48 protein-coding genes, 1 tRNA gene and 2 pseudogenes (2 of these 51 running past the window's edge) are annotated in these 57671 nt (G+C 42.1%); 22 read left to right on the top strand and 29 right to left on the bottom strand.

Annotated features, from left to right (window positions below; genetic code table 11):
• A protein-coding gene (locus JI723_RS17300; RefSeq protein WP_337979595.1) for a tetratricopeptide repeat protein crosses the window boundary here: on the bottom strand, positions 1-992 show its 5' portion. It extends 13 nt beyond the left edge of the window; 992 of the gene's 1005 nt are visible here — the first part of the coding sequence; it begins with the start codon at positions 990-992; its stop codon lies off the left edge, out of view.
• A 12-nt stretch (positions 993-1004) separates the two neighbouring features.
• Positions 1005-2042, bottom strand: coding sequence for an FKBP-type peptidyl-prolyl cis-trans isomerase N-terminal domain-containing protein (locus JI723_RS17295; RefSeq protein WP_337979594.1), 1038 nt, complete (start codon positions 2040-2042; stop codon positions 1005-1007).
• A gap of 807 nt (positions 2043-2849) precedes the next feature.
• Here JI723_RS17295 and JI723_RS17290 point away from each other — a divergent pair.
• The 16 genes from JI723_RS17290 (at position 2850) to JI723_RS17215 (ending at position 17985) form a co-directional block, all read left to right on the top strand.
• Positions 2850-3203, top strand: coding sequence for a helix-turn-helix domain-containing protein (locus tag JI723_RS17290; RefSeq protein ID WP_140183264.1), 354 nt, complete (start codon positions 2850-2852; stop codon positions 3201-3203).
• Between the two features lie 193 nt (positions 3204-3396).
• Positions 3397-3957, top strand: coding sequence for a fimbrial protein (locus JI723_RS17285; protein WP_154598344.1), 561 nt, complete (start codon positions 3397-3399; stop codon positions 3955-3957).
• Between the two features lie 63 nt (positions 3958-4020).
• On the top strand, positions 4021-4566 hold the full coding sequence (locus JI723_RS17280; protein ID WP_180737880.1) for a fimbrial protein: 546 nt from the start codon (positions 4021-4023) through the stop codon (positions 4564-4566).
• Between the two features lie 43 nt (positions 4567-4609).
• Positions 4610-7138, top strand: coding sequence for an outer membrane usher protein (locus tag JI723_RS17275; RefSeq protein WP_404826920.1), 2529 nt, complete (start codon positions 4610-4612; stop codon positions 7136-7138).
• Positions 7139-7160: 22 nt separating this feature from the next.
• Positions 7161-7913 carry a fimbria/pilus periplasmic chaperone gene (locus tag JI723_RS17270; protein ID WP_081335897.1) on the top strand — a complete coding sequence of 251 codons (753 nt, stop codon included), beginning with the start codon at positions 7161-7163 and terminating at the stop codon, positions 7911-7913.
• 11 nt (positions 7914-7924) lie between these two features.
• The gene (locus JI723_RS17265; protein ID WP_337979593.1) at positions 7925-8563 is read left to right on the top strand and encodes a fimbrial protein; all 639 of its coding nucleotides are present in this window, start codon (positions 7925-7927) and stop codon (positions 8561-8563) included.
• A 26-nt stretch (positions 8564-8589) separates the two neighbouring features.
• Positions 8590-9135: a fimbrial protein gene (locus JI723_RS17260; protein ID WP_140183233.1), complete on the top strand. Its 546-nt coding sequence runs from the start codon at positions 8590-8592 to the stop codon at positions 9133-9135.
• 14 nt (positions 9136-9149) lie between these two features.
• Positions 9150-10148 (top strand): fimbrial protein, encoded by a 999-nt coding sequence (locus JI723_RS17255; RefSeq protein ID WP_272581302.1) that lies wholly within the window; start codon positions 9150-9152, stop codon positions 10146-10148.
• Positions 10149-10385: 237 nt separating this feature from the next.
• The gene (locus JI723_RS17250) at positions 10386-10964 is read left to right on the top strand and encodes a fimbrial protein (protein ID WP_319067130.1); all 579 of its coding nucleotides are present in this window, start codon (positions 10386-10388) and stop codon (positions 10962-10964) included.
• Between the two features lie 45 nt (positions 10965-11009).
• Complete coding sequence (locus JI723_RS17245) at positions 11010-11708, top strand: fimbrial biogenesis chaperone (protein WP_272581300.1); 699 nt, start codon at positions 11010-11012, stop codon at positions 11706-11708.
• A complete protein-coding gene (locus tag JI723_RS17240; RefSeq protein ID WP_272581299.1) occupies positions 11683-12237 on the top strand; it encodes a fimbrial protein in 555 nt (184 codons plus the stop codon). Before JI723_RS17245 ends, JI723_RS17240 begins: the two co-directional genes overlap by 26 nt.
• 16 nt (positions 12238-12253) lie before the next feature.
• A complete protein-coding gene (locus JI723_RS17235) occupies positions 12254-12772 on the top strand; it encodes a fimbrial protein (RefSeq protein WP_319067127.1) in 519 nt (172 codons plus the stop codon).
• A 10-nt stretch (positions 12773-12782) separates the two neighbouring features.
• Positions 12783-13466 carry a fimbrial biogenesis chaperone gene (locus JI723_RS17230; RefSeq protein ID WP_319067125.1) on the top strand — a complete coding sequence of 228 codons (684 nt, stop codon included), beginning with the start codon at positions 12783-12785 and terminating at the stop codon, positions 13464-13466.
• Positions 13463-14215, top strand: coding sequence for a fimbrial biogenesis chaperone (locus JI723_RS17225; RefSeq protein ID WP_337979592.1), 753 nt, complete (start codon positions 13463-13465; stop codon positions 14213-14215). The genes JI723_RS17230 and JI723_RS17225 overlap by 4 nt, the downstream gene beginning before the upstream one ends.
• Before the next feature lie 22 nt (positions 14216-14237).
• Positions 14238-16823, top strand: a complete 2586-nt coding sequence (locus JI723_RS17220) for a fimbria/pilus outer membrane usher protein (protein WP_319067121.1) — start codon at positions 14238-14240, stop codon at positions 16821-16823.
• A gap of 40 nt (positions 16824-16863) precedes the next feature.
• Positions 16864-17985 carry a hypothetical protein gene (locus tag JI723_RS17215; RefSeq protein ID WP_319067120.1) on the top strand — a complete coding sequence of 374 codons (1122 nt, stop codon included), beginning with the start codon at positions 16864-16866 and terminating at the stop codon, positions 17983-17985.
• A gap of 383 nt (positions 17986-18368) precedes the next feature.
• On the opposite strand, the pseudogene JI723_RS17210 reads toward JI723_RS17215, so the two are convergent.
• The 15 genes and pseudogenes from JI723_RS17210 to JI723_RS17140 all read right to left on the bottom strand — a co-directional run bounded on the left by JI723_RS17210 (position 18369) and on the right by JI723_RS17140 (position 37605).
• A pseudogene (locus JI723_RS17210) lies at positions 18369-19528 on the bottom strand (IS3 family transposase).
• 505 nt (positions 19529-20033) lie between these two features.
• Entirely contained in the window at positions 20034-20618 is a 585-nt protein-coding gene (locus JI723_RS17205; RefSeq protein ID WP_319067118.1) for an antirestriction protein ArdA, read from the bottom strand.
• A gap of 476 nt (positions 20619-21094) precedes the next feature.
• A pseudogene (locus JI723_RS17200) lies at positions 21095-22363 on the bottom strand (tyrosine-type recombinase/integrase).
• 363 nt (positions 22364-22726) lie between these two features.
• Positions 22727-23545 (bottom strand): hypothetical protein, encoded by an 819-nt coding sequence (locus JI723_RS17195; RefSeq protein WP_283126766.1) that lies wholly within the window; start codon positions 23543-23545, stop codon positions 22727-22729.
• 20 nt (positions 23546-23565) lie between these two features.
• A complete protein-coding gene (locus JI723_RS17190; protein ID WP_196993107.1) occupies positions 23566-23907 on the bottom strand; it encodes a hypothetical protein in 342 nt (113 codons plus the stop codon).
• Positions 23907-24473 (bottom strand): recombinase family protein, encoded by a 567-nt coding sequence (locus JI723_RS17185; protein ID WP_154610426.1) that lies wholly within the window; start codon positions 24471-24473, stop codon positions 23907-23909. The genes JI723_RS17190 and JI723_RS17185 overlap by 1 nt, the downstream gene beginning before the upstream one ends.
• 250 nt (positions 24474-24723) lie before the next feature.
• A complete protein-coding gene (gene radC, locus JI723_RS17180) occupies positions 24724-25155 on the bottom strand; it encodes a RadC family protein (protein WP_337979591.1) in 432 nt (143 codons plus the stop codon).
• 117 nt (positions 25156-25272) lie between these two features.
• The gene (locus tag JI723_RS17175; RefSeq protein ID WP_336194458.1) at positions 25273-25755 is read right to left on the bottom strand and encodes an immunity 26/phosphotriesterase HocA family protein; all 483 of its coding nucleotides are present in this window, start codon (positions 25753-25755) and stop codon (positions 25273-25275) included.
• Entirely contained in the window at positions 25755-30044 is a 4290-nt protein-coding gene (locus JI723_RS17170; protein WP_337979590.1) for an RHS repeat-associated core domain-containing protein, read from the bottom strand. The genes JI723_RS17175 and JI723_RS17170 overlap by 1 nt, the downstream gene beginning before the upstream one ends.
• 5 nt (positions 30045-30049) lie before the next feature.
• A complete protein-coding gene (locus JI723_RS17165; RefSeq protein WP_337979972.1) occupies positions 30050-30481 on the bottom strand; it encodes a DUF1795 domain-containing protein in 432 nt (143 codons plus the stop codon).
• 356 nt (positions 30482-30837) lie between these two features.
• Positions 30838-33288 carry a phage/plasmid primase, P4 family gene (locus JI723_RS17160; protein WP_337979589.1) on the bottom strand — a complete coding sequence of 817 codons (2451 nt, stop codon included), beginning with the start codon at positions 33286-33288 and terminating at the stop codon, positions 30838-30840.
• Positions 33289-33586: 298 nt separating this feature from the next.
• On the bottom strand, positions 33587-35254 hold the full coding sequence (locus JI723_RS17155) for a site-specific integrase (protein ID WP_337979588.1): 1668 nt from the start codon (positions 35252-35254) through the stop codon (positions 33587-33589).
• Positions 35255-35384: 130 nt separating this feature from the next.
• Positions 35385-35460 (bottom strand) — tRNA-Phe (locus tag JI723_RS17150).
• A 125-nt stretch (positions 35461-35585) separates the two neighbouring features.
• Positions 35586-36164 carry a division control transcriptional repressor DicD gene (gene dicD / locus JI723_RS17145; RefSeq protein ID WP_070925407.1) on the bottom strand — a complete coding sequence of 193 codons (579 nt, stop codon included), beginning with the start codon at positions 36162-36164 and terminating at the stop codon, positions 35586-35588.
• Between the two features lie 145 nt (positions 36165-36309).
• On the bottom strand, positions 36310-37605 hold the full coding sequence (locus JI723_RS17140) for a uracil/xanthine transporter (RefSeq protein ID WP_337979587.1): 1296 nt from the start codon (positions 37603-37605) through the stop codon (positions 36310-36312).
• Between the two features lie 313 nt (positions 37606-37918).
• On the opposite strand from JI723_RS17140, the gene JI723_RS17135 reads away from it, so the two are divergent.
• Positions 37919-39058, top strand: coding sequence for a glycerate kinase (locus JI723_RS17135; RefSeq protein WP_070925408.1), 1140 nt, complete (start codon positions 37919-37921; stop codon positions 39056-39058).
• Positions 39059-39118: 60 nt separating this feature from the next.
• Here JI723_RS17135 and JI723_RS17130 read toward each other — a convergent pair whose 3' ends face one another.
• Entirely contained in the window at positions 39119-40441 is a 1323-nt protein-coding gene (locus JI723_RS17130; RefSeq protein WP_272581285.1) for an anaerobic C4-dicarboxylate transporter, read from the bottom strand.
• 145 nt (positions 40442-40586) lie between these two features.
• Complete coding sequence (gene aspA, locus JI723_RS17125; RefSeq protein ID WP_272581284.1) at positions 40587-42011, bottom strand: aspartate ammonia-lyase; 1425 nt, start codon at positions 42009-42011, stop codon at positions 40587-40589.
• 397 nt (positions 42012-42408) lie between these two features.
• Between aspA and JI723_RS17120 the strand changes: the two genes are divergently transcribed.
• The 4 genes from JI723_RS17120 to JI723_RS17105 all read left to right on the top strand — a co-directional run bounded on the left by JI723_RS17120 (position 42409) and on the right by JI723_RS17105 (position 45940).
• Positions 42409-42924, top strand: a complete 516-nt coding sequence (locus JI723_RS17120) for an FxsA family protein (RefSeq protein ID WP_070925411.1) — start codon at positions 42409-42411, stop codon at positions 42922-42924.
• Between the two features lie 160 nt (positions 42925-43084).
• Complete coding sequence (locus JI723_RS17115) at positions 43085-43378, top strand: co-chaperone GroES (RefSeq protein ID WP_008914587.1); 294 nt, start codon at positions 43085-43087, stop codon at positions 43376-43378.
• A 51-nt stretch (positions 43379-43429) separates the two neighbouring features.
• Positions 43430-45073: a chaperonin GroEL gene (groL, locus tag JI723_RS17110; RefSeq protein WP_140182992.1), complete on the top strand. Its 1644-nt coding sequence runs from the start codon at positions 43430-43432 to the stop codon at positions 45071-45073.
• Positions 45074-45595: 522 nt separating this feature from the next.
• Positions 45596-45940 (top strand): DUF4156 domain-containing protein, encoded by a 345-nt coding sequence (locus JI723_RS17105; protein WP_272581283.1) that lies wholly within the window; start codon positions 45596-45598, stop codon positions 45938-45940.
• 49 nt (positions 45941-45989) lie between these two features.
• Here JI723_RS17105 and epmB read toward each other — a convergent pair whose 3' ends face one another.
• On the bottom strand, positions 45990-47018 hold the full coding sequence (gene epmB / locus JI723_RS17100; RefSeq protein WP_272581282.1) for an EF-P beta-lysylation protein EpmB: 1029 nt from the start codon (positions 47016-47018) through the stop codon (positions 45990-45992).
• Positions 47019-47062: 44 nt separating this feature from the next.
• Here epmB and efp point away from each other — a divergent pair, with 44 nt between their 5' ends.
• Entirely contained in the window at positions 47063-47629 is a 567-nt protein-coding gene (efp, locus tag JI723_RS17095; RefSeq protein ID WP_070925414.1) for an elongation factor P, read from the top strand.
• 263 nt (positions 47630-47892) lie between these two features.
• Here efp and JI723_RS17090 read toward each other — a convergent pair whose 3' ends face one another.
• The 9 genes from JI723_RS17090 to JI723_RS17050 form a co-directional block, all read right to left on the bottom strand.
• Complete coding sequence (locus JI723_RS17090) at positions 47893-48843, bottom strand: 2-hydroxyacid dehydrogenase (RefSeq protein ID WP_140186386.1); 951 nt, start codon at positions 48841-48843, stop codon at positions 47893-47895.
• Positions 48844-48857: 14 nt separating this feature from the next.
• A complete protein-coding gene (locus tag JI723_RS17085) occupies positions 48858-50165 on the bottom strand; it encodes an MFS transporter (RefSeq protein ID WP_272581281.1) in 1308 nt (435 codons plus the stop codon).
• A gap of 92 nt (positions 50166-50257) precedes the next feature.
• Positions 50258-51406, bottom strand: a complete 1149-nt coding sequence (gene dgoD, locus JI723_RS17080; RefSeq protein WP_140182988.1) for a galactonate dehydratase — start codon at positions 51404-51406, stop codon at positions 50258-50260.
• Positions 51403-52020 (bottom strand): 2-dehydro-3-deoxy-6-phosphogalactonate aldolase, encoded by a 618-nt coding sequence (locus tag JI723_RS17075; RefSeq protein WP_272581280.1) that lies wholly within the window; start codon positions 52018-52020, stop codon positions 51403-51405. Before JI723_RS17075 ends, dgoD begins: the two co-directional genes overlap by 4 nt.
• Positions 52004-52879, bottom strand: coding sequence for a 2-dehydro-3-deoxygalactonokinase (locus JI723_RS17070; protein ID WP_337979586.1), 876 nt, complete (start codon positions 52877-52879; stop codon positions 52004-52006). The genes JI723_RS17075 and JI723_RS17070 overlap by 17 nt, the downstream gene beginning before the upstream one ends.
• Positions 52876-53565 carry a D-galactonate utilization transcriptional regulator DgoR gene (dgoR, locus tag JI723_RS17065; protein WP_140182985.1) on the bottom strand — a complete coding sequence of 230 codons (690 nt, stop codon included), beginning with the start codon at positions 53563-53565 and terminating at the stop codon, positions 52876-52878. Before dgoR ends, JI723_RS17070 begins: the two co-directional genes overlap by 4 nt.
• 552 nt (positions 53566-54117) lie before the next feature.
• Complete coding sequence (locus JI723_RS17060; RefSeq protein WP_070925419.1) at positions 54118-54315, bottom strand: YbdD/YjiX family protein; 198 nt, start codon at positions 54313-54315, stop codon at positions 54118-54120.
• 26 nt (positions 54316-54341) lie between these two features.
• On the bottom strand, positions 54342-56435 hold the full coding sequence (cstA, locus tag JI723_RS17055) for a pyruvate/proton symporter CstA (protein ID WP_070925420.1): 2094 nt from the start codon (positions 56433-56435) through the stop codon (positions 54342-54344).
• A 338-nt stretch (positions 56436-56773) separates the two neighbouring features.
• Positions 56774-57671: the 3' portion of an EamA family transporter gene (locus tag JI723_RS17050; RefSeq protein ID WP_070925421.1), read on the bottom strand. The gene runs 11 nt beyond the window's last position; the window shows 898 of its 909 coding nt (coding positions 12-909); its start codon lies beyond the right edge, outside the window — the gene reads right to left on this strand; its stop codon occupies positions 56774-56776.

The following is a 57671-nucleotide window of genomic DNA, read 5'->3' as shown; positions in this document are numbered from 1 at the left end:
TTTAGCGCTAAACAGGCCTGCTGTAGCCCATTGTCACAAGCCAATTGGAAGTAATAACGTGCGGCGTAGTGCGAGGTTTGCGCCACTTGGCCTTTTTGGATCAACCAACCTAAATTGTATTGAGCATAGGCATTATTTTGTTCCGCAGCACGCATAAACCATTTTTGCGCCAGCTCAATGGAAACGGGTACGCCATCACCTTGATAATAAATCAACCCTAAATTTAACTGGGCATCGTTATCCCCTAACTCAGCAGCTTGCGTAAAGTAGCTGAGTGCTTTTTCTTTGTCTACTTTGCCACCTTTACCTTGCCAATAAAACCAGCCCAAATTATTCAATGCATAAGCATTGCTTTGATCTGCGGCGGCTTGATACCACCTGATTGCTTCTGCCATGTTGGGTTGGCCGCTAGCGCCATTTTCATATAACCAACCCAACATATTTTGTGCAGAGGCATGCCCTTGTTCGGCAGCGGCTTGAAACCACTTGAGTGCTGATTGTGCAGATGATTGATTATACTGACTTTCTTCCATATACAACCATCCCAGTTGATGCTGTGCATCAGCTTCACCTTGTTCTGCGGCTAACGTTAGCCAATGTAAAGCTTCCGATCGCGATTGTTCGACACCTCTCCCTTTTTCATAAATCAATCCTAATTGGTATTGCGCTGGCAAACTGCCTTGTGTGGCGGCAGATTTAAACCAGTGAATGGCTTTTGGCCAAGATTGCTCCACACCCAATCCTGATTCATACAACGCAGCAAGGTAAAGTTGTGCATCAACATTGCCTTGTTCAGCAGCTTTTTGAAAGTGCTTCGCTGCCGATACATAATCAGGGGGGCTGGCTTGGTAATCACTCAGTCCCTCTTCAAAATGTTTAGTGGCATTGATGGCTTGTGTGGCAGATTGCTCTTTTGGTACGGGCTGGTTATCGCAACCTGCCAGTAGTAAGGGGCTGATAAGTATAAGTGTCCCAACATGTCTTTTCATCATATCCTGCTGACCTTATTGTATTGGGGAGTTTTGAATATCGGCAATGCGCAATGTGTAAATTAACGAAGCGCCCGGTGGAACGGAGGGTGGGTAGCCTTCATCGCCATAGGCTAATTCAGGTGGCACCACAAAAGTAATTTCACCGTGGTTTTGTAAATGACGGATCGCTGATTGGAACAGTGGTGGATAGTTATCAAGCGGTAGGGTCAAGGATTTATTTTGCAGCTCCATATCACTGACGACGGTACCATCGAGTAACGATTCTTTGACTACAATGCTTATCACATCGTTGTCTTTAATTTTACCTTGTCCTAGATAATTAATTTTGTAGTCATAGCCCATCGGGTCTGATTTCACTTCTTTTTGTTTTTTCCACTCCGTTAAGAAACGTTTGGCCAATGCCAACTGCTGAGTTTTTTGCTCGCGTTTATTTTTTTCCATCGAAGCTTGTGAGGCAATGAGCGCTGCGTGTAGCTCGGTGGGGGAAAGTTGCATGCGTCCTTCGATGGCATCGGTGATCCCCGCTAGGTAAGCTTGTTTATCCAATGATTGCCCATAGGACTGATTATCTTGATGAAGAGTGAGTGCATCTTGACCGATGGCAATTCCCGCGGCATAAGCTTGGCGTAGCGAGTCATTTTTTTTCAGATCATCGGCGTTAAAAGTGATTAAGGCTGAATTTGCCTGAGAGGCTGCCTTATTTTTTTGAGTCAATAATTGCAGGTTATTGTTAAGACGCTGAACATCGGCTTGCAGTTGCTGAAGTTGTTCTCGATACTGTTGTTCACGTCGCTGGCTGGCGTACAGTTGTTGTTGCAATATTTTCAATTTGATTTGGGGTAATTGGATCCCCGTGGATGAAAAGACGTCTGGACTATTTTCTGTTTGCTGAGCTTTACGAGCTTCATATTCTTGTGCGAATTGAAGCAACCCCGGCAAACTATTCTGTTGAGGTTCACTGTGTGCGCTCGGAATAATGAAAAGAGCACTGAACAGACTGAATGAAAATATCCAATGACGTGAGGGCCACACCCGAAAGTACGCAGCCATAGGAGACTCCTTAAATAACAAAAAACAATCATTAAAAACAGAGTTAACTATCAAAATAAAAGGGATTAATTTATTTTCATTCAGTTTGCCTATGACATGGGAAAATAGGATCGAGTTAATAAAAACAGAAATAAACCCCGTGATACGTCACATCACAATACGGACTGGATTGTGGGAGTGTTTTCTGTTTTTATCCTTCCGAGCAATTAAATAAAGATTACAAATTTAATTTTCAATAATCAATCAGAATTTAGAACTGTGGGTTTTCAGTAGAATAATGCTGGAGGAAATTTTTGGGCTGCGGCATTAAATAAAGCATGATGCAGTCTATAGTGGATAATCTAAAAATGATTTTTTTTTTACAAAAAAAGAAAGAGATACAAATGTTGAACTAAATAGATTTTTTTAAGTGTTTGATTGGATTGGTTTTTAATCTTTTTTTAGGAAACAAAATAATTTATTTCGTTCCCTTTTGTGCTAACTAATTTACTCGACACTTTTTGCAAAATCAAACCGCATTTTATAACACACAGGTTATATTTACATCCCCACTAACTCATATTAAGTGTATCAAATTTTACTCCATTTAGGAGTGATGCGGCTTGGCGGGATCCGTTCTTAATTTGAGTGGATTTTATTGATAGTGATTTATTCTGCCTTAATCAATAATGGATGGTAATATAGTTTTGATTATATCGAATATCATAAATATTCATATTTATTAATCGATTAATTATAAAATACAACAAAATAAATTATTTTGTTGCGTTATTGGGTTGAAAAAGCAAACACAGCAGGAGTGTTAAAATGAACGACCTTTATTTCGATCTACGCTCTGAATCTGATATGAGAACCGTATTTACTAAAGCAGTTGGTCAAGAAATATATCGAATACGCCGTAGTAGGGGCATCACGGGAAGGGAATTAGCCAAGGAATTGAATGTTTCGCAACAGCAAGTTTCTCGTTATGAACGCGGGATATGCAATATTACGGTTGATACGTTGATTTTAATTTTGAATGTTTTGAATGTGTCGGTCGATGGTTTTTTTAAACAAGTGTATTTGAATATTTCTGATTTGCAAAAACAGATTGATGAAAGTTATCAGCGGGTCTTTCTTTCATTAAAAGTGAGTGATGAACAGGTGTTTAAATTTAATTAAACCAATAAATAAACTTTATTGTTCTCAATGTTTAAATTTGATTGTCTTTTATTTAAATAAAGACAATGTCTTCCTATTTGAATTTAAGGGGGATGTTTTCTTTATTTCAATATAGAGATAAGACACAACTTGAAAATAGATGATGTAATCATCCCTTTAATTAAACCACGTTATTTTTATTGCAGAGGCAAATATGAAAAAGATTATTTTAGCAACCCTGATTTCTGGCGTAATGAGTGCATCCGCATTTGCCGCTGACCAAGGCCACGGTAAAGTGACTTTCAAAGGCGAAATCATCGATGCACCATGCTCAATCAGTGCTGACTCGATTGATCAAACTGTTGAATTAGGTCAAATTGCCAATTCAATTCTGGCAAATGGTGGCGCATCTTCACCAAAACAATTCACTATTGAATTAGAAGACTGTGTGTTCCCGAATAATGCGGGTGTGCAATACAACGACAAAGTGCAAATCACGTTCAGCGGCGCAAGCGCAGGCTTTAACTCTAAGCTACTGGGTGTGACTGGCCTGAACCCAGATGAAGGCTTAGTGGGTAACGTCGGTATCCAAATCACGGATACACAAGGTGCTCCAATCGATATGGGCATCTCAACCACTCAGTCTCACCAACTGCAAGCAGGTAGCAACACCCTGCAATACAGTGCGTTTGTCCGTGGTGCGAATGTTGCCGTTGACGCTATCCCACTGGGTAAATTCGAAGGCGTCACTAACTTCACTTTAGCGTACAACTAATCTGGCGGTGAGGGGTAGCGGCGCTATTCCTCACGTTTTTTCCACCAATAGTCGAGGCGCTTTGTGAAAGGACGGCAAAAACATAATGCACTGCTGTGCGTGCTTTTCGGAATACTGGGCGCGAGCGCACCCGCTTTTTCTGCTCCTTCTCAAGGGTGGGGAAAGGTCTCGATGTATGGGGAAATCGTCGACACCGCCTGTGCAATCGAAACCGAGTCTCGTGATCAGACGATTGACATGGGCGTTATTCCTCTGAGCGTATTAAAGCAATTTGGTAAAGCTCCGCCAAAACCGTTCAACATTCAATTAGTCGATTGCCGTTGGGAACGTTATCCCAGCAGTAAAGGCGAATGGCAAACCTTTGATGTGACCTTTGATGGCCCCGCAAACGGCGATTTTTTTACGGTGACAGGTGAAGCTAAAGGGGTGCAATTAGCAATGCGTGATGACCAAGGAACACCGGTAATTGCAGGGAAACCGTTACCCAAACGCGACATTGTTCCCGGTGAAATGACCTTGAATTATGAATTGCAGCTGGTAACCAATAATCAGCGCTTACAAGCTGGATCTTATCAAACGCTTTTGCGTTTCAAAATTGATTATTACTGATTCTTTTGCGGTTTGGCGCTCATTTGCCTAGGGATATTTTTTTATGTCGCGTACTTATCACCAACCTTGTGCGGTCTACCTTGCTGTAATGACAGCACTCATGCCCTATTCGTCCCCGTTAATGGCGGCGGATGTGGTGCAATTCAACACTGAACTGTTGGATTTAAACGACAAAAAAAATATCGACTTAGGTCAATTTTCGCGTGCGGGTTACATCATGCCCGGCAGTTATCCGTTGAAAATTCAACTTAATCAGGAAACATTACCTGAACAAAAAGTGACATTTTACCCGTCAGCTACCGATGCTAATGAAAGTCAAGCCTGTTTAACGGGTGACATTGTTAGCCAGTTGGGGTTAAAAGACGAGGTGATCAAAGATCTGACATGGTGGCATGACGGCAGTTGTGTGGATTTGGCCAGTATTCCGGGCGCAGAGGCGCGCGGTGACTTGTCCACATCGACCCTATACCTTAGCGTACCACAAGCCTATTTAGAATATCGTACCGCTACATGGGATCCACCGTCACTATGGGATGAAGGGATCCCCGGTATCCTATTGGACTATAACGTTACCGCACGAACTAACCGTCCACACAAAAAAGGCCACAATACCTATGCCCTAAATGGTAATGGCGTGGTGGGAGCGAATGCGGGCGCATGGCGTTTACGTGCAGACTGGCAGAGTCGTTTAAACCATGCGACTGGCTCGGGTGATCCTGTCAATACGGATTTCCAGTGGAGCCGGTTCTATGCTTATCGCGCGATCCCACAAATGCGCGCCAAACTGACGTTGGGGGAAGATTATCTTAACTCTGACCTGTTTGATAGCTTCCGTTTTACGGGCGGTAGCTTGCGCTCCGATTTGAACATGTTACCGCCAAATTTACGTGGCTATGCACCAGAGATTTCAGGTGTGGCGACGACAAACGCTACGGTGATTGTTAGCCAGCAAGGCCGTATTTTATATCAAACACAAGTAGCGGCGGGTCCGTTCCGTATTCAAGACTTGAGTGATGCGACCAGCGGAAAACTGGATGTACGTGTGGAAGAGCAAGATGGCACGGTGCAAGAGTTCCAAGTGGATACCGCCACCATTCCATATCTGACCCGACCAGGGGCTGTGCGTTACAAACTGTCATTGGGTAAACCGTCCACCTTCGATCACCGTAGTAGTGGTGATGTGTTTGCCACGGGTGAGTTCTCGTGGGGGATTTCCAACGGGTGGTCACTGTTTGGCGGCAGCCTCAACAGCCAAGACTACAATGCTTTCGCGGCCGGTATTGGACGTGATTTACTGGCTTTCGGTGCGATTTCCTTTGATGTGACGCAGTCGATTGCTCGTTTGCCGGGTGAAGACCGCCTGAGTGGCGGCTCGTACCGTGTCAACTACTCAAAACGTTTTGATGATTACGATAGCCAAGTGCAGTTCGCGGGCTACCGCTTCTCTGAGCGTGACTTTATGAGCATGTCAGATTACCTGAATGCTAAAGAAAGTGGTGAGCGTCGCGGTGGCAGCAAGGAAATGTACACCATTTCGTTGAATAAAAACTTCCGTGATATCGGGCTATCAACGTATGTGAACTATAGCCATCAAACCTATTGGGATCGTCCAGATAGCGATCGCTACAACCTGATGCTCACCAAAACCATGGACTTTGGTTCAGTGAAAAATGTCAACGTGTCGTTGTCTGCGTATCGCAATGTGTATAACGAGACCCATGATGACGGCGCTTATTTGTCACTGTCAGTGCCGTGGGGCAACGGGGCAAATATCGGTTACTCGATTGCAAGCAATAACAATGACGTGACCAACCGTGCGACTTATTACGACCGCATTGATAGCCAAACGTCGTATCAATTCAGTGCGGGAAGTGCACGCCAAGGCGGTACGGGCAGTGCCTATATTACCCATCAAGGTAGCAATGCACGTTTAACGGCTAATGCAAGTTATACCCACAACGGTTACACCGCGTTTGGCCTTGGGGCACAAGGTGGTTTCACCTTTACCCCTGAAGGCATCGATATGCACCGAGTGTCCACAATGGGCGGAACACGTCTGTTGATTGATACCGACGGTATCAGCGATATCCCAGTGAAAGGACGCGGTGCAGTCGTGAACTCGAATGCCTTTGGTAAAGCAGTGGTGCCCGATGTGAACAGCTACTACCGCAATAAAGTCAAAATTGATTTGAATAAACTACCGGATAACGCCGAAGTCACCGATTCGGTGGTACAAGCGACCTTAACGGAAGGGGCGATTGGTTACCGTAAGTTCGAAGTATTGTCAGGGCGTAAGATGATGGTCGCCGTGCGTTTAGCGGATGGCTCTTTCCCTCCATTTGGTGCGCAAATTCGCAATGCACGTGGGCAAGATACGGGCATCATGAATGATAACGGTCAAGCGTATGTCAGTGGGATAAATCCGAATGAAATCATGGTGGTACAGTGGGTTGGTGAGGATCAGTGTCAATTACAGTTCCCTGCACAGTTTGACACGCTTAGTGCCAATTTATTATTGCAGTGCGAGCCGATAACCTCGCGCCCGCCATCATTTGACAAAGTGAAAGAATAATTAAGAGAGACAGCGAATGAAAATGAAAAGTCCAAAACGTTTATTGATGGCAACCGCATTGTTATCGGTCATGTATGCAAGCCAAGCGTGGTCAGCGATAGCGCTTGACCGCACCCGTGTGATTTTTAATGGCGAACAAAAAAGTGTATCGCTGACTATTACCAATAAAAATCCACAGTTGCCATACTTGGCGCAAGGGTGGATTGAGAATGATCAAAGCCAAAAAGTCTCGTCGCCATTTGTGGTATTGCCGCCCGTACAGCGTTTAGAGCCGGGAAAAACCAGTCAAGTGCGTATTGAAGCGCTACCGGATGTGGCAGCGTTACCGCAAGATCGTGAAAGTTTGTTCTATTTTAACTTGCGTGAAATTCCACCGAAAAGTGAAAAACCGAACGTATTACAGTTGGCGTTACAAAGCAAAATTAAATTATTTTATCGTCCATCTGGGATCGCACTTAGTGATACGGAAAAAATGAATCAACCGTGGCAAGAAAAACTGACGTTAACGAAACAAGGCGACCAGTATATTGCCAAAAATCCGACGCCATTTTACGTCACCATTATTGGTGCCGCAGCGACCGCCAATGCGCCTATTACTAAGCAATTTGATGCTGTGATGGTTGCGCCATTTGGAGAGCATGCTTTGGGCGTGTCTAGCGCTCAACTGGGCAGTTCACCGGTGTTGACCTATATCAACGACTACGGCGGGCGTTTGAAACTGCATTTTAAATGCCAGAGCAACCAATGTGCGGTTGTACCTGAGAAGAAATCATAAGGAGCCGCATGATGGCGATATCTGCAAACTGTCATCGATATTCCCGTTTTGGCTGGGTGAGTAGCTTATTGTGTCTTAGTCTGTGGAGTGGGTTGAGCCATGCTGCCGATCGCAATGCCACCCTTTATCGCCCTGATGGTAATTGGAATGTGGAAGGTGCGAGTGGTCAACTGTATGTATTTGGTTCGCTGACAGAAAGTCCGTGCCGAATTGCCATGGAATCGGTGTACCAATCAGTAGACATGGGCAATATTGAAACCGCGGATTTGAAGAAAGTAGGGCAAACGGGCAGGCCAGTACCATTCCATATTGAGTTGTTAGATTGTATTGAAACCCCTACGGCACTGCGTGATATTAAAACGGGCAGTGTGGCGTGGAGCAGTGAGCAACCGGGGGTCAAAATGCGTTTTTTAGCACCATCGGTGCCATTTTATCCTCAATTGGCGAGAGTGGTGGGTGTGCAAGGTCTCGGGTTGCAATTGAGTGATGAGGCTGGACGAGTGATCCCACTGGGCGAAAGTAGTGTTCCTCGTTTACTATCACCGGGACAAGATAGCTTAAGCTTTTTTATTACGCCAGTGCGGATTGCCAGCGAATTACAAGCAGGCGCTTACCGTGCCTTGATTTCTTTTGAGTTGATGTATGACTAACTTTATCACTCAGAAGGAGTGTTCACATGAATAAATATATACTCTTTTTTAGTTGCATGCTTTTTTTAAATATTGTTCAGCCATCATATACATATGCTAAAAATGGACAAATAGGTGAGGTTAGGGTTCGAGGTGAACTTATTGCTGAGCCATGTGTTATTCGCCCAGGAGATGAAGAGATAGAAGTCGACTTCGGCACTATAGTGGATAAATACTTGTATATTAATACCCGAAGTCATATTGAGTCTTATGTCATCCATTTGGAAGATTGCGATACCAGTATATTTAATACTGTTGATGTCACTTTTGTTGGAAATGAGAATCCAAATTTACCTGGTTTATTAGCTTTAGACAGCAATAGTGTGGCGACACGAGTTGGAATAGCGATATTAGATGAAAGTGAAAATATTATTGAAATTAATACTCCAACACCAGCCTATAAATTAAATAATGGGAATAATGAGTTGCGATTTAAGGCTTATGTTGAAGCTGAGTTAGATGCAATTAAATCTAAAAGTATTGGGTTAGGTGCATTTACTGCAACAGCAACGTTTAAGTTATTTTATGATTAATAGGACGTGTTCCCATGAAAATATTATTATTTTTTATTCTCTCTATTTTATCATGTCATTCTTACGCTTTCGTTTGTAAAACAAATGATGGCGTTGAAGTTATGGGAGGAACGCAAAATATTTATGATGTTCCTATCGACAGTGACATATTCGCTCAACCTGATCGTATCAATGAATTCGCAGATATTGATGAGTTTATGACATGCAGAAATGAGGCGCCTTTATCATATGTCGATTATTTAAGGTTGACAGGGGCAAGGGCAGGCACCAAATTTACTAACATTTCTGGACTAAAAACAGGAGTTGTTCTCAATGGTAACTATCTTTTAGCCCCATTTAGCGGGCAAGATTATCCTGTATTTGCATTACGAGTAGCAACCCAACCATTACCTATTAAATTATATTTACAAGTGAGTACAAAACCAACAAATGCAGTGTTGATTAGAAAAGGCGATCTGCTAATGACACTTTATCTGCATAAATATGCTACTTGGTCGATAGGTGGTGACCCATTTGATCATTATGACTTCGAATGGAATTTTTATGCAGCTGATGATGTTATTGTCGGAACAGGAACTTGTGACATTAATAATAACCAAATCATTGAAATAGATTTTGGGCAAATTAATCCATCGGGTATTTCGACAGTTGGAGCATCAAGCCGTTATCAAATTAATAAAGATTTAATTTATCATTGTGATGATAATAACCTTACGATGCCGATAAAAATGTATTTTACTGCTGAGCCTGCAGGGTTTTCAAATAATGCGATGCTAGTGAGGACTGGAAGCGCTTACGGTTCAGGTTCAGTAATGCCTGGGATGGGGGTGGAAATGTATCACGAAAATAAAGTGGTATCCCCGTTAAATGGCAATTTTATCTCTGAAATTAAAAATGGATATGGCCAAGATACAGTGACTTTCACCGTAGTGAAAAAAGAAAATATTATGCCTGGTGATTTAATTGAAGGAATGTTTAATGCATCAGGAACGATTGTGATGTCAACTCCTTAATAATAAATTTAGCTCTTGAACATTGTTTTTAGATGTAAGATGAGTCTTTTTCAACAAGAAATATTAATTAATACACTATAAAGGATTTTAAAAATTTGGCTCTAACTACTGCTTTACTCTCCATACTAAATATTTATTAATATAGGTTTTAGATAGCTTTATATAAAAATCGGGTGTCAGAATAATTTTGTCCCCATGTGGTATCGCACGTTTGTATCATTATAAAAGAGGTTCAATATGAAAATTAAATTAGCATCTATCGCTGCATTAATGTTAGCGGCTGGCGTTGCAAGTTCTGCAATGGCGGCAACAACAACAACAGTGACATTTAAAGCACAATTACAAAAAGGAACTTGTGATATCGCAACAAGCTCTGGCTCAATTGTTGACTTTGGTGTTTTCACCACTGAGAGCGTCACTCAAGGACCAACAACCGCGATTGCAAATAAAGATTTCAACTTAGTCTTAACCAACTGTGCTGGTGCTGAGACTCAGTCTGGCGCTTTAAGTTTATACGCAGATGGTCAAGCAAGTATCTTTAATCCAAATCTTTTTGCTAATACAGATGCAAAAACATTAGCGGTGGGAATTAAAACTAACCCTGCTACCGGTACAGCAGTTGAAATTAAACCAAACCAATTAATCAATGTTAACCAATCACTGGTGATGAGTACAGATGATGAAGGTGCAGTGACTGATGTTGACGGTAATGCGGTCAATTTATTACCAATGCAAGCAGACCTGTTCGCTCTGAATGGTTCTAACGATACCGATATCCTGAGTGTGCCGGTTATCTTTAGTGTTGCTTATAACTAATTAAAGTCGGGTGATTACAGTTTGTAATCACCCTCATAAAAGCCTATGAAAAATACACTGTCGTTAAAAATGTGGCTATTGTTCATTGTCACCAATTTTTTGTTATTAAATAGTTTCGCTTATTCCGCTGGCGTGGGTATTGATGCCACACGCATTATTTACCCACAAGGTGAAAAAAGTGTGTCTGTCACGTTAAGAAATAATGATGAAAAGACAAATTATCTCACGCAAATCGCGATAGCGAGTGAGCAATATCCTGACGCTTTTGAAGTGGCACCCCCTTTATTTCGTTTAGAAAAAATGAGCCGACAAGATGTACGTATTATGTTGGTCAATAATCAACTCCCTAAAGACAGAGAATCGGTTTTTTATTTTAAAGCCCGCATGGTACCCGCGAGAGATAAAAACAGTGAAGGGGTTATCATCGGTTTTGATAATATTATTAAATTATTTTATCGGCCGACTGATTTAAAACAAACCGCTAAGGAAGCACAGTCATCGCTAGTATTTAAAAATGTTGGTAATAAAACTGAGGTTATCAATCGTTCCCCTTATTACATCAGTCTATTTAACGTGACGCTGAATAATAAAGCGATGGTGATTAATTCAGAGAATAAAAATAACATGATAGCACCATTTTCAAGTATTAATTTTGACCTAAAAACGCCGACAGGGGCGATAGCAAAATGGACCGCAATTAATGATTTGGGAGGCTATGATGGCTATTCAACAGAAATTCAATAAATGTTTGTTAGGATTATTATTCCCCGCAGTTTTATTACCGAATATCAGTTTAGCCGATGAAAGTGCAACGATTTATTTTAGTGGCACGGTGGCCAATGCCACGTGTGAATTTTCTGCGGATAGCGATCAGGAAGTGATTTTTGATGAGCCGTTTAGTAGCAGTGTACTGAGTGCATTACAGCCGGGCGAAGAGAGTGATTATCGCAAGCCTTTTACGGTGGAATATAGCTGTGAAGGGATCTCAGAGGATACCGAATCCATCGATATTGTGATTACACCATTAAGCAGTACACACATAAAAAATAACGTGTTGTATGAAGATAGTGCGATCAATGTGGGTTTTTTATTGATGAACTGCGGTGATGATAATGGTGCGTGTGAGGAAGTGATCTTCTCGGGGGATGAGGCCACGGTCGAATCTGGGACGGGGGAGCACTATTTTGAAGTCGTTGCTGCAAAAATTGACAATCAAACCATAACCTCAGGTGATATTGATGCTGCCATTGAACTTTCACTGCAAATCCCTTAATAGGAAAAAATATGGAGTGATTTTTTCCTTCATATTGTGTTTTTTTCTGCCTATTCTCGTGAATGCAGATAACGACTCGATCCATTTTGAATTTACAGCATATGTTGATCAGGAGCCTTGTGAAATTATTGTTGAAGATCTTTATGATACGACGGATGAAATAGATTTTGGCATTGTTTCCATTCAGGACATTATTGATCAAACGCAGACAAGACAGTTTGAGATCATTTTGCAAGATTGTGAAGGTGACTTTTCAACCAGTTCTATTCAAATGACCTCGGGCAGCACCGTTGATGGTTCAAATGACTATGTATTTAATAGCGATCCCGATGCTTATTTTGGTGTCGCGATCATGGATGAAGATGAACAAGAATATTTTTCAGTCGGGGATATCGTCTTTGATCAGATTGAAGATGGCGATGAGCATATTATCTTAACCGCGGTATTAGCCTGTTATGATCGCGGACAAGGTTGCTTGAAAGATGAAGTGGGCGATTTTTCTGCGCATGTTACTTTTAGCTATTTTTCAGATTAAGGTGGTTATAATGAAAAATATAACGCTTACTGTTCTGTTATTTCTGACTTCCTTTCTAACTTATTCCGCAGGGCTCAGTTTAAATAAGACGCGCATTATTTTTAATGAAGGGGATAAATCGGCATCGATTACCTTTAAAAATAATGTCGATTCCCCTTTTCTGGTTCAAAATGAAATTTATAATGTGGATAATCAGAAAAGTGATTTTTTTGTGATTACACCATCTATTTTTAGGGTGGAAAAAAACTCGACCTTTATGATGCGTATTTTTCCTGCCTCATTAAATTTATTACCGAAAGATCGTGAAAGTGTCTTTTATTTTAGTTCAAGAGCAATCCCACCCAAAAGAAATGATGAAAAAAGCAGTGGGAAATTATCCATCGTCACCAATTTGGTGATTAAGCTGTATTATCGACCTGAAAATTTACCGATGACGGCGAAAGATTCGTATGAAAAAATCTCGGTCAATTATGCGAATAATACATTAACCGTCAATAATCCGACGCCTTATTATACCACCCTCGTGGATATGAAGGTGAATAATACGCGTAAAATAAAGAATAAAATGGTCGCGCCTTATTCCAATATTACGATCCCCGACATGGTGGGGCTGAATTCTTTTTCATGGCGAATAATGAATGATTATGGTGGTACCACCAAGCCCTTTATTTTTGAGAGTAAGGCTAAAAAATGAAAATAATTTCATTCATCGTATTACTATTAGGTTTATTAAACATTCATCAGGTTGCGGCAAAAAATACCAGCAGTGGTTTGCGTTTCCCGAGTGAAAGATTAGTTTTTCATCAAGAAAGCCGAGGGCTCTCATTTTTATTAAAGAATAACGATCACAATGCCTATCTCGTTCAAGCCGATATTGCTATTCCTGATGAGTCGACAGGGTTGAATGTAAAAAAGGAGAGCTCAATTCCTTTTATGATCACACCACCTTTATATCGGCTAGAGGCAAAGTCAGAATATAACTGGCAAATAAAAAAAATTGATAATTTAAAAAAATTGCCGCAAGACCGAGAGTCGGTATTTTTTATTCGCTTAAAAGCCATTCCTCCGAAAGGCACTAAAAATACCGTGAGCTTTAAAAAAATGGATGGTGATTTAACCTTATCGAAAGTTTTACATTATAAGTTTTATTATCGGCCAGAGGCAATTAAGAATCTTAAAATCGCCAAGGTGAAGGATAAATTAAAATTTACGCTTGCTGAGGGAAAACTGATTGTTAATAACCCGTCACCACTTTATTTAACCTTTGGGAAATTAGCGGTCGGTCAACATCAAATTGACAATATGCAACTGTTTAAATTCATTCCCCCTTTTGGTCAACAAAGCTATTCATTGCCGAAAGGGAATTATGCGAATGCCACGGTGAAATGGCGATTATTAAATGAATTTATGCTGGAAATGCCAGAGCAAACCCAAAAACTATAAAAAAAATCACTGAGAGATAACTATGAAATTATATACGTCGTCTAAGATGAAAAATAATCTTTTTTATCTAAGCTTTATTTCTTATTGTCTTGGCGTTGCTGGTTATTCTTATGCAGAAGATTACTTTGACCCAAAACTATTATCTTTGCAGTCAGGAATGGATCCGAATTCCATCGATTTATCTCAATTTGAAAAAGCCAATAGCGTCCCTGAAGGTAAATACAATATTACGGTGTTTATTAATAAAAGAGATATGGGCAGTATGGACATCACGTTTGTAAAAGGCCGTGATGGAAATGTTTCCGCTGAATTCACTAAACCGATGCTCGGTGAGCTTGGGGTGAATTTAGCCTCACTTCCAACGCTACAAAAGCTCACTGATGATGAAAAGATGACTGCGTTAGGGGATTACATTCCTGAGGCATTTGTGAAAACCAATCTGTCTAAACTGACCATGGAAATCAGTATTCCACAGATTTATATGGACAATCGGGCTAATGGTTACGTACCAGAAGGCATGCTGGAAAATGGTATTCCGGCTATCTTGCTGTCTTATCAGCTTAATGGGAGCCACAGCCGTAATCAATCTCAGCGGGAAACACAAAACAATGACAATGCCTTTTTGAGTTTACGTGGCGGTGTCAATTTAGGTGCTTGGCGCTTGCGTTCAAATTATCGTTATTATTATTCGAACTCCGAAGGGCGTCGTAATTACACTAATCGTACGTCTAGTTTTTCCAATACCTATGTGATGCGAGCCATTAATGCATTACGAGGTGAGTTGTTAGTGGGGGAAAGTTCAACGGGCAGTAACGTGTTTGACAGTATTCCGTTTAAAGGCATCAAACTGTTTTCGAATGAAAAAATGCTGCCTTCCAGTATGCGCGGTTTTGCGCCTGAAATTAATGGTATTGCACAATCTAATGCACGGATCACGGTGAGCCAAAATGGCAACGTGGTGTATCAGACTTATGTTGCACCAGGGCCTTTTAGTATTAAAGATTTATATCCAACGGGGTCTTCAGGAAATTTACAGGTCAATATCAGTGAAGAAGATGGCTCTGAAAGAACGTTTGTTTACCCGTATTCTTCATTACCCGTGATGTTAAGACCGGGTGGAATGAAATATGAAGTAACGGCGGGGGAATATAACGGCAATTTAACCCGTTCGTCTAAACGCGCCAAATTTGTGTTGGGCAGTCTGATTTATGGCTTGCCGCATGATGTGACCGTCTACGGCGGTACGTTATTTTCTAAAGATTACTTTTCTGGGGTGATGGGCACGGGGATTTCCTTGGGGGATTTTGGTGCGCTGTCTGTCGATATGACCCATGCGGCGGCGTCTTTTGTGTCGGGAGATCGCAAAGAAGGGCAATCGTTTCGGATTAAATATTCGAAAAGCTTAACCTCTACAGGAACTAATGTCGATTTAACCGCATTACGTTATTCCACACGCCATTTCTTCAGCTTCTCGGATTTTAATACCCACAATTACCAGCTCAGTGATGGGGTAGCCCCCTGGTTAGGCTTACGCCAACGTTCCAGTTTCCGAACCGCGCTTTCCCAGTCACTGGGCAAATATGGCTCAATTTATTTAAGTGGTAGCCGTACCGACTATTGGGACTCCAATACTGAAACTACCCAATTATCGACAGGGTATAACGGTAATTTTAAAGGCGTGAATTACAACGTCAGTTATGCCATTGATTACAGAAAATCCGATAGCCGTAATGACTGGCCTAAAAACCATCAAATTTCGTTTAATGTGAACGTGCCTTTCAGTTTATTTACCAATGAAGAGCACTTACGAAATATGAGCAGTAATTATTATATTTCGAAAAACAATCGCGGCAATTATAGCCAGCAAATGGGTTTACACGGTTCATTGTTGGACAGGGATTTATCTTATTCGGTTTCACAAAGTATGGGGAATAACAACCAAGAAAGTAATAGTGCCATTAGTTTGAATTACAACACCTCAAAAGGCAGTTTTTCTGGGGGATATAACTATTCATCAAGTTCTTCTTCTGTGAATGCGGGGGTTAATGGCGGGATGGTGATCCATTCAGGTGGCGTGACACTGGCGCGCACGTTAGGTAACTCCGTGGTGTTGGTGGAAGCGCCGGATGCAGACGGTACCTCGCTAAACCAAGGTAACGCCAAAATCGATATGTTTGGTTATGCGGTGGCACCGAACGTTAACGAATACGCCAAAAATACCATTGGCTTAAATGTGAATACCTTACCGGATGATGTGACGTTACCGAAAACTTCGCAAAATGTGTATCCGACCAAAGGGGCGGTGGTAAAAGCCAAGTTCCCAACGCGTGTCGGGATGCAGGCGTTGATTTCGCTAACCTATCAAGGCGGTACGATCCCATTCGGGGCGATTGCTAAGCTGGTGGATGATGAGGCGACTGAAGAAAACACCAGCATTGTGGGTGATAACGGTCAGCTTTACATGAGTGGGTTACCGGATTCGGGTACCTTACTGATCCAATGGGGGAATGGTCACAATGCATCGTGTGGTGCTCATTATACGCACTTAAAAGAGATGGCAGTAACCGAAGACAACCCAATTAGAAAAATCAGTTTAGCGTGTCAGTGATTAACGTGAAATGGCGAAGATTAAATTTAGGAGTTAAATAATGGCATTGACTTTAAAAAGAAACGTCGTTAAGGCCATCTTAGCGTTATGTTTACTGAATAGCTCATTCGGGTTTGCTAATACTATTGATGTTACCATTCCACCGGATACAGAAATTGCCTATGTTTCGACGAATGCAAGCGTACCATTAAGTGGTCCAAGGAATAATACTGCAAATAGAACTGTTGATGGGTTTATTGCTATTACGGATGAAGTTTGGTTTTGTATTAGTGAAGATTCGCTCTATGAAGAAGATGGGCACTATTACTTTTATCTCATTAATGAAGATAATAATCATGTGGGGTACTTTTCCTTGAATTATTCAGCGGCAGCAGAATGGGTAAAATATGATGGTTCAACAGACGAAGGATTTGTTCGAGTCCACGATGGAGAAGTGATTGATCTCGATAATTTGGAGCCAGTCGAAGGTAACCCTTATTGCTTAACCCCTCCTAACCCAGGAGGCGATGAGCCCTATTTTGATGCTGATGAAGATCGCAATGTTGATATTACGGTAACTGGTGGGGTGATTAAATTTTTATCGCCTGAGGATGCTGCACCTGGTGAGTATTTTATCGCATTAAATAATTTAGAGCGCATTGATAATTTATATGCATCATCGTTATCTCCCATACCTTCAGGCGATTTATCTCAAGTTTTAATTAGCTCGATTAACATTAATGTATTAGATGCTTGTACCATCGATGTGAATGGTAATACTTCACCTAAATTTTATGTTGCTTCTGATGAATCAACAGGATTGGTTGATTATGAAAGAGTCACCGTTGAAATTGACTGTGATAGTAATATTGGAAATACCGTTTTAGGCTCTGTTCGATTGCAAACTGGACTAATAAAAGATGAACCTAATAAGTTCTATTTAATCAATGAAGATTATGAAGATAATGGTTTATATATTGAAGGGATAATCAATAACAATGGTTCAGATTGTGATGATGAAGGCGATATTCTATTTAATGGTGAAACTTTTGATATTGATTTAGAGTATGAAAATGGCACTTATGGTGAGTTTACCATTGATTGGAACCTCTGCAAAGATGAGGATTATATTGAGCCGGGTGTATATAGTGGAGCATTAGATTTATCGGTATTTGTTAAGTGAAATTGAAATTATAAAACTGGTATATTGGCAGTAAGAAGTCTTCTACTGCCAATTCAATTATCAATTTTTCTATTTTACATTTTTTAATTAAAACTATATTTTTATATCTCAGTTGATTCTGTCTATATAACAATCTATCGAATCGGCAAAAAATGGAACAAACACCCCACTGAAATTATCTTTAATCTCCATAATGTTTTATATTTTAATAAATGAAGATATTTTGATAAAGGGAGCTATTTCTTTTTAAAAAGACGATGTTTATATAAAGTACTAATTAGCTGAAAAACAGACTGCTCGCTTTAAAAAACGATTAATAACGATTTAGCTCAAGGTGGTGTGCTGACTTCTCGATTAGGCAGCAAGTGTTCTGCGCAACTAAATCAGGGCACTTTTCTTAAGGAATTTTGTTCATACTCAATGGGGGACAGATCACCATTGGCAGTATGAAGCCTTTCTTGGTTGTAATAGCGCATATACGAAGTAACATCTTCTTTCATCTGTTTACGAGTCGGCTATGGGATTTTTAGTACCCAATCGTGCTTTAAGCTACCAAAAAATCGTTCTACAACGGCGTTATCCCAACAGGCTCCAACATCGGCCATACTTGCTCGAATACCATAACTTGTTAGTAAGTGACGATAGCGCTTACTCGTATATTGTGCTCCGCTATCACTATGAAAGAATAAGCCTTTTTCAGGCTGGCGTAAATTATACGCTTTCATCAAGGCTTTACTGACTAAATCTGCCGTCATTCGTTTATCAATGTGCCAACCCACTATACGGCGTGAGTATAAGTCCATCACGATGGCTAAATACATCCAGCCTTCCCCTGTTTTTAAATAGGTCACATCACCCGCCCACACTTCGTTAGGCGCATGAGGATTAAAATTTTGATTGAGCAAATTATCGGCTACGGCATCACTGTGTTTGCGTTTTGTGGTGACTTTATAAGCAACACGCTGAGTGACGATTAGATCAAGCTGAGCCATTAGCTTTTGAACGCCATAAGCACTCACGCTAAAGCCCTCTTTGCATAACCGTTTACGTAACGTTCTATAACCTAAGCTATTTCGACTCTGTTCAAAAATAGCTTTGGCTCTGCGGTACAGGCTAAGTTGTTCTGCGGAGATCAATTTTGCTGGGCGTTTAAGCCAAGCGTAGTAGGTAGAACGACTTATTTTCATTAACTTGCAGAGCTTCAACACGGGAAACTGTGAAGATAATTGCTTAATCGTTTTAAACGCTACTTGGTTTCCTTTAGCAGGAGGGCGCTGGCTTTTTTTAGGATCTCTTTCTCCATCCTAAGTTCTTTATTTTCTTTTCGAAGCCTTAATAATTCAGCTCTCTCATCGGAATTCAAGCTGCTACCTGATTGCTCAGCGTCGAATTTTGCTTTCCAGTTATTTCAGTTATAAAGTAATTTATCGGTGATCCCTAAAGAAGCTGCCGCTTTTGGGACGCTATAACCTTGTTCGGTGACTAATGCGACCGCTTCTTGCTTAAACTCAGTAGTATAAATTCTGTTTGTTCGTTTTTTCATTTAACACCTCAATAATTGGATTATATTCCATTATTAAAGTGTCCTGTTTGATTAAAGCAGATCAGAAATTAGTGAACTGTTTATCAATGCAGGGATAGCTAATTTCGAAAAACTCCCTGACGATATCGAAGCCTGTGGAAAATTTGCAAAACTGTTTAACACCTTTAACCAACATTTAGAAGCTGCCAAAATACAAGGTATGCGTTGGGATCATTCCATTATAGAAAATGACAATACCCATGAAATCACGCTAGCCATGAATAAGCACTTAAGTTCATCTTGGTTTTCGCTTGTCATCATAGGAAGGTAAGTATCTATTTAACAGCTTGATTAAATAAAAAATAACACCACAATAGCCATCTTTACGGATACCCGTAAAGATGGCTTAAAATAGAGTTTAGTTTGATTAACGTTCTAGATTATGGATGTTATTGGGGTACCACAGCATTCTTTATTTCCCGCCTTAAGGGATGAAAGCGGATTGAATCTCATTCTGTTATCCTATCTACCCACTCGTATGATAAACATATCCTCCACTGTGAAAAATTCCTCCTTGTTCAAGGTAAACATCACGTCCATAGCGTTCATAGTCAAAGTAATGGGATAAATGACCCAATTGTGCTAAATCATAAGAACCACTTTCTTCTAACCAGTAATAACCTAAATCATATTCATTATTGACTCCCGCTAATTGCTGGAAAGAATCTAAATTATTCGCTAAATGAATTAAATCATGGATTGAACTCGCTGAAGAACCGATTTCAACTGCCGCCTGATAAAGATCAATTTCATCAGGCGATAACATGGCTAATTGCGTGGCTAACTCGTTCAACTCATCTAAAAGACTGTATTCTGAAATGTAAGACGAAAGGCCATCAATTGAAGATTCATAGTCCGTCAAGAAATACTCTTCATACTGAATACCATCAATGCCAATCCGCATTAAGCAGTATTCTATTTCTTTTGAGGTTGCCGGAAGCTCAAGCCATTCACCAACCAGTTCACCTTCGTTATATTTTCCTAAGTTCGTAATAAAAACAGAAATCATTCCCGATTTTAGGCATGGGGAAGCTGTCGCTGTTATACACATATTCATGTCCTATTATTGATGTATTGTGATTTAATTAATGGCGATATTTTGATAAAGGGATCAATTTCCCTTTAGAAGATGATATTGATATAAAAAGCCAATCAGCTGAAAAACAGGCAACTCGCTTTAAAAATGATTAATGACGTTTTAGAGCAGGATAATGAGTTGCCTTACAGTCCCGATAACATGTTATGCTTTCTATCATGATTTCATTTTGCGCGGGTTAAAACGAAAAAAGCCCCTGTCCAATAAACTAGGGTCAGTTCATCAGGACAGAGGCTCTTGCTTTGGTGGAATATGGGTTACAAACTAAAATGCATTATAATAAAACTGTGTTCATGATTACGTTTTTAGGCATAAGCTATTTCGAAATCACTTTATTTTGGCTTTCCAAAGAATCCATGTAGTCGGCATATTACCGCATTACTTGACTTCTCGTATTGCAAATGGATCTCCTATATGACATCGTTAAAGTCTTAGTGATTCATTGGATTATTAAACTTGGCAAAATCAAAGGGGGAAATAGTTTGTTCCTGATTAGCATCCAAATAATCCGCCCACCACTGTACCATCAATCGCCTTTCCTCAATATGTTCTGCCTTATGAATATAAGCAGCCCTCACTGAGTTACGTTCTTGGTGGCTCATTTGCCTTTCTACTGCATCTTTCGACCATAAACCTGATTCAACTAATGAACTACACGCCATCGTTCTAAAACCGTGCCCACAAATTTCAGTCTTCGTATCATAGCCCATCACACGTAAGGCTTTATTGACTGTATTTTCACTCATGGGTTTAAAGGGATTATGAGCGCCCGTTAGGATCAATTCATGTTCACCCGTCCATGTCCAAATTTCTTTCAGTATAGTGATGGCTTGGTGGCTAAGGGGAACTAAATGCGGAGTGCGCATTTTAGCGCCTCTGTGAGAGAATTTAACTCCGAGTATAGGCTTTCGCTGAGCAGGAATAGTCCATAAGGCTTTATCGAAGTCAATTTCAGACCAACGCGCATAGCGAAGTTCGCTTGATCTAATAAATACTAATAAATTTAACATCACGGCTAGGCGAGTGACGGGTTGCCCTTTATAAGCATCGATACGGGCGATGAGTTCAGGTAGACGGTCAAGGTTAAGAGTTGGACGGTGTTGGCGTTGTACAGTCGTTACAGCCCCTGCGGTATCAATAGCAGGGTTATAGCCAATAATACCTGATTATTGCACCGCATAACGCATGACAGCAGCGATACGTTGCTGTAAACGCGCCGCTATTTCATAAATCTCTTTACTTTCTGCTGCACGGATAGGGATCAGTAGATCAGGTGTTTTGAGGGTAGTGATATCACGTAGACCAATGTATGGGAATACATGCGACTCCAAACTCTTTAAAACCTTTTCACTGTGTGATTCAGACCATTTTTTATTGCTGGCATGCCATTGTCTTGCGATGGTTTCAAAAGAGAGATTAGCATCAGAAGCTGTTTTAGCCACACGTTTTTGCTCACAGGGATCAATGCCATCAGCAATCAGTTTTCTGGCTTCATCGCGTTTAAGCCTTGCTTCAGATAAAGGCACATCAGGGTATAAACCCAAGGCTAAGGTTTTCTCTTTACCTAAGTGGCGATAGCGTAATCGCCAGTATTTAGAACCATTGGTGTGAATCAATAAGTGCAGACCTGCATCATCGGTTAATTTATAGGATTTCACATCGGGTTTAGCCGCCCGAATTTTAGCGTCAGTCAGTGCCATAGTGAGCTTCCTGAGAGATAAAGCGGGTACAAAATTCTATCGAACTAGTGTATACCCGCAATTGTACCCGCACAATAGGGTTGATGTGGGTAGGGTCGAGTAGAATTCAGTTGAGTTGAAACTTTGGGAGAGTGTTGATTTTAGCGGGCTTCACAAACAAAAACAGACGTCGGTTGACGTCTGTTGATAATAAGGTGGTGCCCGGACTCGGAATCGAACCAAGGATACGCGTTCTATACCAACTTTTTATTGATTAACAGTCGGTTACGTTTTCGCTTCGAGGAGCAATGTACCACTGTTTTGTACCATTTTTCAAGTTTTTTATGACCAGCTAGAGGTTATAATCTAGCTGGTGGTTAGGCATTAAATTACCTTTTTGATATTGGTGATATCTTCATTGGTTAACATCGTTTGCTGCTTGAGCTCTGCGAGCTGAGCAAGAAATGTCAGGTGATCGCCATTAAGTTTTTTATTGGTAATGCTTTTGATTAACTCGTTTTTCTGATAGTTAAATTCCTCTTCACTCAACATGTCGGCATTCTTTAACGCTGATAACTTTGTTAGTGTTGAGATGAATTCTTGGGGAGCAAACAGTTTTTCTTTACTTTTTTGTTTTTCCGTAAAGTAAATCATGCTAATCGAGCCGATGATTGAAGCAATTATTACGTAGATGCCTGTTGCTCCGTGGTATATTAAATTCCCCATACGGCGTGAATATTCATCAGTATCAAACAAGTTCATTGTTACAAAGGGATAAGCAGCTAATAGCATGATGACTAATATACATAATGTAATATATTTGTTAGGTAAACGCTTTCCTTTGGTTAATATATTCATGCCAATACCAATGGATATTGGAGTCGCAATTGATAGCGCATAGAGGACAATGCTATTAAATTCGTACATATAGAATAGTGAGACGACTACTCCAATGATAATGCATGCGATACCTTGGGCTATGTCAGTTTTTGCTCTTGATTCAATTGTATCAGCAAAGGCAGGGTAGAAGCTTGCAGATATGATTAATGAGGTAATGAATAGCAAAATTCTGACAAATACTGTATCAGTATAGAAACGATATGTGCTAAAGGTATACGCTCCGATTATTTCTTGAGTGTATAAGATTGAACCAATAGCAACTAAGCAGCCAATGATTAACAAGAGTTTTGAAATGTTTGTCATAAGTTAGTTTCCTGATGTTCTTACTGTTGCGTTGCTTTTGTTGATGTACAAGGAATCCAGCGATCACGAAAAAGTAAAAACATTTCTGACCTTCCTTTTTGGTCATGAATTTTTATTAACGTTTTGATGTAGTATTCTTTGTTTGCAAATATGGCGATTGGGTTATCTGTTGTTCCTTCGTAATGACTGAATGGTAGAAAAGGTAAACCTTCCATTGAGATTGATGATTGTTTAACATCGTCAGGTATTATCATGTCTAACCGAATACCATTTGTGCATACAAGCTTTATATTGACAGTGCTGGCATAGCCAACAGTGGTATACAATACAGCTAGTGTTAGGATGATTTTTAAGTACTTCATTACCTTTTTTCCAGTAAATCAGGGCGGTTTTCCCTGATGATTCGATAAATGCTAGTAATGCCAATGCCGAGTTGACGCGATATGTCCGGCTTACTGAGTCCAAGTTCAACCAGCTCAATGATTTCTTGTGATTTCTCCCTAGCCGTTGCTTTGCGGCCTATGTATTTGCCTTGCTGCTTAGCCAAGGCGATACCTTCGGCTTGACGCTCTAGCATGATTTCACGTTCGAACGTGGCGATGGCACCAATCATGGTTAACATCAGTTTGCCCGTAGGCGTACCTGTATCAATGCCGATGTTCATAATGAGCAGTCGGACTTGTTTTGCTTCTAAGTGGTCTGAAATCTCCAGCAGATGCTTTGTGTTGCGTGCTAGGCGGTCGAGCTTGGTAACTTTCACCGTGTCGCCTTCACGAACGTAATCAAGCAATGCCATGAGTTCAGGGCGGTTGTCTTTTGCACCGCTGATGATCTCTTTGAACACTTTGTCGCAGTCTTGTAATGCGTTGAGTTGTGCATCTAAGCTTTGGCCTCGTGTGGATACACGGGCGTAGCCAACAATAGCCATTATTCCCTCCAGACCCTGCCAATAGAGCATGCTAAGATGTGTAAACATGCCAAAACCGCAAACAAGGGTTTTGGCAGGCCTGTAAGCCTTGTTACACTGTTCATTCGGTGGGGTGCCGTTAAGGCATGCTTATTGGTAGGTGTGATAATGAAATTTGAGTTAGGTTAGTAGTAACTTGCGGATATCACTTTTAGAATGTGAAAGGCTGCGGTGATGAGTCCTTTAATGAAAGCAGTCAACAGAACTGTTTTCATACCAGACCTCTTTCAGCCAGAGAAACTGTTTTACCACCTGCAACAATGATGTGATCGAGTAGAGTGATATCGAGCAGCTTCATTGTCTCTTTTAATGTTCGGGTTGCTGCAATGTCGCTTTCTGACGGCGTTGGCGTACCAGATGGGTGGTTATGGGCACAAATGATGTTAGCAGCGTTAAGTTTTAAGCCTAACTTGCCAATCTCTCGGGGAAAAATGCTGGTGTAGTTAATGGTGCCGTTGAACATTTCAGCGTACTGAATCACCTGATTCTGACCATTAAGAAAAATCACAGCAAAGACTTCTTGCTCTTTATCGCCAAGGTGGACGGCTAGAAAATCTTCGGTATCTTTTGGGGATGACAGCTGTTCTGTTCGGTAAAGCTGTTGCGATAGGTACTCACGGACTTCGTGTATTTGTTGCTTCATGATAAGCTCCTGATTGTTGTTTCAAGGAGCTTATACCGGTTGTTAGGGCAATTATTGAGCAGGGTTGCCCCTGCTGGTAGTTATGAAAAATATGCAGTTAGAGCATCTGAGTTAAGTTTAGATAGCTCCTAATAATTCTTTAATATGATAATCAGAATGAGGGCTTAGGCGGGGATATTTAGTCGCCTCTTCTTCTGTTATAGGAAAATCATTGTTGAATATGTCAACTTTATAGCATGAGTTTTCAACTCCGTAAGAAAAGTATATGTCGTCCATATTCATAGGCGTATAGTTATTCTGATGTCCAATGATCCTCCAGTCACTATTGGGATATCCTTTTCTATCAAATAACCCGTAAGTATCGATTACAACGGGTGCGATTTTTCTGTTAGATTTTTTTATGTCGTCTTCGGTTATGGATGGACTAGATGAAACGAAATCCAAAATCTCTACTACATGGCCTGTCATGATTTTTGAAATGATGCGTCCAAACCCATATGTTTCATTATTTAGTTGAAAACAAAAAATATCTCCGGGTTTAACAAACCTCAGCATCGTTCGTGGTTTTTTATCCCACCCCCAAAATTTAAAATCACTCATTAGCATTTTCCTCCGACTTTTCCAGAACTTCTTGTTTTACTGTCATAAGCTTCTCTAAAAGCATCGGCACGCGTATCAGCACGGTTATGGTCAAATGAGTTGTATTTATTCCCTCTGTTAGTTGACGATATATCTTCACCAATAATTCCAGTTCGCGTACCGTATTTTTCTATATAATACTGTTCGTAACCGCGGGCTTGACCATAGTTAATATTTCTATCTAGAATTTCCATGTGTGCCCCTGTCGTTAGCCTACCTGTACCGGTATGTTCGATTGCTCGCCTATTAATATCATTAGTAATGCCAACATAATAAGGTTTTGTTGCCCCCGGGTCATATAATCCATAAACATAATATCCGGGAGCATCAACAGCAGTTAACCCCCAAGGATCAATCCAGCCCAACGGATTAGGTGCATACTGATATAGATTTATCCCACCCAATAACCCAATCGGGTCAGGCATGATAAATCGGCCTATCTGTGGGTCGTAGAATCTAAAGGTATTAAAATGTAATCCCGTTTCAGTGTCAAAATACTGTCCGGCATAGCGTAAGTTCTGCTCGAAGGACTCCATTTTACGTTCAGGGTCGGAGTAGAAACTCAATGGGCTACTGCGAACAAAACCGAAGCGTTCATATTTCCCTGACCATACCGTATTGCCTTGTGCATTGGTGACATCAAGTGGTGCACTGTTAATGTCGCAGTGGTGCCAGTAATAACGGTAGCCTGCGGGTTGCTTCACGATAACGGCGAGTGGGGTATAGCTGCCGTGCTCTTCGTAGCAATAGGTTTGGCATTTACCCGTATTGATATCCTGTTCTTGCAGCAACCGTAGTCCTTGCCACACAAAATGGGTTTCATGTCGTTTCAGTGTGCCGTGAGCTCGTGACTCAACCACTTTATGAATCCGGCGACCCAGTGCATCGTAGTGATACTGAGCTTTCATGTCACTGGTCTGGGCGATAACTAAACGGTTATCCCCATCATACTGATACGTTTGTTTGACTTGGTTGGGATTTTCGCGTGAAATCACGTTACCATAGGAGTCATGGCGATATTGCCAGCCTTGGAATTGAAGTAGCCTATCCCCTTGTGGGCTTAGGGCAGGCGTTGATGGCGTTTGAGCCTCGATTTCTGATTGAGGTCGCTCTAACAGATTATCCGCACGGTCATAGAACAGCATGGCGTCCATGTTTTCGCCACTAGCAACTTTTTTCAGTCGCTGCTCAGAGTCATATAGATATTCCACCCAGCCCCGATAATGGTCCTCCATCGCGCCAAGGTTATCTTGCTCATCATAAAACCATTTTCGTGATGAGGTAACACCGTTGAGTGGATGCTGTTTATTGCGTGAGCTGAAGGTGCTTATTGTCCGCCCCAGCTTATCGTACTGTCGATATTGTATCAGAGTACCTTGGGTACGGCTGATTTCACGGTGCAGGTCATCTCGTTCAAATTCGGTGATTAAGTGTGGCGTACCCTCAACAAGGTGATTGATGGCAGTGGCATGTCCAGAACCGTAATAGAGCCAGTTTAGGCTGTCACCTTGAGGTAACGTCAGACGACTCAGGTTATTGAGTTCATCGTAAGCAAATTCGACGATATCATCGCCCGTTTGTTCACGGGTAATACGCCCAAGTGCGTCGTAGGTAAAGTGAACTTGGTTCGCTTGCAAGCCCATTTCAAGGCCGAGTTGATTCGGTTGCCTCGACGCCACCAACAGGCGGTTTAGGCTATCCCACTGGTATTGATAGCTATCGGTGAAGGTTTCTCGTTGTGCAAGGTTACCGGCGGGGTCATACTGCAACAACACCGTGCGAGCAGGGGAAGGGAACACGCGGTCGCCGAGGCGAGTTTCCTCGGCTAAACGGCCGAAATTGTTATAGCGATATTGCAGCAGCGTATCATCCGGTCGGATTTCCTCGATGAGTCGGCCTTCGGCATCACGGTTGAGTCGGTAACGTCCGCCATTGGCGTTTTCAATTGAAATTAAGGCACCTTCAGCATTGTAACGGTAGTGGATATGCCGAGCGAGTTTATCAATTTCCGTTGTGACGCGACCGAAGGTGTTGTATTGCCATTGACGCGGCGTATTATCATTGCGTTGGTGATGGGTGAGGAGCCCTGCGGCATTCCAAGCCAGTTGCACGGTGGACTCATCGGGTAACACGATGCGCATGAGACGCCCCGCCTCATCGTAATGATACTCTGTAGCTTCCTGCAAGGCGTTGGTTTGAGAAACAACACGCCCCTCATCATCATAACGCCAAGTATGTTGTTTGCCCGAGCAGTCGATATGACGTAATATTTGCCCCCGCTTTGTCCAAAGAAACTCGCTGCGGCCTTGTTTGGCATCGATGCGAGCAGTTGGCCTTAGCGTACTGTTAAAGTCATAGCGGTATTCGGTGGTTTGCTCCAGAGGGGAAATTTCTTTGATTAACCGCCCAAAGCGGTCATAGTCTAAACGCGATTCAGTGCCATCAGGCCAAAAGACGGTGATAAGGCGTTCGCGTTCATTTTGATATTGCCAGCGGGTTTGGTTGCCATTACCATCGGTTAAACTGAGTAATCGCCCGAGTTCATCCCACTCACTGGTTTGGGTGTGCCCTTCGGCGTTGCGACAGCCACACGGTAGCCCGAATTCATCCCACAGCAGTTCGGTTTGGATGCCGGTACGGTCAGTATACTGAATAATCTGATAGTCATCATTGAGTTGCCAAAAGGCGGTTGTGCCATCGTGCCAATACGCGGTTCGTGTGAGGTTGATATCATCGTATTCGAGGCGGTAACGCTCCCCTTCACTGGTACTGTTCTCAATCACACGCCACAGATTATCGTCGGTAAATTCCCAGCGGTATTCACTGCGTAAACCATATTTATCGGTATGCCACGCCATGATACCAGCGTCTGTCCAGCCAAATTGGCGGTAAGGGTGCTCGGTGTGCTGTTCGACACGCACCAGTTGAGCGTGCTCGTTATAAAAATAAGCACATTGACGGCGTGCTTGATGGGCATTCACCTGATACACGGCAGTGAGGCGTGATACCGTTTTCTCTTCAAGCTCAAAGGATTGATATTCACAAGTGATATTCAGGTCACCGCAACCGGTAATTTGAATCAGTTGATGCTGCTCATTGTAGTGGAAACGCTGCTCGTTACCCACATTATCAACAATATGGCTTAAGCGGCTATGGCCTTGGGCATCAAAAGGGGAGTAATGGTAACGTAGCTCTCCCGCATCCTGAAACGTCCAACTGTCATCATCATTATGGGTTATCCAACCTTGGGCAGCCTCACAAAAGCTGCGGTGTCCGTGTGGGATGTCTGGAAATGGGAGGATATCCCCCGACAGGTTTTGCCAAACAAAGCCGTCTTCAGTTTTTATTAATCGGCTTTCCCAAAAAAAGCTCCAGCCTCGACCCAGCACACCGTCATAGCAATAGCTGCTTAAATAATTGCGTTGCCAGTAAAGTGGTAATTCAGATTCATAGGTAAAATCCAGCTCCTCTTCACCGTTTAATACTTTTTGCCCACCAATGACTTCGACAGGACGAGTGAGTATACCGAAGGTGCCAATACCCAAGGATAGACCTGTAAACGCTTTACCAAATCGGCAGAAAAAGCGACCGATTTTGGCACTGCCCGGTAATTTATTCCACAGCTTCGCCACTGCACCGGGGCCTTTTGCTGCCCCAGCACCAAAGCTTAAAAAGCCGGCGAATAACATCGTGAGGTCAGAGGCGGTGGTGAGCCAAGAGGGAATTTCAGGTTCAATATCTTCAGTTGCTCGCGTACCGCCACCAATTCTGACATTGGGGGAGCCTCCCATCACCGTCGCATCACAGGTGGTCTTATCACCGACCCGAGAAGCGGGAAACCCATTGATATACACCGAGCCAGAGCCTTCTGCCATTTGACGGAGGCTATTTTCTTTGTCACAGTTGACCTGACTCCGCGTGGAGATAGCAGCGGGTTTACCATTAATGCGAACATTGCGTGAGCCGGTTTTGATTTCCCCACTGGGACTTAACGATTTAGACCCCGTTTCAACGCACTTATCCCGCACCCATTCTGCCAGCAGCCCTGTACCATAGCCGACCGCCAGTGAAGCACCAATGGCAAGCACACCAACCCCAATACAGCTTGCAGCAATACCAACGCCCATTAAGACACCGGAAACAACGGCACCGCCAATGGCGATAGCGGCACCTAATACCGTTCCAACGAGCATGCCCCACATCGATTTGGAGTGACCGATGATATCCCCGACTCTGGCGGCTTCTGGCATGGCAATTACCCTCTTGGTTGAAAACTAAGTAGGAGGGTATTCATCCATGCCCATTGCTCATCATTAAAGGCACTAGGCGATGACATTGTAAAAATCAGGGTTTGGGTATCACTGAAAGGGTAAACGGCCTGAATTTGATAGACTTGCTGCTTTTTGTTCGGGCGGTAGCGTGAACTAATAAGGTGACCGTGAATACCATTGTCACCGAGCACCGAAGGCTTTTCTTCAAGGAGTTGCCAATCTTTCAAGGAACGTTGCAAAAGTTGCTTTTGGCGAGCAACATAGTCATCAAAGGTTTCATCAGCGGGTTTATCATCCCGAGAAATGTTAACTGCATTGCCAGTGGGGGAAATCAGAATGTTGACAGTTTGTTCTTTGTAGCCCTCAGGCAGGCTGATGCTCCCTTCCGTGAATAAACAACGTTGTTCCATGCGAATGTTCCCTTTTTCCTGTTGAATGAAATAGCTAGGCTTTTTGAGCATTGGGCAGTTATCAAAACGGTCATAAATGTACAAAATCAGGCCGTTATTGATCAAAGAGCGTCCATAAGCTAAATTATCTACAGTTTTTTACCATTGTAAACCTAAAAAGCCCATTCCATTGGAATTTATTGAGGGTAATACCGCTTAACGTGGGGAGAAACCCGCCTTGGTGGCTCCTTTGGCGGGTGTCTCTTTATTGACTTGTATAGAAAAAGAATTGAGTGCCGATTTATCAGCATTTTTATAAACTTTCCATAGAGAAAACTCACAGAAAAAGTTTACTTATATGCTGTTTAATCGGCACTGAGGTTTTAAACAGAAAAGATTGAACTTTCTTTACTGATCACAGAGCCTAGCTCATGGTCAATCAGAGCGATACCCCGAAAACTGGCCTTATTGTTACGGCGGATCTTCTTAAAGCCACGCTCAACCATCTTCTTCGTGAAAATACGTTGCGTCATTCGCCATTCGTTCCCTTCACTGGCAAAGCTTAGAAATGCACTGTACAGATCACTGGCAGCGGTGTAAGCATCCGGTTCCAGCCTGCAACCTTCGAGGAATTCACCGATGAGGTCACTTTCTTGGCGGTACTCGTCGTTAGCCGCAATGACCGCCGCAGGGAGTGAGCGTTTAAGGCCTTCGGCATGCCATGCCTGTACGCCTGCGAGTGCCCAGTTTAAGATGCCTTGCATCTCTCTGCTTAATTTTACGGGTAACTCAGGATCAATCTGTGCTGCCGTGAAGTTTGCTGCAAAAGGAATTAAGCACATCCGACGCCACATACCGTGAGACGTATCATAAATGGTGGGCTTGTGGTTGCCGATAATTACTAGGCTGAATTGCGAATAAAACTCCAGCTCGTGCTTACCGTATACCTGCCTAGCAACTATAATATCTCCGCCGGTCATGCTTTTAATGAGCGTGTCATCAAGTCGGCCATTTTCGGGTAGTTCATTGGCAACGACTAACCGTTTCCCCGGCAACTTGGCTAATGAGGCATTAGGACCTCCGCTGTTTTTATTCATCATGAGGACGTCACTGTTTATCTGTGTCGCATAGCTGCCCATCAGTGACTGAATAACCTGAATGAACGTCGATTTGCCATTGCTGCCGTGACCGTAGAAGAAAAACAAGAGCTGTTCATCTGTTCGGCCTGTTAAGAAGTAACCCACCAGCCGTTGCAAGAAGCTAGCGAGTTCAGTATCGCCGACGGTGATATCATTAATGAATCGCTCCCATGTTGGGCATTTTGCATTTGGATTGAAATCAACTGGCGTATAACGTGTGATAAAGTCACGACGGCGGTTCTCACGGTATTCACCCGTGTTTAAGTCTATAACGCCGTTGGCGACCCCGAGTAACATAGGATCAGCGTCAAGGTCAATTGTACGCACTTCCAATTTAGGCTTCACCAATTCAATCATCGCCTTTAACTTCGGTAGGTTATGAAGTTGTATGGCTGCTTTTATCAGTTGAGTACCTTTGGTGTCGTCGTCTGCAAGCACGTTATGACCTTCTGCTAGCATGTCAGCGGCAACTTGCTTGGCATACTCCATGACCTGAACACCAGCCGGCTTCCATTGATGATCAACAAAATGGATGAAGCTGTCAGTTTCACGAACAAAGCGTAAATCATGACCAAACAGACGGGCAAGACGGTTAGCGTTACCCACGTCATTGAAGCCCTCGGCACCGCAAGCATTGGGTAGCTTGATAACGGGCGTTTCTGTTAGCGGTATAAATGTTTGCTCAGCGTCGAGTGCTCTCCAATCGCCACCTTCACGAATAAACTCATCAATATCACTACCACGTTCTGGCACAATGTAATGCGTTGCGGATGGGAATTTAGAGCGGTATCGGTCACCAGCATCATCATTATCAAAGTAAGTATTGATAGGACGCCCCAAAGAATTGATATAATCAACTTGCGACTGGCTAAGTGAGCCAATAGACGCAAGTACAGGGGCAGTATATCCTGCTTCAATTAGCGTCAAGGCGTCATTTTCACCTTCCACAAGGGCAATCGTTCCGGGCTTTTCCAGTGTTTGCTGCCCGTACCAATGCGCTTCTGGCAACCAGCATTTTTTCTTTTGCTGAAACGTGAAGGCCTTTTTCTGGTCTTTAAAGGTAAAACGAACGATCCTTCCATTGTGAAAGTGCGGGTAGACATATACCCCAGCAGGGACGAAATCAACCATGCGACCATTAACTTCACGAAACATGCCGGTAGCTAAGAGGGTTTCATCATCATATTCACCGGAGAGCGTGGCGTAACATTGCCCATCTGCAAAACCGATACGGTGTTGCTCAAGCAATCGCGGTGAGTGTCCACGTTGCTCAACTTGATAGTCTAATGCTTCGTTAGTCAGATTTTGGGCATAGTACAGGGCAATATCCGTGAACACGCTTGAAATCAAGTTATGATCTCGGCTATCTTCTTCGACTCTGATTTCTACAGGTGCAATTGATGGAATTTCACTCGTGCTAGTGAGATAGCGAGCAGCTTCAACGACATCCGTTAGCCCTTTGAGTTTCAATACTAAGTCAAGTACACCTCCGTGCTCTTCGCAAGAATAGCAATGGTATTGGTTAGTATCACTATGGAACCGGAAGGCACTTTTATGTTCGCAGAACGGGCAGGTCTTATCTTCTGGCTCTAGAATGTTTGAACCACAAGAAATGGTATTGATACCTGTTATTTGTGTGAAAGTATTGCTTATTGAGGTGCTGCTATTTAGAAGTTTAAAATCATGCTTAAGCATAATGTTAATCTCAAGCCACATCTTTTGCGGTGGCACACAATGGAAGGCCGTGGAACACCTTCCGGATGGAGTCGAACTCCATCATCAGATAAGCTTACTGAGCTATGGAAGTAGATTACTTTCTTGCTATCTTGTTGTAAAGCCATATTTTTATGCCTAAATGCCTCAACTTTGAATTTGTTAGATGGGTGCTGCAAAAACTCGTATTGTAAATATTTGTAAGCTAAATATAGCTTGGTTAATAGATGGTTTTGTCAATGAAATCGGCATGGATGACCACGCCGTAGATTCGAAGGGGTTATGATCGCTTCCAGATATCCAGTACGGGAAGTTCTAGTTGTGGTATCGTTTGAATCAGCTCTTTCTTGGCTTCAAGAGGGTATGAGCCGTACCCACCGCTGACATCTTCTTGAGCATGACCTGTAATGTCATTTTGGATATCTTTTCTGACGTTGATGCTTCGGCAATGAGTGATAAACGTATGCCTAAAGCCATGAGTCGGTTTGATCTCTTTACGGGTGATACCGTGGCTTCGAATGTACTTGCCCCACCAGCGAAGGAAATTATAAGACGATTTTCCTGAGGGCGTTTTTCGTTCAGTAAATAGATAGTGCTCACGGCTTTTGACGTACTCAAGGAAGCCTAACTCAATGATGTGGCTGTGAAGCGGCACAACACGAGATAACCCTGTTTTTGTTGATTGTTCGTCAGTCGATTCGATTTGAATGCAATAAATGCCGCTATCCTTGATGATATTTTCAGTATAGAGCTGAGTAATTTCTTCCACTCTGGCACCTGTATAATACAGAATGATTGGCACCCAGTAGGCCATTGCACCATGAGGCGTTTCTTCACCGTGGAAGAGTGGAGTATTAAAGATAAGGGCGATTTCATCACGAGTGAAATCACGTTCTTTAGCAGTTTGGCGTTGCCGTTTACGTTTAGGCATTAAGCTAACAGGGTTTTCTGAAATAAGCTCATCCTCAGTGGCTAAGCGAAAGATAGACGACAAGGCCATGAGTTGGTTTCTGACCGTTTGAGGGCTGATTTTTTCGACGTTGAGTTCTGCTTGCTCTTTTAACGGTAGCTTCTTAACGGCTTTAGAAGGGCGGCATGGCAACCGCTCAAGGAGTTGCCTAAAATCAGCCATATCTTGCTTTGTAATCGCTTCTATTGGTTTACTACCAATAAATTCCACAAAGCGATTGACGGCTGTCTCGTAGGCTTTAATTCGTTTTTCTGCTTCACGAGGCTCTGCATAGCGGACATGCTCTTTATAGCGTTCAAACATTAGGCTAAAGCTGATTGTGGGCTTAGTGGCTTTTTCTTGGGCGGTGGCAGCATATTTAGGCAGAATGTTAAGTATGTGCATTTCAGCAGCTTGCATTCTATAGTCAGCTAAACGCCATGCTAACGTTACTTTCCATGTTGGCGTAAGTTCAACAGGCGTTAGTTCAAGTGACTCCTTTAATTCATGCCTGAGCAATTGGAGCAGCTCGATATCACGTTGCTGATAATCATCAGGGACGTTGATAGCTGGAGAATTAAATAAATCATCGGCTGGCATAGCAGAGTAGTTAGGGTAATCGTCATTTTTTTCGAGATAACAATGAATTATCCTACTTTCAGGCGACAGGTCTAAACCATAGAGGGAATCGACTAAATATCGTTCTTTAATAAGTTCAGGTTGTGGAAGTATGAACGTTAACCAACGATAAGCTATTCGTTCAATATCATCTTTGGTGATAGCTAGCTCAGCGTGCAGAGTGCTTCTTGCCGCATCAATCTCTGCTTGCATTAAGTCAATGACGGCTGGAGCTTTACGTTTTGCTTCTGCAAGGTCTTTGGTTCGCAATGAACGCTTAAGCTCACCTTTTCCGAGGGTGTTTTTAAGGTCGGCAGGGACTGCCATTCTGAGGGTATAAACCCCGTATTTGTTCTTAGTTGGCTGTATCATCGTGCTCATGAATGTACCACCATTCTGTACCACCGTGAAGCAGATTCGGTGATGGGTGAAAGATGAAATTCACTGATAAACCAATAAGTTAATGATATAGAAAGCAAAAACCCCCGCCGAAGCGAGGGTTATAAATGCGTGGTGCCCGGACTCGGAATCGAACCAAGGACACGGGGATTTTCAATCCCCTGCTCTACCGACTGAGCTATCCGGGCAACGGGGCGCATTAAACCGCATTAGATGGTTTGCGTCAACGAGTTTTTGCTAAAAAAACGTAATTTTTAACTGAGTGTTTCCTTTTTCAACAAAAGCTGTTGCTTTAACGCGCGATTGATCGTTTTTAGCTTAATGCGCCTTTTTTGCGACACAACGCAATAGCTAAAATATCTTCAGAAAGATGTTGAGCAATTTCAACATCACGAATGTCTCTTTGAACTAATAGACGGTTTAAACAGCCTTCTAGGACAAGTTCCATTTGATTTGCGACGAGTTCTGAGTCTTCAATATCTAATTCATCTAACAGCTCTTTGGTATACAAGAAAGAGTTGTCTTTTTGTAGACGACTGAGTTGGTGAATAGGATGTTGGGGATCGGGATAGTGGTTGCAAGCGGAGACAAATAAGCACCCAGGGAAACGGCCTTCACTGACACGACTATAAAGTTGTTGATAGCGAGCGGTAAGCTTCTGTTGTGGGCTCAACGTTTCATCTAGGCGAGTTTGGCGCTGCCAAATTTCAATTTGTTGTCCGTGATAACGTAGGCAGTCATAAACCAAAGCTTCATCATCAGGCCAAAACTGGCGGATCACACTAAAGTTAGGTTCAATTTCATGGAGAAGGCGCTCTGTCGATGCGGATAAACCTTGTTTTTCTAATTGGTTAAGAGCGTGGCTTAAAATCTCTTCGCGCTGTACTGACATTGTTAGCTCCGTCACATATTGTTCTCATACTTTAATCATAACAATGTTTACTCGCTCGTCATACCTCAAAGTCATAGCGATTTACATTTAGGCAAAGCAGGATATGCTTGATGGCTTACATCCCGCGGTACGATTGCCTCTCAAATTATTTTACTTTATCCCACCTAAAAATATTTTCTAAAATGATTGAAATAATAATTCCCATAAGTAATCCATTAGTCACTATTGGGCGAATAGTTAATGGGATATCTTGCAGATAAGCAGGGGGAACACCCATTAAAAAAATACCTATAAACAAAGGAAGTGCAAGACGGTATATATTGCGAGGATTCAGTTTTGATACATTAATAAACAGTAAAGAAGACCATAATAATGGCAAATAAGTCACCATCATCACAGTACTGCTAATGACTAAGGGAAAGGAAGCGAAAATCCCTGAAAGCAGCGGGACTAAACTGATAATTAAAAAGAAGAGGCTACCAATGATAAACGGTTTTTTGGTGGAGTCACCTGTTTGAGTAATTAATCCAACTGATGAAACAAAAGGTGCGAACGGAACAATACCAAGTGGTGAGCATGTCAGTGTCATAATGCCTGAAGCAACAAAACTTCGACGGTATATAGTAGGGGAGGCTGTTGCTCCTTCATGAAAAATATCTGTACCTTTTATTGCACCAAAGGTATTCGAGGTATTGAGGAAAGCAGTAATCACACAGGTTGCCACAATACCATAATTGATTGACTCTGCTTTACCGAGTGGAAATAGCTGCCAATTGATGCTGCTTGATACACTCATTTCTGGGGAGAAAAAAGCTAGGAATAATATCCAGCCTAAAATTGAACCGATTAAAACCGCGTATTTATTAATATTGAGGGGTAACAATATAATGATTGCGATGATCAGCGCCATGATAAACAGTGCTAATAAGAAGGTATCAAACTGAATATGTACAGGCTGGTCAGTGGCATTAAAAGGCAGGCCAAGCATTCCTTTTAGGAAAATAGAAATCAAATTGGCGCCAAGTAAAAACATGAACACGGCCATGACACTAGGCGAAAATAATAAAGCTAAATATTTACCAATACCGCTGAGACCAATAAAGATAGTAATTAGACCCGCAATGGCAATGCCTAAGGCAAAACTGATCCCGATAACTTCAAGCGGGGTTCCTTGAGCTGATTCAGTAAAAGTGACAGATAAAATCATTCCCCACCATAAACCAGCGGATCCTTCCATTATAGAACGTTTATGGCCAATAATAGCTTGGATCAGGCAAGCGAGTGATGTTGCTATAAATGAATATTGGGTAATAACCAGTGTGGTGTCATTAGATAGCTGAAAGGCTGATTGCAAAGTGGGGGGGATCACCACGGTATTGCAAAAAATAAAGAAAAACCATTGAAAGCCTGATAATACACTGTCTTTATTTAAGCCTAACATCGATCCCCCGCCTATAATATAGCTAAACAGCACTTTAGAATATGTCAAGTATATTCGTCATCATTCAAGTTACAGGGGCTTTTCGTTAAAGTATGGAGGCTACATTCAGTATGCCAAGCTACATAGTTTATCTATACCCCCTAGTTATTTTTGCTTATCGCTAAACTGCACCTCGAATTATTTAGAGTATATACTGTTGGTGTTTAAAGAAAATTAACTAATTGCATTTAACATACATGAGTATTAATGCTTTGACATTCTTCTGCATTAAAAAATGAGAGGATGAAAGCGTGGCTGATAGGTACATTTGTTTATGAAAATTATCATAGCACCTGATTCATTCAAAGAGAGTATGAGTGCAGAGCTTGCTGCAAATGCAGTAAAGCAGGGGTTTCAAGCCATCTTTCCACATGCTACCTACCTTAGCTTACCTATTGCTGACGGGGGAGAAGGTACAGTTGATGCCCTGATTGCAGCGATTGGCGGCGAACGTATCACTGTTGAGGTCAGTGGGCCGCTAAATCAAACTGTGATGGCAACTTATGGATTGTTGCATCAAGGGGAAACAGCGGTCATTGAGATGGCCGAAGCGAGTGGTTTGATGCTAGTTGCTCCTAAAGATCGCAATCCTATGTTAACGCATAGCTTCGGTACCGGTCAGTTGATCAAGGATGCCTTAGATAAAGGTGTTAAACAGATCATTCTCGGTGTTGGTGGTAGCGCGACAATTGATGGTGGCGTTGGCATGCTACAGGCTCTGGGGGCTATTTTCTATGACGCTCAACAACAAGTGCTAGGGTTGGGTGGCGAAGTATTAAATCACATTACTAAGATCGACCTAGCAAATTTAGATCCTCGTTTACAGCATTGTCAGATTGATATCGCTTGTGATGTAGATAACCCACTAGTGGGTGAACGTGGTGCAGCTGCCATTTTTGGCCCTCAAAAAGGGACTACAGCTGAAATGGTGATAACTTTGGAACAAGGTTTGAATCAATTAGCGAATGTTATTGAGCAAATGACAGGCACAGATTATCGTCATTTATCAGGTGGTGGTGCGGCTGGTGGGATCTCAGTTGCGGCAGCTGCATTTATGGGCGCTCAGCTAAAACCGGGTATTGAAATTGTCATCCAAGCCGTCAATTTGGAAAAAGAGATTGTTGATACTGACTTAGTGATTGTGGGTGAGGGCAGTATGGATGGGCAAACCGCAGGTGGTAAAGCGCCGATCGGTATTGCGAAGGTGGCAGCGAAACATAATGTGCCAGTGATAGCGTTGAGTGGGGTATTAGGTAAAGGCGTTGAAGCACTACATCAAGAAGGCATTGATGCTTTTTTTAGTATTTTACCTCGTTTATGTCCACTCGAAGAAGCTCTGACTGAAGGTGCAATGAATCTACAGCAGACAGCGTACAATGTGGCAAAAGTTCTAAAGTTGGGACAGCAATTGTAATGCATTAAAAAAACAAAACCCGCCATTATTGCGGGTTTTGTTCAAGTAAAGAATCACTTACTACAATATCATTCCACCAAATAGGAAACCGAAAGTAACGGATAAAATAACCGCTATGGTACCTGGAATGAAGAATGGATGGTTGAACACGAAGCGACCGATACGTGTTGTCCCTGTATCATCCATTTGTACTGCGGCAACCAATGTTGGATAAGTTGGCAGAATAAATAAACCCGATACCGCAGAGAACGATGCAATCGCAGTTAGTGGGCTAACATGTAAAGCTAATGCCATTGGCATTAATGCTTTTGCTGTTGCAGCCTGTGAATAAAGCAGCGCTGAACAGAAGAAGAAAATAACCGCTAACATCCATGAATGTTCGTGGATCAAATCACCCGCAGTTTCTTTAATCCAATCAATATTGTGCTGTACAAATGTATCACCTAGCCAAGCAACACCAAGGATACAAATACATGCACTCATACCGGCTTTAAAAGTACTTGAATTGAGGATCGAGTCAGTGCTAACACGACAGAACACGGTAATTAATGTTGCCACACTCAGCATGATGATCAAAATTGCGTTAGTGGTATTCATTAATGGTGTTTGCACTAAGCCTAAGCTCGGGCTATTGACAATGGCGTAGATAACAACACAGATAACACCGAGTAGGAACAACAGAACCGATGATTTAGCGCCCGGTTTGATATCTTTGACTTGACTACCACGTAATTCAACTAAACCTTCAGCTAAACGTTTTTGATAAACAGGGTCATCAGACAGTTTAGAGTTAAATGTCCAAGAAATGATGAATGACATCAGAATAATGGCAAGGAAAGTGGCTGGCAGCAAAATAGCGAGTAACGTAATGTAGCTAACCGTATTACCAGCACCAACCATTGCCGGGTTTTCCATTACCGATGCCATGTATACCACTGCCGCAGAAATTGGTGATGCTGTAATACCAATTTGAGCTGAAACAACCGCAGTAGACAGAGGACGGCATGGTTTCACACCTTGCTCTTTGGCAACTTCGGCAATAACTGGCAATGTCGCTAAAGAGATGTTACCTGTACCTGCAAAGAGGGTCAGGAAATAGGTCACGATTGGGGCAAGAATGGTGATATATTTTGGATTACGACGTAGTAGTTTTTCTGTTTGGGCAACTAAGTAATCGAGACCACCGGCGATTTGCATTGCAGAGATCGCGGCGATGACCGCCATAATAATTGAGATAACGTCAAATGGAATGGTTCCTGGTTTCACGCCAATTGCAGCGAGTACCAGTACACCAAGGCCACCGGCAAAGCCGATGCCTATCCCACCTAGACGGGCCCCCAAAAATATGGCCAGTAGAACAATTATAAATTCCACGGCTAACATAGTGTTTACTCCTCGACAAATTTAAAATTAAAAATATGAAACTGTTATGTTAATTTTTTGTGTGTGCATGAATTAAAAAAGGCACGCTTTCCAAAGGAGAGGCGTGCCTTGATTTTTAAGAATTATTTATGTTTAACATAGATGATTAGTCATCAAATCGTTTCGCTTTATAAGCTGGGTGTTTTAGGTTCTCTACAGAGAAGATATCATCCAGTTGCTCTTCGGTCAGTAAGCCGCGCTCCAGTACGACTTCGCGTACGCTCTTACCTGTTTCTGCACAGATTTTGCCCACGATATCACCATTATGGTGGCCAATAAATGGGTTCAGATAAGTGACGATACCGATAGAATTAAACACGAACGCTTCACAGATTTCTTTATTAACTGTAATACCGTTAACGCATTTTTCAACTAGGTTGCGGCACGCGTTGCTCATCAGCGAAATAGATTCGAACATGGCTTGACCGATAGCGGGTTCCATGACGTTTAACTGTAGCTGACCCGCTTCAGCTGCCATTGTAACACAGATATCGTTACCGATAACTTTGAAACAAGCTTGGTTAACCACTTCTGGGATTACTGGGTTAACTTTTGCTGGCATGATAGAAGAACCTGCTTGTAATTCAGGCAGATTGATTTCTTTCAGACCCGCGCGAGGACCGGAAGACAGTAAACGTAAGTCATTACAGATTTTAGACAGTTTAACTGCAAGGCGTTTTAAACCTGCGTGAACAGTGATGTAAGCACCACAGTCTGAAGTTGCTTCGATTAAGTCTTCTGCTGGAACACAAGGCAAACCTGTTACTTCAGCCAGTTTCTCAACAGCGAGTTTTTGGTAACCCGGCGCAGTGTTCAAACCAGTACCGATAGCCGTTGCACCTAAGTTAACTTCCAGCAGTAACTCAATGCTGCGTTTTAGGTTTTTCTCTTCTTCTTTTAAGAGGGTTGCAAATGCATGGAACTCTTGACCAACCGTCATTGGCACTGCATCCTGTAATTGGGTACGACCCATTTTCAGGATGTCTTTATATTCTTCTGCTTTTTTCTCAAAGCCTTTTTTGAGGTATTCAACTGATTCAATCAGTTTAACAACGGAGTTGTATACCGCAATACGGAAACCAGTAGGGTATGCATCGTTGGTTGATTGGCTTTTGTTTAAGTGGTCATTTGGATTGAGGAATTCATATTCCCCTTTTTTATGACCCATCAGTTCAAGACCAATATTTGCAAGGACCTCGTTGGTATTCATATTGAGTGATGTACCTGCACCACCTTGGAATACGTCAACAGGGAATTGATCCATGCATTTACCTGACTCCAGTACAACATCACAGGCTTTAATAATAGTGTCTGCAATATTGCGTGGAATAGTGTGAAGTTCTTTGTTCGCCATTGCAGCCGCTTTTTTTACCATTACCATGCCCCGAATAAATTCTGGCACGTCATTAATGGTGCGGTCGCTAATATAAAAGTTTTCAATCGCACGCAGAGTATGAACACCGTAATAGGCATCAGATGGGACTTCTTTCTGACCTAACAGGTCTTCTTCGATACGAGTATTGTTTGACATGAGAACCTTCTTAATTAGATTACAGTTACTGTCTATTATGCGCTTTTAAAATATATATACCGTGAAACAAAATATTATAGGTGTAAAACACCTGTTACTTCATTATCAGCATAATGATCTACTGATTTATGGGTAGATGATATGCTGTTCTTAAATCATTACCTTGAACCTAGATCACTATATAGTTTGATTTATGAAACAGATTTCAAAATGTGTGAACAATCTCACAGATGAAACTAAAAAAATTAGCAATCTCCGAGAGTTGAAAAACGTTATAGTGACCCCAATCATTATGGCTATACTAATTAGAAATGCTAATTTTGTTAGTTGTCTCTTGATACAGTTCACAAAGGTTTTCTAAGGGGCGAAAAAGAAGATAGAAACAAAGGAGAACATTGTGCGCTGGTTACCTCTCATATTGCTTTGCCTTCTCATTTATATTGAGTCCGTTATATTCGTTCGTGTTGCTTCTGCCATTGGTGTATTAGCAACATTGATACTGGTCGTGCTGACATCCTGCTTAGGCGTCTCTCTAGTTAAAAATCAGGGGATGAAAAATGTCATGCAGATCCAACAAAAAATAGCTGCGGGAGAAAGCCCAGCTGCTGAAATGATTAAAAGTGTAGCTTTAGTATTAGCCGGTTTCTTACTGATTGTTCCAGGCTTCTTCACTGACTTTATTGGCTTGCTTTTATTGTTGCCTCCAGTTCAAAAATTGTTTGTGATGCGCTTGATCCCGCATATTCGTTTCTCTTCAATGGGAAATGGCTTCAGTGCAGGGCGTCATAACCCATATCAACAAGGTGATACATTTGAAGGGGAATTCCAACGTAAGCAGGATGACCCAACTTATACCCTCGATAAGTCAGATGATCCTACCGAATCAGAAAAAGATAACCGTCCTAAGCCATAATCCCTCTACGGGGGAAGTGAAAAACTAAAAAATTTTTATCTTCCCCCCCTTGAAGTCGCTTTATCTAGCCCCAATCTCCTGAATCATGGTACTGGTTTAATTAGGCATACTGGTATCGTCCTTTTACCTAGTGTGGACTTTATTTATAGGAGAACTATTAATGAAAATTCGTCCATTGCATGACCGTGTTATCGTCAAGCGTAAAGAAGTTGAATCAAAATCTGCTGGCGGCATTGTTCTGACTGGCACAGCAGCAGGTAAATCTACGCGTGGTGAAGTCCTTGCCGTTGGTAACGGTCGCATCCTCGAAAATGGCGAAATTAAAGCGCTGGATGTGAAAGTTGGCGACATCGTTATTTTTAACGACGGTTATGGCGTGAAAGCTGAGAAAATCGACAACGAAGAAGTGTTGATCATGTCAGAAAGTGACATTCTAGCGATTGTTGAAGCGTAATTTTCACTTAGATCTTCTCAACTAACGAAAAGAATTTAAAGGAAAGAAATAATGGCAGCTAAAGACGTTAAATTTGGTAGTGATGCACGCGTAAAAATGCTTCGTGGTGTGAATATTCTTGCGGATGCAGTTAAAGTAACTTTAGGTCCTAAAGGACGCAACGTAGTTCTGGATAAATCATTCGGCTCTCCAGTTATCACCAAAGATGGTGTTTCTGTTGCACGTGAAATCGAATTAGAAGATAAATTCGAAAACATGGGCGCACAGATGGTAAAAGAAGTTGCCTCTAAAGCGAATGATGCAGCGGGTGACGGTACTACAACTGCAACAGTTCTGGCACAAGCCATTGTGACCGAAGGTCTAAAAGCGGTTGCTGCGGGTATGAACCCAATGGATCTGAAACGCGGTATCGATAAAGCTGTTGTTGCAGCGGTTGAAGAGCTGAAAGCACTGTCTGTTCCATGTTCAGATTCAAAAGCAATTGCTCAAGTTGGTACTATTTCTGCAAACTCTGACGAAACCGTTGGTAAGTTAATTGCAGAAGCAATGGATAAAGTCGGTAAAGAAGGCGTTATCACTGTTGAAGAAGGTACTGGTCTAGAAGATGAACTGGATGTTGTTGAAGGTATGCAGTTCGACCGTGGTTACCTATCTCCTTATTTCATCAACAAGCCAGAAACAGGCGCTGTTGAACTGGAAAACCCATTCATCCTGTTGGTTGACAAAAAAGTCTCTAACATCCGTGAATTACTGCCAGTATTAGAAGGCGTTGCTAAAGCAAGCAAACCACTACTGATCATCGCTGAAGATGTTGAAGGTGAAGCACTGGCAACTCTCGTGGTTAACACCATGCGTGGTATCGTGAAAGTGGCTGCGGTTAAAGCACCTGGTTTCGGTGATCGCCGTAAAGCAATGCTACAAGATATCGCCATCCTGACTAATGCGACCGTTATCTCTGAAGAGATCGGTATGGAGCTTGAAAAAGCAACATTAGAAGATTTAGGTCAAGCAAAACGCATCGTTATCAACAAAGATACCACGACTATCATTGATGGTGTGGGTGATGAGTCTGCGATTTCTGGTCGTGTTGCTCAAATTCGTCAACAAATCGAAGAATCAACTTCTGATTACGACCGTGAAAAACTGCAAGAGCGCGTAGCTAAATTAGCTGGTGGTGTTGCAGTAATTAAAGTTGGTGCAGCAACTGAAGTTGAAATGAAAGAAAAACGTGCTCGTGTTGATGATGCTCTGCATGCAACTCGTGCTGCGGTTGAAGAAGGTGTTGTTGCTGGTGGTGGTACTGCACTGGTACGTGTTGCTGCTAAACTGGAATCACTGAAAGGTGATAACGAAGAGCAAAACGTCGGTATCCGTGTTGCACTACGTGCGATGGAAGCACCAATGCGTCAAATCGTCACTAACGCAGGTGAAGAAGCCTCTGTGGTTGTTAACACAGTTAAAGCATCGAAAGGTAACGAAGGTTACAACGCGGCGACTGATACTTATGGCGACATGATCGATATGGGTATTTTGGATCCAACTAAAGTAACCCGTTCTGCACTGCAATTCGCAGCATCTATCGCAGGTCTGATGATCACCACTGAAGCGATGATCACCGATCTACCGAAAGATGACGCTCCTGATTTAGGTGGCGCAGGTATGGGCGGTATGGGTGGAATGGGCGGCATGATGTAAGCCATTTGGCGACATCACGTTCATTTAATCACTAAGTACTGTCAGCCGGTATTGCTAGTTTTACTAGCGGTACCGGCTTTTTTATATCTAGACATGCTAAGTTAATTATTACGATGTTCAAAATGTCGTATTGCGATAATAACTCTGATTTTAATTAGATATTTGTGCATTTATTTTTGCGCTAAAGGTACGCATCAGGTTATATTTGGGGTAAGGCTATACTCGTGATACTTCAAGTTGTAGCGCTTTTTGTTAAGGTATAAGTGATTATTTTTGTTTGCCCCAATGATATCGTTTTCTAGGTTTCTGGCGGCTCACTCACTGGTTACCTAGCTGCACCTCGAATTATTTAGAGTATATAATTGGTTTGATGAGTAACGAGCAAAGGTATTTTACGCATTCTATGGTAGACTCTGTTTGCTGACGGGTATGGTTCAATTCAATGACACCGTTAATAACAGAAGAAAGGATTGAATGGTTCTCAAACCAACTGCAAAAACACAATGATAAATGAGGGAAAACATGCGAATTAAAGTATTGCTTGGTGCTGCTGCATTACTACTTTTAGCAGGTTGTTCGACAACAACTAATTTAACTGCCGCAGGCTCACAAGTTCGTTTTGTTGAAAACCAACCTGGTAGTGACTGTCAACTTCTGGGACAAGTCACAGGAACTCAAAGCAATTGGTTGAGCGGTGTTAATAGCGATTCTAGCTCTATGCGTGGCGCAGCGAACGACCTGCGTAACAAAGCGGGTGAAATGGGCGGAAACGTTATTTTTGGTGCATCTAGCCCAAGTGAAAGCATTATCTCTAGCTTCATCCCTGTGGATAGCAAGATTGTAGGCCAAGTTTATAAGTGCCCCTAAAATGAATATTTAACGCCCAGCTGCTTTATTCAGTCTGGGCGTTTGCATTTCAGCACTGCCTCAAATTTAGGTCGAGTAACGTTTTACTCGGCTCTCCCCCAATTTCTCGGGCTAATTTAGGGACGAGATAACCTGAAATTTTCCCTAATAATTGTTGAATCACTAAGCGAGCTTCTTGGTCACTCACTAAGAAATGGGCCGCCCCTTGTACTTTGTCTAGCACATGTAAGTAGTAGGGTAAGATCCCCGCATCAAACAGTGAGTTGCTTAAATTAGCCAATGTGTCGGCATTGTCATTAATACCACGCAACAGTACACTTTGATTGAGTAATGTGACGCCTGCCTTTTTCAATTTTTGCATTGCACTACGTAGTTCATCATCTATTTCATTGGCGTGGTTAATATGTGTCACCATAATAGATTGTAATCGTGAGTCGGCTAGCCTTTGACATAAGCCATCGGTAATCCGTTCAGGGATAACAACGGGTAGGCGAGAGTGGATCCTCAGACGTTTAATATGCGGGATCGCTTCTAATTGACCAATTAGCCAATCGAGTTCATGATCTTTCGCCATCAGAGGATCACCACCTGAAAAGATGATTTCATTGAGTTCAGTGTGGTTTTTTATATAATCCACCGCTATCAACCAATTATTTTTGTTTCCCTTGTTGTCTTCATAGGGGAAATGACGGCGAAAGCAGTAACGACAGTTAACCGCACAGCCCCCTTTCACTAACATCAATGCGCGGTTGTGATATTTGTGTAGTAAACTGGGGATCTCATTATCTTGTTCTTCTAATGGATCAGTAGAAAAACCCGGATGGGTATCGAATTCTGCTCTTGCAGTTAATACTTGCAATAGCAGAGGGTCTTGTGGATCGCCTTTTTTCATGCGTGAAATAAATGGCCTTGGTACGCGTAATGGAAATAATTTACGTGCATCATTACCATCTTTCGATGCCTGATGGTTTTCTAGCCCCAGTATTTGTAGCAATTCATTAGGATTAGTGATTGCTTCAGCAAGTTGTTGTATCCAGACTTCTCTGGACAGGGTGTTTTGAGTTACAATATCGACCATTTTTTGGCTATGCCATTTTTAGTGTATAAATTTAGAGGATCTCCATGGCTACTTATAGTACCAATGAATTCCGCTCAGGTCTTAAAATCATGTTAGATGGCGAACCTTGTGCAATTCTTGATAGTGAATTCGTTAAACCGGGTAAAGGTCAGGCGTTTGCACGTGTTCGTATTCGTAAACTGATTTCTAACAAACTGTTGGAAAAAACATTTAAGTCTACTGATTCTGTCGAAGGTGCAGATGTCATGGATATGAACCTAACTTACCTTTATAACGACGGTGAGTTTTGGCATTTCATGAACAACGAAACTTTCGAACAGCTAGCAGCTGACGAAAAAGCGGTTGGTGATAACGCTAAGTGGCTGATCGACCAAGCTGAGTGTATTTTGACTCTGTGGAATGGCCGCCCAATCGCAGTGACTCCGCCTAACTTTGTTGAGTTGGAAATCACTGATACCGATCCTGGTCTGAAAGGTGATACTGCGGGTACTGGTGGTAAACCAGCAACTCTGAGCACCGGTGCAGTGGTTAAAGTACCTCTGTTCGTTCAGATTGGTGAAGTCATCAAAGTTGATACTCGTTCAGGCGAATACGTTTCACGTGTGAAATAATACCTGTTTGATTGAGATTAAAAAACCGTAATGCGTTAAATGGCCCCATAAAGTGGGACATTTTTAGTTAAGCGGCTTGTGAGAAGGCCTGATTTCGACATTTAGTCGAAGTCAGGCCTTTTGTCAAAAGAGAGAGTGATGATCCTGATATCCAAGAGATTGTTTGTGATGTTGCCTCGGATTATTCACCCTTCACAGGTTGTACAATTAAAAAAGCAACAAACTATCGGCTGAAGCAAAATAGCCTCTCGATAGGCATAAAATCACGATGCCATCATTTCTGGTATAGGCGTCACGAGAGCCTTACTTTCAACCCATTTAGCTATATTATCTAAAACCAGCCGTGACATAGCCATTCTGGTAGACCAAGTTGCGCTTGCCATATGAGGTGTAACAACAACATTATCACAGTGTAATAGACTTTCTGGCACATTAGGCTCATCACTAAACACATCTAATCCAGCACCAGCGATAATCCCTTGCTGTAACGCATTGACCAATGCAGATTCATCAATCACGCTGCCCCGTGATATGTTGATTAAAATACCATCAGAGCCGAGCGCTTTTAGAATTTTTTCGTCAATAAGCGCTTTGTTTTCTGAGTTTCCTGGTGTGCAGACCATTAAAAAATCGCTTTGAGAGGCTAAATCAGCAATATCTTTGACCCAAGGATAATTCACATCGGGAATCACTTTGTGGTCACTATAAGTAATTTGCATAGAAAAACCTTCACAGCGTTGAGCAATGGCTCTACCTATTCTGCCCATACCAACAATTCCGATTCGAGACCCCGAAACTTTTCGTGTCCATGGGAAATTACCTGCTTGCCAATGGCCTGCTTCGATAAATTTCTGTGCGGCAACAATTTTCCGTGAAGTTGATAGCATAAGCCCCATAGCAAGATCGGCAACATCATCGGTTAATACGCCTGGTGTATGGCTGACTGCAACATGATGTTCAGCTGCTGCGTGAATATCAACACCATCATAGCCAACACCAAAAACTGCGATAAGTTCTAATGACGGTAGGCTTTTAATCAGCTCACGAGTCACGGTTGATTCACCATTAGCAATCATAATACTGAATTCTTTTGCTAGTGTAGAAAACGCCTCAGAAGTGAGCTCGTTATATTCATAAATATCATAGATCTCTTTAAGTTTTTCAGTGAGCTGGCTAGGTAAATAGGCTTGTTTAAGTACTTTTAATTTTGTCATATCATTTTCTTCTATTAAGAGGTGAGAGCTGGATCTTCAGTAGCGGTATTTTTGTTTGGGCGAGCGACCACAATGCCAACAATTCCACCTAATACCAGAGCAATTGCCACAATTAATAAACCATAATGGTAGCTATCTGTAAGGTCTTTTATCTTGCCCAATAATGGTGGTAAACCTAACCCCACAAAATTCGCAATTGTGTTAATAAAAGCAATGGAAGCTGCCGCGGCGACACCTGCCAGTTTTTCTGTTGTAACAGCCCAGAAAATAGGTGTTAATGCAAAGTTGAATCCAACAGTCAGGACTAGCAAAATATATGAGAGTAATAAGTTATTACTGTAAATCGCAATTGCTAATGATATGCCTGCTAGAATCAAGGGTAATCCCATGTGTAGCGAACGTTCTTTAGTCATATCAGAATGACGACCATTGAGATACATAAATAAACAAGCAAAAACAAATGGGACAGCCGATAAGAGACTTATGACAAAATTACTTTGTTCACTGACAATGCTCTTCAGAATTAATGGTAAGAATAGTGTAATACCAATAGAACCAAATGCTTGCAAGAACCAAACTAAACTCAGCAATAGCACCACTCTATTTTTTAGTGAACTCAGCCATGAATGGTTTTTATTTACCACAACATCTTTATTATCTTCTTCTAGCTGAGTAATAAGCCATTTCTTTTCTGGTTCAGATAACCACGTTGCTTTTTCTGGGCTAGATGGTAAACGCCATAAAATAATAATCCCTAGAATAACGGCAGGTAGTCCCTCAATAGCAAACATCCAACGCCAGCCAGCAATATCAGCAATACCATGCATATTTAGAATTGATCCTGACATTGGTAAGCCAATAATCGATGCTAAGACAGATCCCATATAGAAAAATGACATTGCGCGTGCACGGTTACTTCTTGGGAACCAACATGAGATGTAATAAATAATCCCTGGGGTGAACCCTGCTTCAGCCATACCTAACAGGAACCTCATAACATAAAGCTGTGTGGGTGTTTGAACTAATGACATTCCCGCACTGACTAATCCCCATGTGATCATTATCCTAGCAATCCAGACTCGTGCGCCAACACGGGTCATAATAATATTGCTCGGAATTTCAAAAATAATATAGGAGATATAAAACATTCCTACACCAAGGCCATACATACTTGCAGTTAACCCTAGGTCGGCATTCATCTGTAATGCTGCGATAGAAATATTGGTCTTATCAAGATTCGCAATAAAATAGCCAATAATGGCAAAAGGAATAATCTTACTATTTAATTTTTTTAGTGTAGAAGTATAGAGGGCGATGCTCATAAATTAGTACCTCATGAGTCTACCTTCGAAAGGAGAAAAACACCTGACGAAGACAAGATTAATATTGATAACTCAATGAATTAATTCAATTGTTACCACTCGGCAATAACACCATCTTCGAGGCGCCAGACAGGATTACGCCAGTCAGGGGCTTGTTTACTGAGTTCAATCACTTTTTCTTCATCAATCTCCACGCCAAGGCCTGGTTTCATTAATGGCATAAAGAAACCACCTTGCATGTTGAAATCGTCTTTATTTTTAACAAAATCAAGTAACTCTGCACCTTGGTTATAATGGATTCCCATGCTTTGCTCTTGAAATATCGCATTGCGCGATACAAAATCAATGTGCAAACAAGCCGCTAAAGCGATTGGGCCTAAAGGGCAATGTGGCGCTAATGCGACATCATAAGCTTCTGCCATACCTGCAATTTTATAGCATTCAGTTATGCCGCCAGCATGTGATAAATCTGGTTGCAAAATCGCTAAGCCACCTGCATCTAGCACGCGTTTAAAATCAAAGCGTGAGTACATGCGTTCGCCTGCTGCCAATGGAATCGAAGTTTGTGCGGCTAATCGTGGGTAATATTCCGCTTGCTCGGCTAATACGGGCTCTTCAATAAATAAAGGACGGTATTGTTCTAACTCACTAATTAAGACTTTTGCCATTGGCGCACTGACTCGCCCATGGAAATCAAGCCCAAATTCAATATCATGACCAAATGCTTCACGTATTTGTGCCACAGTGGCGACAGCCGCATCGATTTTATGGTGACTATCAATTAATCCCATTTCTTCGCAGCCATTGAGTTTGAAAGTATCAAAACCAATGTTTCGTAATTTTTTTATTCCATCAATGACTTCCGCGGGTCTATCTCCACCCACCCAGCTGTAAGCTTTGATTTTATCGCGTACTAAGCCCCCCATAAGCTGCCAAACAGGTGCATTCAATACTTTGCCTTTAATATCCCACAGAGCTTGGTCAATACCTGCAATGGCACTCATCATAATAGGGCCTCCGCGATAGAAGCCTGCGCGGTACATGACTTGCCATAAATCATTAATACGAGCAGGATCTTGACCAATTAAGTAGTCACTTAGCTCATGGACTGCGGCTTCGACTGTACGTGCTCGGCCTTCAATAATAGGTTCTCCCCAACCAACAATACCTTCATCAGTTTCAATTTTTAGAAACATCCAACGCGGGGGCAAACGATATGTAGTAAGTTTTGTGATCTTCATTCCACTGCCTCTCGATACGCCTTAACAAATGCTGCTGCCTGTGTTGCCGTGCGCTCAATGGATTGATTAGCACGATAAAGATCACTACCTAATCCAGCACCCGTACAGCCTGCCTCTATCCATTGCTTTAAGTTTTCAGGTGTGACACCGCCAACAGCAAAAATAGGAATATCTGGTGGAAGTACTGCTTTTAGTGCTTTGATGTATGTTGGCCCGAAGGTTGAAGATGGAAATATTTTTAAAGACTGGGCACCTGCATCAAGTGCAGTGAAAGCCTCCGTTGCTGTAGCGCATCCAGGACACACTGTCATACCGAAACTGACAGCCCTACGGATCACCTCTGGCTGTATATTTGGCGTAACGATTAGCTTACAACCCATATCAGCAAGCTGATTGACTTGCTCAGGTTTAAGTACTGTTCCTGCCCCAATAAGAGCCTTATCACCATAAGCGTCTAAAATGGCAGGAATACTTTTTTCCCATTCGGGGGAATTCAGCGGAATTTCAATTGCATCAAAATCTGCCTCAATAATGGCACCGACATGTGCTATAGCATCTTTTGGGGGAATACCTCGCAAGATGGCTATAAGGGGAAGATTAGTTTGCCACTGCATGAGCAATGCTCCTTATACCTGTTAAAAATGCCGTCTCTCCAGAAATGACTGAAGATTTGCGTCCTATTGCACCGAATGCCTGTTGGTAGCGGTTTGATAGCGCATCTCCAGCCACGATAGTGATCTGCTTATCATCAAAGTGTTGGCTCATTGACATCACTTCAGCACCAATTAGCAGACCAGATAAAAATTCGCTCACGTGCTCTCGCGGTAAAGTTCCTAATAGATGAGAAGCACGCACTTCAAAGAGCTGCGGCAAAATTAAAGGCGTAGAAAGACCTTGCTCCAATCCCGTAGTAAAAGCATCAGCACAGCGTTGTTGCTCTGGCAGACCAGCCCCTACTAACGAATGGTGCAGTAGCAAATAATGTAATTCACCCGTTATGACGGTTCGAAAATCAAGGATTTGCTCACGGTCAGCCTGAACCCATTTACAGTGAGTACCAGGCATCACATAGACAGAAGATGGAGAGAGTGCATGCGCGCCAAGTAATTGAGTTTCTTCTCCTCGCATTACGTTGTGATTATCTTCACGAGAAACACATAAGCCAGGAATGATCCAAATATTGTCGCTAACAGAGGTTAATTGCTCTCCAATTGCAGTGAAATGAGTGGGAACAGATAAATAAGGAGCAACTTTCCAACCTACATTACTCCCAACCATTCCCGCCATAATTACAGGGGTGGCACTATTTCGCCAACTTCCTATCATTTCTGCTAACACCGTTTGAGGAGATTTCCCATTCAGACGCGTAATACCTGCTTCTGATTGTTTACTTGCTAGACATTTGTCATCTTGATAAAGCCAAGCACGTAGATTAGTCGATCCCCAGTCAATTACGATGTAGCGAGCTGTCATGTGATTTCCTTTAGCCTTTGTGTTGAGCTTGCGATCATCGTCAATGCCGCTTGCTCTGCCGCATCACTGTCTTGATGCCGAATTGCATCAAACAGCGCTTTATGTTCTTGGAGAGTTTTTGGCATGTTGCCTTCATCACCTCGCCAAGTCCGTTCAAATACCGCTCGTTGAAGTGAACTGATCGCAACATTGAGCTGTTGTAAAACTGGGTTATCGACCGACTTCAAAACCGCTTCGTGATAGCGAATATCCGCTTCGTTAAAAGCTTCTCTGTTTTGATTGTTGGCAATCATGTCATTGAGCGCTGATTCAATTTCAGCTAAATCGCTTGAGGTTGCCCTTTGAGCGGCCCAACGCGCTATGGCTGGCTCAACTAAATTCCTCACTTCACTCATGGCAGTAATAAGCCGTGGGTCATAGTCGTGTTCGAGTACCCATTGCAAAACATCTGTATCTAAGTAATTCCATTGGTTTCTTAAGGCAACGTATGCCCCAGAGTACCGTTTGATGGTGATTAGTCGCTTCGCAAGCAGCGAGCGAAATACTTCGCGAATAATGTTGCGTGAGGTTTCAAATTCCTCACATAAATCAGCTTCTGCGGGTAATGCTGAACCTGGCACGTACTTACCGCTGATAATTTGTTTCCCTAGCGTAATCACGATGCGATCAGTTTTGTTGAGAGTCATATGTCGTCCTTATGCGTTATATGTACTGCTCTACTTTACCATTTACGCTGAATTCTTCTTCAATTTTGTAGTACCAATATACTTATTATTCTTCATCATTTTTCATGATTGTAGTACAATTTGTAATTATTGCACTACGATCATGATCACAAAAGAAACAAAACTCGCGCAAAAATACTAAAAATGCTTTATTAGCTAAAAATTAGCGTGTGTATTTTCTACGGCTTTGTAGTACAGCTGATGAATGGAATTGGCTGATGGCGAAGGGATAAATAAGCTAAAAACGCCCTAGATAACGGTAGTGCTTCCGAGGAGTTTTGATCATCACGATCCCAAATAGCGCCATTAACTGAAGAAAATAGGTGATCGTGAAAACAAGAATTACCTAAGAGTGTTGATGGTAATCACATGCAGTGATGGAAGGATTTGCTTGTGATCGTCATTTTTAAATTGTGATTATATTTTGCTATAAAAAGACCCCCAGTATTGGTTATCCAACCACTGAGGGCCATTTCAAACATAACAGTTTTTTGTACTTAAATTGGTATTAACTCAGCAGCACTTAAAACCACCTTTGCCGCCATAACGAGCATCTTGGCGATCTTTAAAGAACTCTTCATAGGTCATCGGTGTCTGATCTGGATGATTAAGCTGCATATGTGCAACATAATTATCATAGTCAGGCACACCAATCATCATTTTTGCAGCTTGCCCTAAGTAGCGAGCTGCATTACCAAGTGAACCAAACATATTTACCTCCTAACTAGTCAAATCAACTAGTGGTGTCGTGTATTTGCTACAATTTCTTTATAGTTAGCAGGCATAGGCTCATAGGGGACTTCATTGGCGCTAGGCTCAGAGGTGTTTAATGCCTTCAAAGCCGTACGGATTGAGAATAGTGCGAGTAGCACTACAACAATCATAAAGAAAATAGTTAGCCCAGCATCTAAACGGTTATTAAAAATCAATTGTACTAGCTGTGACTCGGTATATTGAGATGGAATATTACCACTATCAATCATTGCTTGGAATTTATTGGCAACAGCTAAGAAACCAACACGAGCATCTTCACTGAAGGTTTTCTCCCATCCAGCAGTCATAGTACATATCAGTAGCCATGCGGTGGGGACTAAAGCAACCCAAGCGTATCTCTGACGCTTCATCTTGAACAGAACCACTGCGCAAAGCATCAGAGCCATACCCGCAAGCATTTGGTTGGCAATACCGAACAGAGGCCATAGCGTGTTGATACCACCGAGTGGATCGACAACCCCTTGATGCAAGAAGTAGCCCCAAGCTAGGACGCACAATGCCGTTGCGATAAGGTTTGCAGGTAATGAATCTGTACGTTTCAAGGAAGGAGAGATTACGCCTAATAAATCTTGTAACATAAAGCGTGCGGCTCGTGTTCCTGCATCTACCGCAGTCAAAATAAATAATGCCTCGAACAAGATAGCAAAGTGGTACCAGAAAGAAACATTCATTAACCCACCAAGGGCACCATGAAGAATATAGGCCATACCTACAGCGAGTGTTGGCGCACCCCCTGCACGAGAGATGATACTTTTCTCTCCGACTTCGTTGGCAATATTAGTGAGCTGATCAGGTGTGATGTGGAAGCCCCAGCTACTGACAACTTGCGCAGCTGACGAGACTACGTCTTCTGTTCCGGCTGGCGCTAGCATGGCTAATGGGCTGTTCATGGCAAAATAAACACCTGGGTCAATCACACAAGCTGCAACCAGCGCCATGATAGCAACAAAAGACTCCATTAACATTCCACCATAGCCGATAAAACATGCTTGGTTTTCGTTAGCCAACATTTTAGGGGTGGTGCCCGATGCAATCAGTGCGTGGAAACCGGATACTGCGCCACAAGCAATAGTAATAAATAAGAATGGGAACAAATCACCAGCCCAAACAGGACCAGTACCATCAATAAACTTAGTTAGTGATGGCATTTGCAGATTTGGATTTAAAATGAGAATACCGATTGCGAGACCGATAATGGTACCAATTTTTAAGAATGTTGAGAGGTAGTCACGCGGTGCCAATAACAACCAAACTGGCAAGACCGCTGCGATAAAACCATAGCCAACCAACATCCACGTTAATTGTACGCCTGTATAATCAAAATAAGGTGCCCACGTTTCACTTTCAGCGACCCAGCCTCCAGAGATGATCGCAAAAACCAGAAATATTAGGCCAATAATTGAAACTTCACCAATTCGGCCTGGGCGGATATAGCGGGTGTAAATTCCCATAAAAATGGCGAGAGGGATGGTGAAGGCAACGGTATAAGTACCCCAAGGGCTATGAGTTAAGGCTTTTACTACGATCATCGCAAGTACCGCAAGGATGATCACCATAATCATAAAACAGGCGATAAGTGCTAAAATTCCCGCCGTATTTCCCATCTCTTCTTTAACGAGTTCGCCAAGAGAGCGACCATCGCGCCGAGTTGAGACAAAAAGCACCATAAAATCTTGAACAGCACCGGCTAGTACGACTCCAGCCAGTAACCATAGCATACCGGGTAAGTAGCCCATTTGTGCTGCCAAGACTGGCCCTACAAGTGGCCCAGCTCCAGCGATCGCGGCAAAATGGTGGCCAAATAAGACTTTTTTATCGGTAGGTACATAGTCTAAGCCATCATTGTGGCGAATTGATGGAGTCATACGTGTTTCATCGACTTGCAGCACTTTTTTGGCAATAAACAACCCATAGTAGCGATAAGCGATTAAATAGACACAGACAGCAGCAACCACTATCCATAACGCATTTATTTGCTCGCCTCGATTTAATGCGATGTAACCGAGCGCAAAAGCGCCAAGTACCGCGAGCACAATCCAAATTAATTGTTTACCCATAGCCACCCCATCCGTTTCATAATCAAACCGTTATCAATTATTGTGATGCTAATGACACATATAGCTTGAGTTAGCAGAAAGGCAAAATAGCTAAAACGTGAAACCATCCCGTAAAAGTAAATAAATTTAATAACTGCAATTAATATCACTAATTTATAGAAATTTTCTGGATTTTATTTTGTTTTAAGCTAAAGGGGTAGGTGATGCTTATTGATAATGCTGAATGAATAAGTAAAGTTAGAGTAATAAACTAATTTGGTTTTCTAATAGTGAAATCAAGGCTAGAGTATTTAACGTGCTAAATAGGGGGAGGAATTTCCCCTATTTTTATATATGAATTAGGCTTTTCTTAAGTATTGAATTAACTTTTTCCCAAATAAGGTAATAATTAGTCCCATCATAATTAATGTTAGCCCAGCAATTTGTATGCTATTAATATGCTCATCAAGGAATAATGCACTACTGCTTAACCCAAATAATGGAACGAGCAATGAAAATGGTGCTACTTTCCAAGCTTCATAACGGCCCAATAAAACCCCCCATAACCCATATCCTACAAAAGTAGACAGGTATGCAAGGTAAATGATGGTACCAAAAACAGGCCAATTAAAACCCGCTAGCCCTTGGCTAATGGCTTGCTCACCTTCGAAAATCCATGAACTGACAAAAAAAGGAATGATTGGGATCAATGCGCTCCAGCTAACTAATGAAAGGGCACTGCATTTCTCTTTACCTTGATTTTGCATGATCATTCTATTGGTAATATTTCCACAAGCCCATGAAAATCCAGCAATTAATGTAAATATCAAGCCTAATAGTGGAATATCATCTAAACCACCCGTTGTTGCACCTTTGGCTAAAATCGTGAGTCCAGCAACAGCAATTAGCATCCCAATAAAATGGGTAATTTGCAGGGACTCTTTTAAGAGTACGGCACCTAACAGCAAAGTAAAAAAAGCTTGCGACTGGAGAATAACAGATGTGATCCCAGCTGGCATACCAACGCGTATCGCACAGAATAAGAAAGCAAATTGGCCAAAGCTAATCGTTAGCCCATAGATTAGTAGTAGCTTTAGTGGAACCTTGGGGCGCTTAAAGAAAAAAATAGCGGGGAACGCAACAAACAAAAAGCGTAACGCGCCAAGTAATAGAGGAGGGAGTGCTGTTACACCGAGTTTAATGATAACAAAGTTAACGCCCCATATAATAACCACACAAAGTGCCAGTAATATATCT

The organism is Providencia manganoxydans (assembly GCF_016618195.1).
Lineage (GTDB): Bacteria > Pseudomonadota > Gammaproteobacteria > Enterobacterales > Enterobacteriaceae > Providencia > Providencia manganoxydans.
This window is presented reverse-complemented; position numbering and strand designations above follow the sequence as displayed.

What these genes read in the sequence shown, in the direction of transcription:
- JI723_RS17170 (WP_337979590.1), bottom strand. Translation starts at nt 30,044, where the DNA reads ATGCCAGAAGCCGCCAGAGTCGGGGATATCATCGGTCACTCCAAATCG.
- groL (WP_140182992.1), top strand. Translation starts at nt 43,430, where the DNA reads ATGGCAGCTAAAGACGTTAAATTTGGTAGTGATGCACGCGTAAAAATG.
- JI723_RS17070 (WP_337979586.1), bottom strand. Translation starts at nt 52,879, where the DNA reads ATGACAGCTCGCTACATCGTAATTGACTGGGGATCGACTAATCTACGT.
- JI723_RS17265 (WP_337979593.1), top strand. Translation starts at nt 7,925, where the DNA reads ATGGCGATATCTGCAAACTGTCATCGATATTCCCGTTTTGGCTGGGTG.
- JI723_RS17245 (WP_272581300.1), top strand. Translation starts at nt 11,010, where the DNA reads ATGAAAAATACACTGTCGTTAAAAATGTGGCTATTGTTCATTGTCACC.
- dgoR (WP_140182985.1), bottom strand. Translation starts at nt 53,565, where the DNA reads ATGACTCTCAACAAAACTGATCGCATCGTGATTACGCTAGGGAAACAA.
- JI723_RS17205 (WP_319067118.1), bottom strand. Translation starts at nt 20,618, where the DNA reads ATGTGTATAACAGCGACAGCTTCCCCATGCCTAAAATCGGGAATGATT.
- JI723_RS17135 (WP_070925408.1), top strand. Translation starts at nt 37,919, where the DNA reads ATGAAAATTATCATAGCACCTGATTCATTCAAAGAGAGTATGAGTGCA.
- aspA (WP_272581284.1), bottom strand. Translation starts at nt 42,011, where the DNA reads ATGTCAAACAATACTCGTATCGAAGAAGACCTGTTAGGTCAGAAAGAA.
- JI723_RS17160 (WP_337979589.1), bottom strand. Translation starts at nt 33,288, where the DNA reads ATGCTTAAGCATGATTTTAAACTTCTAAATAGCAGCACCTCAATAAGC.
- JI723_RS17185 (WP_154610426.1), bottom strand. Translation starts at nt 24,473, where the DNA reads ATGGCTATTGTTGGCTACGCCCGTGTATCCACACGAGGCCAAAGCTTA.
- JI723_RS17155 (WP_337979588.1), bottom strand. Translation starts at nt 35,254, where the DNA reads ATGAGCACGATGATACAGCCAACTAAGAACAAATACGGGGTTTATACC.
- JI723_RS17215 (WP_319067120.1), top strand. Translation starts at nt 16,864, where the DNA reads ATGGCATTGACTTTAAAAAGAAACGTCGTTAAGGCCATCTTAGCGTTA.
- JI723_RS17115 (WP_008914587.1), top strand. Translation starts at nt 43,085, where the DNA reads ATGAAAATTCGTCCATTGCATGACCGTGTTATCGTCAAGCGTAAAGAA.
- JI723_RS17060 (WP_070925419.1), bottom strand. Translation starts at nt 54,315, where the DNA reads ATGTTTGGTTCACTTGGTAATGCAGCTCGCTACTTAGGGCAAGCTGCA.
- JI723_RS17275 (WP_404826920.1), top strand. Translation starts at nt 4,610, where the DNA reads ATGTCGCGTACTTATCACCAACCTTGTGCGGTCTACCTTGCTGTAATG.
- JI723_RS17270 (WP_081335897.1), top strand. Translation starts at nt 7,161, where the DNA reads ATGAAAAGTCCAAAACGTTTATTGATGGCAACCGCATTGTTATCGGTC.
- JI723_RS17255 (WP_272581302.1), top strand. Translation starts at nt 9,150, where the DNA reads ATGAAAATATTATTATTTTTTATTCTCTCTATTTTATCATGTCATTCT.
- JI723_RS17190 (WP_196993107.1), bottom strand. Translation starts at nt 23,907, where the DNA reads ATGAAGTACTTAAAAATCATCCTAACACTAGCTGTATTGTATACCACT.
- JI723_RS17225 (WP_337979592.1), top strand. Translation starts at nt 13,463, where the DNA reads ATGAAAATAATTTCATTCATCGTATTACTATTAGGTTTATTAAACATT.
- JI723_RS17085 (WP_272581281.1), bottom strand. Translation starts at nt 50,165, where the DNA reads ATGAGCATCGCCCTCTATACTTCTACACTAAAAAAATTAAATAGTAAG.
- JI723_RS17140 (WP_337979587.1), bottom strand. Translation starts at nt 37,605, where the DNA reads ATGTTAGGCTTAAATAAAGACAGTGTATTATCAGGCTTTCAATGGTTT.
- epmB (WP_272581282.1), bottom strand. Translation starts at nt 47,018, where the DNA reads ATGGTCGATATTGTAACTCAAAACACCCTGTCCAGAGAAGTCTGGATA.
- cstA (WP_070925420.1), bottom strand. Translation starts at nt 56,435, where the DNA reads ATGGGTAAACAATTAATTTGGATTGTGCTCGCGGTACTTGGCGCTTTT.
- JI723_RS17250 (WP_319067130.1), top strand. Translation starts at nt 10,386, where the DNA reads ATGAAAATTAAATTAGCATCTATCGCTGCATTAATGTTAGCGGCTGGC.
- JI723_RS17090 (WP_140186386.1), bottom strand. Translation starts at nt 48,843, where the DNA reads ATGACAAAATTAAAAGTACTTAAACAAGCCTATTTACCTAGCCAGCTC.
- JI723_RS17195 (WP_283126766.1), bottom strand. Translation starts at nt 23,545, where the DNA reads ATGACAAACATTTCAAAACTCTTGTTAATCATTGGCTGCTTAGTTGCT.
- dicD (WP_070925407.1), bottom strand. Translation starts at nt 36,164, where the DNA reads ATGTCAGTACAGCGCGAAGAGATTTTAAGCCACGCTCTTAACCAATTA.
- efp (WP_070925414.1), top strand. Translation starts at nt 47,063, where the DNA reads ATGGCTACTTATAGTACCAATGAATTCCGCTCAGGTCTTAAAATCATG.
- JI723_RS17285 (WP_154598344.1), top strand. Translation starts at nt 3,397, where the DNA reads ATGAAAAAGATTATTTTAGCAACCCTGATTTCTGGCGTAATGAGTGCA.
- JI723_RS17290 (WP_140183264.1), top strand. Translation starts at nt 2,850, where the DNA reads ATGAACGACCTTTATTTCGATCTACGCTCTGAATCTGATATGAGAACC.
- dgoD (WP_140182988.1), bottom strand. Translation starts at nt 51,406, where the DNA reads ATGAAGATCACAAAACTTACTACATATCGTTTGCCCCCGCGTTGGATG.
- JI723_RS17295 (WP_337979594.1), bottom strand. Translation starts at nt 2,042, where the DNA reads ATGGCTGCGTACTTTCGGGTGTGGCCCTCACGTCATTGGATATTTTCA.
- JI723_RS17175 (WP_336194458.1), bottom strand. Translation starts at nt 25,755, where the DNA reads ATGAGTGATTTTAAATTTTGGGGGTGGGATAAAAAACCACGAACGATG.
- JI723_RS17230 (WP_319067125.1), top strand. Translation starts at nt 12,783, where the DNA reads ATGAAAAATATAACGCTTACTGTTCTGTTATTTCTGACTTCCTTTCTA.
- JI723_RS17240 (WP_272581299.1), top strand. Translation starts at nt 11,683, where the DNA reads ATGGCTATTCAACAGAAATTCAATAAATGTTTGTTAGGATTATTATTC.
- JI723_RS17075 (WP_272581280.1), bottom strand. Translation starts at nt 52,020, where the DNA reads ATGCAGTGGCAAACTAATCTTCCCCTTATAGCCATCTTGCGAGGTATT.
- JI723_RS17130 (WP_272581285.1), bottom strand. Translation starts at nt 40,441, where the DNA reads ATGTTAGCCGTGGAATTTATAATTGTTCTACTGGCCATATTTTTGGGG.
- JI723_RS17105 (WP_272581283.1), top strand. Translation starts at nt 45,596, where the DNA reads ATGCGAATTAAAGTATTGCTTGGTGCTGCTGCATTACTACTTTTAGCA.
- radC (WP_337979591.1), bottom strand. Translation starts at nt 25,155, where the DNA reads ATGAAGCAACAAATACACGAAGTCCGTGAGTACCTATCGCAACAGCTT.
- JI723_RS17260 (WP_140183233.1), top strand. Translation starts at nt 8,590, where the DNA reads ATGAATAAATATATACTCTTTTTTAGTTGCATGCTTTTTTTAAATATT.
- JI723_RS17220 (WP_319067121.1), top strand. Translation starts at nt 14,238, where the DNA reads ATGAAATTATATACGTCGTCTAAGATGAAAAATAATCTTTTTTATCTA.